Consider the following 57,671-nt stretch of genomic DNA (forward strand, 5'->3'; position numbering starts at 1 on the left):
TGGTTTATGATTCCGTTAGGTATGAAATTGTCAAGGTTCTTCGCTTTGACATGAGTATATACTACTGAATTTACTAAGGTTTGTAAAGATTTTTGAGAAAAAGGAATTTTATAAAAAATATAATAAAAACTTATATGGTGATAGAAACGGAAAAGCGATCGGCCTTTAAATAGGGCGCGAGATCTCGCCCCTACTCGCTCCATGAAGACTGTAGAGGATTTAGTCCTCTCCCTCCTACCGAAATATCTGTCGCTGTAGGGGGCAGAAAAGTGGTCGCGGATAGCTAAAAGCTTTGACCTCCTGCCTTTTGCCTCCTGCCTTTTGCCTCCTGCCCCCTGCCTTTTGCCTCCTGCCTCCTGCCTCCTGACTCCTGCCTCCTAAAACTGATAACTCCCGAAGAAAACTTCTTTCGCCGGGCCGGTCATGTATACGTGTCCGTCGTCGGGCGACCAGTGAATCTGGAGAGGGCCGCCGGGAAGTTCCACGGTGCAGGAGCGATCGCACCGTCCGGTCAGTACCCCGGCGACGACCGACGCGCAGGCCCCCGTCCCGCAGGCGAGCGTGATTCCCGCGCCCCGTTCCCAGACGCGCATCTTAATATAGTCGGGGCGAACCACCTCGATAAATTCGGTGTTGGTGCGGGCGGGGAAAACGGGATGGTTCTCGAATTCGGGGCCGATCGACTCTAACGGGATCGCCGCCACGTCCTCGACAAAGGTAATACAGTGAGGGTTGCCCATACTGACGCAGGTTGAATACCACGTTTTGCCGCTAACGTCAAGGGGTAAATCGATCGCTTTCTCGTCCGCGTTGGCGAGGGTGGTGGGGATTTCCGACGCTAAGAGACGGGGGACTCCCATATCGACGGTTACTTGTTCGTCCTTGTCCAGACGGGGGGACATGATGCCCGCGAGGGTGTGAATTTGATAGGTTTTGCCGATTTCTCTCGTGTCTTCCAGTTCGGCGATAAAGCGAGCTAGACAGCGAATCCCGTTGCCGCACATCTCCGGTTCCGAACCGTCGGAGTTAAAAATCCGCATCGTGTAATCGGTGTCCCCTTTGCCGGGTAGGGCGAAAATCACCCCGTCCGCGCCGATCCCGAAATGGCGATCGCACATCCGCGCGGCCACCTCCGGGGTAACGAGCGGTTCGTCGCCGTGGCGATTATCGATCAAGATAAAATCGTTACCCAAGCCCTGATATTTCGTGAAGGCGATTTTCATAGTGAATAGCGGCCGGTGAACGGGAATAATATAGAAGGTTGGAACCTTGGCCTGCAATTATTATGTCTCAATTCAATACCGGTTTACCGAGCGTGCGCCTCCTGCAAGGCTATGTCAAAGACAAACAGGAAGTGGAAGTGAAGCTATCCACCGACGAGATTCTAGTCGGTCGTCTTCTCTGGCAGGATGTCGAGTGTCTTTGTCTGGTGGATCAAGACGATCGACCGACGTTAGTTTGGCGACAATCCTTGGTTTCCCTGAAACCCAAAGCCTAAACCCCGGTGGAATTTCCCGAGAGAAAACGGGAAGACTAAATTTGGATTCCCTCTACTAACGACCGTTCAACACCGGGTAACAATGTATTATGTCGATTAAAGAAATCGTCGAACAAGCCTTGCGGGAAGGCTATCTCACTCCCTCGATGGAGGCGGAAGTAGGGCGCGTCTGCGATACGGCCGGCGAACTCTCGATCGAGGAGTATCGGTCTCTCGATCGATTGATGGGGGCGCTGTTGACCGGGGAGGTGGTCGGTATGCCCCGGAAACAATTTATCAACGTCATGGAAGAACTGGTGATCGCCGAGGCGATCGCCCGAGCGGCCGAGATCGAGTCGTTCGCCAAAGATTCCCTGGATATCGGCGATATCGCCGCCTACGCCCTCAACCGTCTCCCCCCGCTCTACGCGACCACGGAAGAGGGCGCGAGCTATCAACGCCAACGCGCGCGGGAAGATTTACAGGAGATGATCCGGAGCGCGGTTAAGGAAGCCCTCGATCGCTTCTTGTTCTGTCCGGTAATCAATCCCGATCGGGTTCCCATCGCCAAACCGAGCCGAGAGGACACCCTCACCAGCCTCCACGGTCTCCTCAAATCCCACGCGGTCAATTACGAACCGCGGCCCGCCGGGCCGCTCGATTAGAGTAAGATCGATCGGGTATTCGGGAAAAATCTCGAAAAAATTCTTCGAGCGTGGGAACCTTCCGGGAACTTCTCCGTCCACGGGACATAAGTGAGGAGTTCTATCCTTGAGGAAACCCCATGAGTCAATCGATTCCCGCGTCTTGGTCAACCGTTGAGACCAGAAAGTCTCAAAATTCCGTGTCTCCTGACAAACTCTCGAATCACGATCTGATCGCTCGCTGTCAGGAAGGTTGTCAGCCCGATCGAGCCGCCTTCGCCGAACTTTTGCGACGGTACCAATCTCACGTCGATAAATTGCTGTACCATCTCGCTCCCGATTGGCAAGATCGCGCCGATCTCGCTCAGGAAGTCTGGATTCGAGTCTATCGGAATATCAATCGTCTCAACGAACCGCTCAAGTTCCGCGGTTGGCTCAGTCGTATCGCCACGAACCTTTTTTATGACGAACTCCGGAAGCGCAAACGGGTGAACAATCCCATCTCTCTGGACGCTCCCCGTCGCGTGGAGGACGGCGAGATCGACTGGGATATCGAATCGGATTACCCCAGTCCCGACGAGAATCTGACCACCCGCGAGTTCTACGATCAACTGCAAACGGCGATCGCCGATCTGCCCAACGCTTTCCGGACGACGATCGTGTTGAGAGAGATCGAGGGAATGGCTTACGAGGAAATCGCCGAGATCACGGGAGTTTCTTTAGGAACCGTTAAATCCCGCATCGCTCGCGCCAGAGCTAAATTACAATCGGTTTTACAGCACTATTTCGAGGAAGGCTAGGCTGTCCGTACCTTACCCGTCGCGGGAGAGATTACGGCGCGCCGTGAAACAAGCTATTGGTGGGGGAGTGTATTCCGATCGCCCGATCGAGAGGCCAACCATGAACAATTACCAACCTGAAGATGCCCGGTGGGATCGACCGCGCGATCGTCATGATTTTGACGATCCGCTAGACGAGAGCGCGGATTTTTTCTGTTTTGAAGACGAAGAACGGGCGCGACAGTTCGATCTGATCAGCGCCTACATCGATGGCGAGGTGACTCCGGAGGAACGTCACGAGGTTCAGCGCTGGCTGGATACCGATCCGGACGCGAAAAAGCTTTACCTACAATTGCGGGGAATTCAGACTCACTTACAGCAAATTCCCGTCCCGGTGAGCGCGAGCGCCGATCGACTCGCGGAAAGGGTTTTCCAGAAGGTCGATCGCGGCCGGAAACGACGCGCGTTTCTCTTCGGTGGCGCGATTTTCGCGGCGATGGCCGTCGCGGTCGTCTCTCACGGACTGTTCGGCCGCGAGGTTCAGCACGCTAATCGGGAGAGCGATTCCCTGATGATCGCGCTCAATCAGCCGATCGTCGAGATCCCGATCGCCGAGGAAACGACGCGCGAACAGTAATTCGAGCCGGTTCGAGTCGGGTTTGTCCGATCGGGGAGCGATCGAACCCGCTCGAACATCGGTTAGCGCGGGTTCGGTGGTTCCGGCCGATCGGGCGCGGGTGTATCGGCGAGAGCCGTCTCGATCGCCGCCTTGAATTCCGGGGAAGTGAAGAATTTTTCGGCCGCTTTTTCCATCACGGTATAGTAGTAAGCCGTGGTGAGTCCACCCCCTCGATCGATCGCGTAGGTCTCTCGCGTGAGAACGATCTTGTTTTGCAAGGTATCGTACACTTCCCAATTCACCTTCATATCTACATCGGTCGCCCAGCCTCCCCAACCATTATTGGCGACGCTCATCCAGGTTTTCGTGATTGTCGCGCCCACGAGAAACCGGGCGGTGGGAGCGGTGGGAGCGTCGGCAGGAGCATTAATATTTTGAAAAACCGAAGTATTTTCCGGGGTTTTCTCGGCTTCGGGCGGAACGGCCGCCGTATAGCCCGATTTTTGTAACGCCTTATAGATTCGTTCGACGAATGCGGCCGTATTATTGAGTTCTTCTATGTGCCACTCTTGCGTGACGATATTTAACCATCCTTGCGTCGCCTTACCGATGGTCGTTCCCGCGGGAATCGCTATTTTTACTTGATAAACCGAGATCGGCACTTCCTTGGCCTCCTGGTACGTCGGGATCTCCGGGGATGGTTCTCCCGTGAACGCCGGGGCTACCCACAGGGTAGAGAGGGCGATACTAGAAGATAGGCCGATTAACGCGGTCGCTAACACGGTGATAGTTTTTTTCACGATCGATAACTCCTGAGAAATTGATTGAACCGATGGACGGATAAAAACCCCGGAACCCTCGGGAATCGGTGAGTTCGGCCGAGACGACGAAACCCGTCGGCCGCGAGGTCTGCCCTCGTTTCACCCGACCCGCGGGACACGATCTGTCCGTCTATCGGGTTCTTCGGTTCTTCGCGACGGAATTACGCGAGGCGTGTCGTAAAATTTCAGCCTCTAGACGGATGCTATTAAGAAGAGTACGCTAATAAAAAACGAGGAAAGCCCTTCCCCGCATCTTTTCCCGACTCCCCGATTCATTTTCGAGAGGTCGATCGCCCGAAATCCCGCCTACAATAAGAAATGTAACGACCATCGATCGGGGGACGGGATGAAAAAGATCGTATTAATCGCGGGGTTTGAAACCTTTAACGCCGATTTATACCGTCAGGCGGCGCGGATCGCCTCCTCGCGCTGTCCGGGGTTAGAGGTCACGGTATTTAGCGATCGATCTCTAAGCACCGAACCCGAGACCGTCGAGAGAGCTTTACAATCGGCCGATGTGTTCTTCGCCAGCCTCGTCTTCGATTACGATGCGGTGATGTGGTTGCGGCAGAGGGTGGAACACATTCCCGTCCGTCTCGTGTTCGAGTCCGCGCTGGAATTGATGAGTTTGACTCGTTTGGGGCAGTTCTCGATCGGGGACAAACCGAAAGGAATGCCGAAACCGATTCAATTTATCCTGAGTAAATTTTCTAGCGGACGGGAAGAAGATAAACTCGCGGGTTATCTGAGTTTCCTGAAAACCGGGCCGAAACTGTTGAAATTTATTCCCGCCAAAAAAGTTCAAGATCTGCGGAATTGGTTGATTATCTACGGCTACTGGAACGCGGGAGGGACGGAGAATGTCGCCGCGATGTGTTGGGTGATCGCCAGTAAATATCTCGGACTTTCGGTGAGCGAGATTCCCGAAGTGATCGAAACCCCCAATAAAGGATTATTACATCCCGATCGAGAAGGATATTTCCTCACACCGCGGGAATATTTAGACTGGTACGCGCGACGACAACCGATCGATAAACCGGTCGTCGCGATTCTCCTGTACCGCAAACACGTTATCAGTAAACAGCCCTATATTCCCAAATTAATCCGCTACTTTGAAGACGCGGGATTGATTCCTTTGCCCGTATTTATTAACGGGGTGGAGGGACACACGATCGTCCGGGATTGGTTAACCACCGAATACGAACAGGAACAACGGAAAAAAGGGATTATCGAGACCCCTTCCCTGAGCGAAGACGCGGGACAAGTGGATTCGATCGTTTCCACGATCGGATTTCCCCTCGTCGGTGGGCCCGCGGGTTCGATGGAAGCGGGAAGACAGGTAGAGGTAGCGAAAAGAATTTTAAGCGCGAAGAATATTCCCTATATTATCGCCGCGCCGTTATTAATCCAAGATATCCATTCTTGGACGCGACAGGGAATCGGGGGATTGCAAAGTGTGGTTCTCTACGCGTTGCCGGAATTGGACGGGGCGATCGATACCATTCCGTTAGGCGGATTAGTCGGGGAAAAGATCTATTTAGTTCCCGATCGAGTCAAGCGCTTAACCGGCAGAATTAAACACTGGATCGCCCTCCATAAAACCCCACCCGCGGAACGGAAAATCGCCGTCATTCTCTACGGATTTCCTCCCGGATACGGGGCGACGGGAACCGCCGCACTCTTGAACGTTCCCCGCAGTCTGGTGAAGTTTTTACAGGCACTTCAAGAACAGGGATACAACGTGGGCGAAATTCCCGCGGACGGGGAAGAAATTATCGATAAAGTGAGAGTCGCCGACAATGAAAACCAGTCCAAACAAGGCAGGGTGAAAATCGAAACCGTGGAAGAATGGTTAGGCTATCTACTCACCTCTCGGATCGAAAAACACTGGAAATCGTTAAAAGATGCGGGGATTAAAACTCTCGGCGACGAGTATCATATCGGCGGAATTCAGTTGGGAAATATTTGGATCGGGGTACAGCCCCCGTTAGGAGTCGCGGGCGATCCGATGCGATTGATGTTCGAGAAAGATTTAACCCCGCACCCGCAATATACGGCGTTTTATAAGTGGTTACAGAACGAGTTTAAACCGGGGGCGATCGTTCATTTCGGAATGCACGGAACGGTGGAATGGTTGCCCGGTTCCCCGTTGGGAAATACCGGTTATTCCTGGTCGGATATCTTACTCGGAGATCTACCGAACCTCTATATCTACGCGGCGAATAATCCCTCGGAATCGATCCTCGCGAAACGTCGGGGTTACGGGGTATTAATTTCCCATAACGTACCACCCTACGGACGCGCGGGATTGTATAAAGAGTTGATGACGTTACGGGATTTAATCGCCGAGTTCCGCGAAGATCCGGAAAAGAATTACGCGCTTCGCGATAGTATCTGTCAGAAAATTGTCGATACGGGACTCGATCGAGATTGTCCCTTTACCGAGGGGGAAAAACAGGGCATCGAGTTTAGTTTAGAGAACGCTAAATTATTTAGCCGATACGCACTGACAGAGTATTTTGTCAAGGTATACAATTACTTGCAAATTGTCGAACAGAGACTATTTTCCTCGGGATTGCAAACGTTAGGTCAAGTTCCCGACGAGGAGGGATTGCGAGGTTATCTAGAAGCCTATTTCGAGGATCTATCGGAGCGAGAATTCGAGGCGATCGTTCGAGGGGAAGAGATTAGCGATCGAACCAAAGAAGGCATCGAGATCAAACAGTTATTAGAGAAAAATACGGAAGAAATCACCAACTTACTGCGGGGTTTAAACGGCGAGTACGTGCCACCCGCACCGGGAGGAGATTTACTACGCGACGGGACGGGAGTATTACCCACCGGGCGCAATATTCACGCGCTCGATCCCTATCGGATGCCGTCTCCCGCGGCGATGGCGAGAGGACAGGAAATCGCCCGAAAATTGCTGGCGCAGAATTTAGAAGAAACGGGGAAATATCCGGAGACGATCGCCGTTTTATTGTGGGGTTTGGACGTGATTAAAACGAAGGGGGAATCGTTGGGAATTCTCCTGGAATTGGTGGGCGCGGAACCGGTTAAAGAAGGAACGGGACGTATCGTTCGCTACGAGTTAAAACCGCTCGCGGAGATGGGACACCCGCGGATCGACGTGTTGGCGAATTTATCGGGGATTTTCCGGGATACTTTCGTCAATATTATCGAGTTACTGGATGATTTATTCCAACGGGCGGCGACAGCGGAGGAGTCGGAGGAAGAGAACTTTATTCGCAAGCATTATTTAGCGTTGAAAGGTCAGGGAATCGAGAACGCGACCGCGCGGTTGTTTTCTAATCCCGCGGGTGATTTCGGATCTTTGGTAAACGATCAGGTGGTGGAGGGAAATTGGGAGACGGAGAACGAGTTAGCGAATACTTGGGAGAAGCGGAACGTTTTCAGTTACGGTCGTCAGGATAAGGGACGCGCGCGACCGGAGGTGTTACAACAGTTATTACAGACGAGCGATCGAATTGTCCAGGCGATCGATTCGGTCGAGTACGGGTTAACCGATATTCAGGAATATTACGGCAATACGGGCGGTTTGAAACTAGCGGCGGAGAAACAGAGCGGAAAACGGGTCACGGCGAGTTTTGTCGAGAGTTTTTCCAAGGATACGACCCCGCGGAAATTAGAGGAAGTTCTACGCTTGGAATACCGGAGTAAGTTACTCAATCCGAAATGGGCCGAGGCGATGGTGAATCAGGGTTCGGGAGGCGCTTACGAGATCTCTCAACGGATGACCGCGCTGATCGGTTGGGGGGGGACGGCGCGTTTTAACGACGATTGGGTGTACGATGAAGCGGCCGAAACCTACGCGTTCGACCCGGAAATGGCGGCAAAGTTACGGAAAGCGAATCCGGAAGCGTTTCGTAATATCGTCGGCCGGATGCTGGAAGCGCACGGTCGCGGCTTCTGGAACGCGGACGAGGAGAAATTGCAGAAATTGCAGGAATTGTATCAGTTGACCGACGAGGAGATAGAGGGGGTCGCTTAAAGTTTTCTCGATCGAAAACCAACGGATTATAGTGCTACGCGCTAGAAAACAGGCAATCGGCAAAAGTAAGCCGAGAGTTGGTTTCCCGCTCTCGGAATCGTCCTAATCTTACCTCGTAGCGCTATATATCGATTTCCTGTAGTCCTAGTCGGGATACGGGCGCGGAAAAAAGAAGGGGGAACGGGAAAAGGCTTAGAGACCGTTCGTAAATAATGGTTACAGTTCCCGAAACAATTCCCGAAAGGGATTTCAGAATCAAGACAAGCTCGTGATTCTATACACTTAGAAAATCTTGAAATCTTTTCTAGATAAGCGCCTCGCTAGATTTAACACGAGTTTACCAGCGGTCTCCAAGGTGGCGCGGTCTATTTCTTTCTCGTTTCTAGGTTTACTGTTTGACAATAGAAAAATTGTTTAAATAGATTTGTAAACAGAAAAGAAACTCACAAAAATCTTACAAGACATACACTATGATTTAACCAAATCAAATAATAATCGAATTGAACATTGGTTTTTGTTATAGATCTTGCGTCCTAAAACTTTCATCGCTCGCGGTATTTAGGAAGCAACTTTCCGAAGAGAATCGTCGAGTAGAGACGTATCGTGAAGCTTGTTAATACAGCAATTTCATCCATTATTCGATGATATCGATGATTAATTAACGAAAGAAATTAACAGGAGACTAAACATGAAACCATCATGCTTTGAACGATCGGTACTGAAAGAACTAGGTATTAAAAAAGATTTTTTACATCGTCTATGGTTTTGGTCGATGATCGTCTCTATTTCTATAGCCATTTGGATAGGTTTGATGGGCTTGGCATTGCCCAATAAAACCTCGAATTATCAAATTCCAATTTTTGGAAATAAACTTTCGCTCGAAAAACAAGACTGTTTTACAATCGCAGGAGCGGTAGCCGCTTTAGGAACAGCTATTGTCGCCTCTATACAATGGCTTGAAACAAAACAAGATGCTTCACTAGATAAATTTTACGACAGGATAAATTTGACAAATGAACAACTTTCCTGTTGCAGAAAAGTTTGTGATATGTTTCCATATTTTTGGGATGAAACAGGTAAAAAGCCGCGTGAATCTATCATGTATGTTTATTTAGAATTAGATAACCTAGAATACGCGATCGCAAAATATCAACACGGTTCTATGGAAATAGAAATCGCTTTCCGAAGCCTGAAAACTTTTTTATCACGTTGCCAGTCTCAAGATTTTCTTGACATGGCAACAAAATATGTTAAACGATCTATCGGTTATAGTGATATAACCAAAGTGGTTGTCAACAAAATTGCCGATCCTTCTACTATTTCTAATTCAGAAGTTGAATTGTGGATAACCGAGCATCTTAAATCGCCATCCTCTAATCACTCTCTCGTGTCACTTTCGGAAACGTTTTATCGAATCGAAATGTAGTTTATGCGAGACCGGGCGAGGGATCGATCGCCCGCGTTCTCTATATAGCGAGGGTTTTGCCGTTAAATTACTAACGGCTTTTCTAGAGAAACGAACTCAAAAATATATCGCCTTTCCGGGCTACATTCGCGACTTAACGGGGAAACCGAGATCAATAAACCTCCCGCAAAAGTGAGACTCGAAAGTCGAATTTAACTTGAAAATCGCAATTTTAAACTTTTTAAAGAAAAAAATAGATTTTTTTACGTTTAAAATCTCTTTGCTTCTCCTTTCTCCTCCTGACTCCCGCTTCAGGAAGAGATCTTTGATTTTCGCGAGAAGTTCGATCGTGGCTAGGGCGAAAAAACTCGCGCCCCGACAAACGGATAGCCGATCGCTAGAAATCCACTCCCCGGACGGGAACGATCGCTCGGGAGAGAGTTTAAGATTTCTATCGTTAATATTTATTTTATTTTTATCCGGGAATAATACGTTACAGAAGCAGTGCGATGACGTATGTTCTCCTCCCCCCCCGAATTGACCCGGCAAGAACTCCGAGCCGCCATTATCACCGAGCCGTTGATCGCCTCCCCGGACACGCCGGTATTGGAGGCGATCGCCCGGATGAGCGGGGAGCGCGCCTATTGTAGCGTGACGGTGGACGATCGACTCGCGGAACTTTACCGCTCGGCCCGAGCGAGTTGCGTGTTAGTCGTGGAAAACGATCGGGCGATCGGTATCCTTACCGAGCGGGACGTTGTGCGCCTCGGCGCCGAACAAAAACCGCTCGATCGATTGACGCTGGGACAGGTGATGGCCGGTTCGCCCGTCACCCTACGCGAATCGGAATTTACCGACCTATTTTCCACGATCACCCTCCTACAACAACACCGGATTCGCCATCTACCCGTTCTCGACGAGCGGGAGCGGCCGATCGGCCTGATCACCCATGAAAGTCTGCGTCATATCTCTCGGTCGATCGGGCTTTTGCGCTTGCGCTTGGTGTCGGAAGTGATGAGTCGCGAGGTCATCCGGACGACGCGGGAAACCTCCCTACTCTCGATCGCCCGCTTGATGGCCGAACACCGCGTCGGTTCCGTCGTGATCGTCGAACCGCCCAACGGTCTCGATCGCCTCTCGGAAATCCCGGTCGGCATCATCACCGAACGGGATCTAGTACAGTTTCAGACCCTGGAATCGAACTGGGGAAGCCGCTCGGCCGGGGAAATGATGAGTTGTCCCGTCCCCGCGGTCAAGCCGGAGGATACCCTGCAAACGGTGCGGGAGAGCATGGAACGACTCTCGATCCGGCGCGCGATCGTCACCGGGGAACGGGGGGAACTGCTGGGCATCGTTACCCAGACCAGTCTCCTGCAAGCCATCAATCCGGTCGAACTCTATCATCTCGCCAAGATCTTAGAAGAACGTGTCATCCGTCTGGAGGAAGAGAAAATAAGCCTGTTAGAAAGTCGCGCCGTCGAGCTAGAGCGACAGGTAGAAAACCGGACGGCCGCGCTAAAAATCCAGGCGGAACGCCAGAAATTACTGGTCGATCTAGCGGCGGATATCCGTTCCTCCCTCGATCTACCGACGATACTCGAAACGACCGTGGAGCGGGTGCGGCAGGTGTTGGCCTGCGATCGGGTGAGTATCTGGCTGTTCGAGTCCGACGGACAGGCCACGGCCGTCGCCGAATCCACCGACTCGCCGCTCTCCCTGGTGGGCGAACAGGTCAACGATACCTGTTTTCACGAGGAACGGATCGAGCGCTACCGTCAGGGGAAGATTTTCGTGGTGCCGGATATCTACACGGCGGAAATCGCCGATTGTCACCGAAAAATGCTGATCCGCCTGCACACGAGGGCGAAAATTCTCGTGCCGCTCGTCTGCGAGGGGGAATTGTGGGGGTTTCTCAGCGCGACCGAGAGCCAGCACCCGAGAAACTGGGAGACCGAAGAAGTGGAACTCTTACAGGCGCTCTCGGTACAACTGGCGATCGCCCTCCAACAAGCGATCACCCACCAACGATTACAAAAACAACTGACCGCGCGACAGCAGACCGAAGTCCGTCTACGGGAGAGCGAGGAAAGATACGCCACGCTGGTCTCGGCCGCTCCTGTCGGCATTTTTCGCACCGATGTCGTCGGTCAATGTCTCTATGTCAACGATCGCTGGCTCCAGATCACCGGACTCGACTCGAATGCCGCTCTCGGCTCCGGCTGGCAACAGGGACTACATCCCGACGATCGCGAGCGAGTTTTCGCCGAATGGGAGGATTCTATCCGAGAAAATCGCCCCTTCCGTCTCGAATATCGCTTTCAACGCCCCGACGGTACGGTATCGTGGGTGTACGGGCAGTCCGCATCCGAACGGGACGACCGGGGGCGGATAGTGGGTTACGTGGGAACGATCACCGATATCGGCGATCGAGTCCGCGCCGAGAAGCAACTACAAGAGATCATCGAGGGAACCGCCGCCACCACGGGAAAAGATTTTTTTCCCGCCCTCGCCAGTCATATCGCCGCCGCGTTGAATGTCTCCTACGTCCTGGTGAGCGAACGGGCCGAAGACCGTCTGAACGCGCTCGCTTTTCGGGCGCGGGGTGTTTTCTCTTCCCCCTTTTCCTACTCGATCGCCAACACCCCCTGCGAACGGACATTGCAAGAAGGAAAATTTTATCGGGAAAGCGGCCTACAAGCGGAATTTCCCGAGGCGATCGCCCTGGTGGAAATGGGAGTCGATAGTTATCTGGGGATCGCCCTACACGACACCGAGGGTCGGGCGATCGGCAGTCTTTGCATCCTGGACAAACGACCGATCCGAGACCCGAGACAGGCCGAAAATCTCCTGCGCGTGTTCGCCGCCCGGGCCTCGGCCGAATTAGAACGCGAGCGCGCCCGACGGGATATCGAGCGGATGAATCAAGAGCTGGAGCGACAGGTAGAGGAACGTACCGCCGCCCTGAAAACCGGCGAGGAACGCTGGCACCTGGTTCTCAAGGGCGCGAACGACGGGATCTGGGATTGGGACGTGCGAACCGGGCGGGTGTTTTACTCCGATCGCTGGAAGACCATGCGCGGGTTCGATCCCGAGGAGGTCGGCGATCGACTCGAAGAGTGGTCGGACGCGATCCACCCCGAGGATTCCGAGCCGGTGATGGCGGCTCTCGACGACCATTTCGCCGGAAAAACCGAGTTTTTCGAGATGGAGTACCGGGTCCGGTGTAAGGACGGTTCCTATCTCTGGATTCTCGATCGGGGCAAGGCGCTCCGGGATGAATCGGGACGGGTGATCCGCATGAGCGGTTCGGAAACCGATATCTCCGCGCGCAAACAGGCGGAAGAAGCCTTGGAACGATACGCTCACGAGGTAGAAGATCTCTATAACAACGCTCCCTGCGGCTATCATTCCCTCGATGCCGAGGGGCGCTATATCCGGGTCAACGAAACGGAACTGAAGTGGTTGGGCTACCGCCGCGAGGAAATGCTCGGCAGACCGATCTCGGACTTTCTCACGCCGGCCAGCCGTCGGGTTTTCCGGGACAACTACCCGTCGTTTCGAGCGCGGGGTTGGATCAAGAACGTCGAGTACGAGATGATCCGCGAGGACGGGACGATCCTGCCCGTGATCCTCAGCGCGACCGCCGTGACGGACGGGGACGGCAATTACCTGTACAGTCGATCGACCCTGATGGATATCCGCGAGCGTCAGCAGGCCGAACAGGTTATCCGTCAACAGGCGGAACGGGAAACCCTGTTACGGGAGATCACCCAACGCATCCGGGAATCGTTAGACATCCGTACCATTTTCGACACCGCCTGTCGGGAAATCCGTCAGGTATTGCGGGCCGATCGGGTGGGAATTTTCCGGTTCTTTGCCGAATCTAACTTCGATGACGGTGAGTTCGTCGCCGAATCCGTCCTAGATGGGTTTCCCTCGGTTTTAAAAATTATCGTACACGACCACTGTTTCGGCGATAACTTTTCCGATCTCTACTCGCGCGGCCGGTTTTACGCGGTCGAGGATATCTATAACGGGGGGATGACCACCTGCCACACGGACATTCTCGCCCGGTTCGAGGTGCGGGCGAATCTGGTGATGCCCCTCCTGCGCGGGGACGAACTTTGGGGATTGCTGTGCGTGCATCAATGCTCGACCACGCGACACTGGCAGAAATCCGAGATCGATTTCACCCAACAACTGGCCAACCAGTTAGCGATCGCCATCCAACAGGCCGATCTCTACGAGCGGGTTCAGGACGAACTGCGGGTGCGTCAACAGGTCGAGGCGAGAATCGCCCTACAACTCCGACAACAGCAAACCCTGGGAGCGATCGCCCAGAAAATTCGCGAATCCCTCGATATCGGCGAGATCCTGACCACGGTGACGCAACAGGTCAAAGATGTTCTCAACGCCGACCGGGCGCTCGTCTTCCAGTTGTTCGCCGACGGTCGCGCCCGGATTGTCGAAGAAGCGGTCTCTAGTGATTTTCCTGCCCGGAAAAACCCCGCTCGCCGCGAGGAGATCTGGCCCGAGGCTATCCTCGATCGCTACCGGCGGGGAACCCCCCAAATCGTCGCCGACGCGACGGCCGATCCCCTGGCGGACGGTATCGGGGAACGCTCGATCGACGGACGGTCCCGTTCCCGGATCGTCGCCCCGATCCTCCAGGACGCGGGCGACGGGGAAAATCATCGTCGCGTCGCCCGGAGCGCGACCCACAAGCTCTGGGGGGTTCTGGTCGTCCAAGCCCGCGCCGAAAAACGGGTCTGGCAGGAGTCGGAAGCCGAACTCCTCCAACAGATCGCCAATTGGCTGGCGATCGCCCTCCAGCAGACGACCCTGTTCGATCGATTACAGCGAGAACTGAACGAACGTCAACAAGCCCAACTACAATTAACCGAACGTAACCAACAACTCGCCATCTCTAACGAAGAACTCGCCCGCGCTACCCGTCTCAAGGATGAATTCCTGGCCAACATGAGCCACGAACTCCGCACCCCCCTCAACGCCATCCTCGGCATGACCGAGGGGTTACAGGATCGGGTGTTCGGCGAGATCGCCCCGGAACAGATCCGGGCCCTGCAAACCATCGAGCGGAGCGGTTCCCATCTGCTGGAACTGATTAACGACATTCTCGATGTCGCGAAAATCGAGTCCGGTCAGCTAGAGCTAGACATCGCCCCGATCGCCGCGACCTCCCTGTGCCGCTCCAGTTTAGCGTTTATCAAACAGCAGGCCCTCAAAAAGGGCGTTCGGGTAGAAATGAAACTTCCCGACGGGCTACCCGATTTACTGGTCGATGAACGGCGCGTTCGCCAAGTGCTGATCAACCTGCTCAATAACGCGGTGAAGTTCACCCCTCCCGGCGGAAGTATTACCCTGGAAGTCAGCCGGCCGGGACGGGAAACCGCGCCGGATTCCCTCGCGGGGGGGGGGATCTACTATCCCTCCGGACAGGCGGCCCCCGTGTCCGACAATCTCCTCCGCGTCGCCGTTCGCGATACGGGCATCGGTATCGCCCCGGAATCGCTCGATAAATTGTTCCGACCGTTTATCCAGATCGATAGCGCCCTGAACCGTCAATACACGGGGACGGGTTTGGGACTGGCCCTGGTGAAACGGATCGTCGAACTCCACGGCGGCCGGGTGGGGGTGATCAGCGAGGTGGGTTCCGGCAGTCGCTTCACGATCGACCTGCCCGCCGTTGTCCCGGTGATTCCGGCTCCCGAACCGGATCTGCCGACCGAGACCGAGGATGCGCCCTCCCCGGCGATCGAGACCGATCCGACCGACGAAAAACCCTCGTTCCCGCTGATTTTACTGGCGGAAGACAACGAGGCGAATATTATGACGATTTCCGGCTACCTCAAAGCGAGGGGCTACCGTCTTCTTTCGGCCAAAAACGGGCGCGAGGCCGTCTCCCTGGTTCGATCGGACCGTCCGGATCTGATTTTGATGGATATTCAAATGCCCGAAGTGGACGGTCTGGAGGCGATCCGTCAGATCCGCCTCGACTTCCCGGCGATCGAGCTACCGATTATCGCCCTGACCGCTCTAGCCATGCCGGCCGATCGGGAGCGTTGTCTGGCGGCCGGGGCGAACGATTATTTCAGCAAGCCCGTTAAATTAAAAGAATTAACGATCGCCATCCGACAATGGTTACAGAAGAGGTAGACCTCTCGCGAAATTCAGGTTCGAGAATCTATCGTGCTAGGCGGAAGGGCATAGGGAATAGTCAGCCGTGAGTCGGTTTCCTTTCCTGACTCCTAACTCCTGCCGCAACAAGCGATCGGTGATTTTCGCGGAAAGTCGATCCTACGTTATCCCTCGCTCTCGACTTCCGATGACCGATCCTTCGTTTCCTCGTCGCGATTTCCGAAATATTTTCGCTCGATTTCCTCGGGGGCTAGGGGGGGAGAGAAGAAATAGCCCTGGCCGAACTCGCAACCGAGTTCCTGTAGGCGTTCGAGTTGTTCGAGCGTTTCGATGCCTTCCGCGATCACCGATAATCCCAGTCGATCGCCGAGGGTCACGATCGTGTCCACCACGTGATACTCGCGACTACCGGAACCGATCTCGCCGACGAACGAGCGATCGATCTTCAGATTGTCTACCGGGAGACGGTGTAGGGAACCGAGGGAAGAGTACCCCGTACCGAAGTCATCGACGCTGATGCCGATCTGTCGCTCCCGTAATTGTTCCGTCAGGGCGATCGCCATTTCCGGGTTTTCCGCGAGCGTGCTTTCGGTAATTTCTAACTTTAGATAGATGGGATTCACGCTGGTTTCCGTCAAGATCCGATCGATATCCCGCAGTAACGTCCCGCAGGCGAACTGCCGCACCGAGAGATTCACGCTCACCGTCAGATCCGTCCGTCCCCGCTCTTGCCAGTCGCGCAGTTGTTGGCAGGCTTGCCGGAGAACCATCAGGCCCACGGGAACGATCGCCCCGGTAGCCTCCAGACAGGGAATAAACTCGCCGGGAGAAACCAGACCCCGATCGGGGTGTTTCCACCGTACCAGCGCTTCAAATCCGACCAATTTCCGGGTATACAGTTCGACGATCGGCTGGTAGTAGGTGATAAATTCCTCCTGTTCCAAGGCTCTCTGTAAATCGTTTTCCAGGGTTAAGCGGGTTAGGATGCTCAGGCGCATCTGGCGATCGAACAGTTGATAGCTACCCCGACCGCGGGATTTCGCCTGATACATGGCGGTATCCGCGTCCTGTAAGGGTTCTTCCGGTTTCTCGTGCGAGCGATCGCCCAAGGCCGCCCCGATACTCACGCTGACAAAGATATCCCGATTGGCGATCGAGAAAGGCGCGACGAAACTCTGTCGGATCGCCTCGATAAAACCTTCGAGAGCGGCCGTACCGGCGATCGGGGACAGTACAAAATAGAACTCGTCCTCGCCGGTACGCGCCAGGATGTCCCCGGGGCGGAGCAATCGCTGTAAACGCGCGGCGATGGCGATCAACAAGCGATCGCCGACGGAATGGCCGAAAGAACCGTTGATCAGCTTGAATTGATCGCAATCGAGACAGATAGCGGCGAAGGGAGGGCGCTCCGGCGATCGCAGGATCTCGGTCAGCTTTTGCAGGAGGAAGGCGCGGCTCGGTAGCCCGGTCAGCGCGTCCTGGAAGAGCATCGAGTGTAGGCGGGCCGTCCGCTGTCGTACCGTCGCTTCCAGGCTGGTGTTAAAGCTGGCTAATTGCAAGTATTGTTGGCGGACGCGTAACATCGATCGAACCCTCGCCGTTAACTCCAGACGGTTGACCGGCTTACTGATAAAATCATCCGCCCCGGCGCTCAGACAGCGGGCGAGGGTTTCCTTGGTGTTCAGGGCCGTGAGCGCGATAATCGGCACCGTTTCCCATTGCGGCATGGCTTTGACCCGCCGACAGAACTCGATCCCGTCCATGCCGGGCATCATGACATCGAGTAACACGAGATCCGGCCCGACGGCCTCCAGATTGGCCAGCGCTTCCCGGGCGCCGGCCGCGTAATATAACCGATAGTCTTGATGGGTTAACAAGGCCTCGATCACGTCAAAATTATCGGGTTCATCATCGACGACAAGAATAGAAAACATCTTTTCGGGCGCGCTATCGCGGGTACTCTCTAGGGGGATCGGGAAAAATTCGAGTCTAATTACCGACGATCGGTAAGGAGAGATTCACGGTGGTTTCCCGGCCGTAGACACTGGAGATCGAGAGATCCCCCCCCGCGATCTCGACGATTTTGCCGGCGATTTTTAATCCCATCCCGATCCCCTGTTGTTCGTGCAATTCCCGCTCGAATTGTCGGAAAGTATCGATACTGGCGATCTGCTCCCCGGTCATCCCCCGTCCGCGGTCGTGTACGGATATATGGAGTTTTCCGCCGTTAATCCCCACCTTGACGGTCACGACGGTATTTGGTTCCGAGAATTTAAACGCGTTCTCGACTAATTCCAAGAGGAGCGTGGTGAGAAAGTCCTCGGGAAAGGCGATTTCCGCTTCCTCGATCTCCAAGAGGAGATCTTCACCCCGGCCGCGGTTGTCGGCCCTAGCCCTGAGAATCCGCGCGAGGGTGGAAGCGGAGAAGCGGACTCTCTCGGGTTCGGCCTGCCGGCTCGCGAATAATTCCAGTTCTAAATACACTCGGAATTTTTGGGTGAGATGTTCCAAACGACGGGCCGAGCGATCGAGTCGGTCTAACCGCTCGCGAACGGTAGCGGGATCGATCTCCTCGAAACGATCTTTTAAGAACTCGATCGTGCCGATCATCCCGTTCAGCGGGGTATTCAGTTCGTGGGGGAAACCGCGGGCGATATTATCGGTTAACTCGTGGAGATTTTTCCCCAAAATGTTGATCGTGTCCCTCTGCAATCGCGAGAATTCTTGAAGGCGATCGTGTTGTTCCTTGATCCGGAGAGTCGATCGCACCCTAGCCGTTAATTCCAGACGGTTCACCGGCTTACTGATAAAGTCGTCGGCTCCCGCTTCCAGACATCGGGCGAGGTCTTCTTTCGCGCTCAGGGCCGTGACCATAATAATCGGGATGAATTGCCACCGGGATAAAGCTTTGATCTCCCGGCACACTTCGAGACCGTCCATTCCCGGCATCATCACGTCCAGCAGGATCAGATCCGGCGCGAACGTGTCCAGAGAGTCGATCGCTTCCCGTCCCCCGACGGCATAGTGCAAGCGATAGTTCTGCTGGTTTAAGAGGGTTTCGATCACGTCAAAATTATCGGGTTCGTCGTCGATCACTAGGATAGAAGAGGTATTCATGATTATTGGGGGGGAATCTAAACGTGGGAAAGCGTTCGGCTCACCTATCGAATTCCTGTCACCGTGGAGTAAGCTGAATTCTTTCGCGGATAAGCTGTAGGGACTAGCTTCCCCGGTAACTCATCGATTTTCTTAGCCAGATTATACCGAATGGTGGATGCCAAAGGGCAGAATTATTGCCGTTTTCTCGTGAAAGCTCTCGCCCGTTGTCTCGAATCGCCGTAAGTTGCCCGGTATTTCTCTCGCGGGGCGCTCCGGGCCGTGAAAGGGAAAGGCTTCGGAGGCTATAGTCAGTGCTGGAAACGGGCGACCGCGGGAAATATCGCGCCACGAGGTAAGGCCGGGACGATTCCGAGAGCGGGAAACCGACTCACAACTTACTTTTGCCTGTCGCCTGCCGCCTGTTATCTCGCGCGTGGCGCCCTATCACACCGGTTACAACGCTCGTATTCCGGGTGTTACGGGACTCGAACGGGAAAGTTAGGAAGCCGCCGCTCTTTATATGCCGATTTTCTGGAGTTCTAGCGGGAAAAAGGCGAGGGTAAAGGGTCGCTCCGTACCGAATCGCGTGAAAATGAATCGATCGATACGGGGATCTAGCCCCCCATCGCCCCGCGGTCGTGTCCCGTACCAAAAGCGAGAACCCGCTACTAGAGCGGGTTCCCGATGTTGTCCAATGAATCGGAGCGGCGGGATTCGAACCCACGACCCCTACTACCCCAAAGTAGTGCGCTACCAAGCTGCGCTACGCCCCGATACTCACGATTTATCATCGTAACACGAGCCGAAAAATTTTGCAAGCTTCTCGGGCGGCCCGCCGGACGAATCGAACCCCTCGATCGGGACGCGAACCCATAAAAAGCGATTTTCGGGAAATCCGAGTTCTGAAGAACGTCCCGCTCGGGGTTTGATGTTTTCACCTTTCCTCGTTACCGGCGAGTCCGTCCGGTTTCGGGAAATTCGCGAGCGCGATCCTCGGTTCGCGAACGCCGAATTGGTCGCGAGCGCTTTGCCCCGATAGTCATCCCGGTTCGATCGAGCGGAATACACCATCGGGTGAGTCGCGCCGGTGTGGCTCTCCTCGCAACTACATATCCGGCCCGATAAATCTGTATTTTTTATCACCGAAAGGTCTCGCGCTCGGATCTCTTGTTCTTCAAAGAATAAGTTGATCTGAATCCCGGGAAAATTCCTCTAGGTATCTCCCGTTTCTTGTCGGCGCGAGCTTAGATGCGCCGACAGTTTAGCCGACAGATACAGAGGCTTTGCCGCTCGCGGGACGATCGGTAGTTCAATCTACAGCCGGTTCGATCGAGATGAGGTATGGGTTTCTGGATTTCCGGCAAGAGGGTAATGTACCGCGAATTTTTGAGAGACGCTGTAATATTTTATGTTATAAATTAAGAACTGTAAATATATCTCGACTTTTGTGGGCGATCATTTCTAGGTAGCGATCCCGCTTTTAAACGAGAAATCCTATCGCTATCCGACCCTTTAGCGATCGCCGAGAAATTACGAGAGAAAACAAAAAATTAAATAACTTGAAGCCAGCATTCTCTTGGAGAGAGCGCGGAGTATACTCTAGAAAAAAAACAAAATACTATCGAGCATCGGCAAGATCTACAACCCTAAAAGATGAAAGGACGGGAAATTTATTTATGAACGATTTTCACGGTTTTAACCCTCGCGATGGTGGCTTCCAACCGCTCGGTCAATATTCGCTATCGGGAAAGTACGGTAGGTTGTTCCCTCAACTCCCCCCCTTATTTAATCCGGGCGCTGTATCCGAGTCCGGACAACTAAGTTTCGCGTTGCAAGAACTTGCCTGTAAAATGTTGGAGGAACACGACAAAGATAATCGAAAAATTCCAGCGGGGTACACTTATCTCGGTCAATTTATCGATCACGACATCACGTTCGATACGAGTAGTTTAAGTGAAATTAAACTCGACCCCCTAGCTATCTTGAACTATCGAACACCGAAGTTCGACCTGGATTCCGTGTACGGAATCGGCCCGAAAGTACAACCCTATCTTTACGAGCGATCGACCCCCCAATCCGAGAAAATCTTTTTCAAACTAGGCGCGACGGCCAAGACGAGCTTTTTGAGTGATCTTGATTCTTTTCCTAACGATCTACCCCGCTCTGATGACGGAGTAGCTCTCGTTGGCGATCCTCGAAATGATGAAAATTTAATCGTGGCTCAACTGCATATTGCCTTTCTAAAATTTCATAATAAGGTAATGGAACAGGTTTCTAGCCTCGATCGCTTTCAGAAAAATTTATTCGGTGCGAAGAATGATTTTGAAATCGCCAGAAAAATCGTTATCTGGCATTACCAGTGGATAGTATTATACGATTATCTGCCTAGAATTGCCAAGCTCGATCGGGAGAGTGTACAGAAACTCGTACAGGAGAATAATTCCGAAATTTATCAACAAACCGATAAGCCTTTCGTTCCCCTAGAATTTTCCATGGCCGCTTTTCGATTCGGGCATAGTATGATTCGATCGGCTTACGATTTTAATCGTATATTTAGCCCCCCGCAAGGCTCGCCGGCAAGCTTACCACAATTATTAGCGTTCACGGGAAGCCGTTCCGCGAGCAATGTACCGGTTCCTAGCAATTGGATTATCGACTGGCGTAGATTTTTTGAAATAGACACGTACACGATCGAGCCGAACTTTAGCCGTCAGATCAACCCTTCTCTTACCAACTTTTTCAAGCTTTTAGCTAAAGATAATCCAGCGAGAAATTTGGCATTTCTCGATCTACAACGAGGGGTAATGGCGGGATTACCATCGGGTCAAAGTGTGGCGAACTATCTGGGGATTCAGCCCTTAAGCGAATACGAGATCGCTAAATCGGGGCGGGATGGTGAGATCGCCGAGAAATACGGCTTTCATCGAGAATCCCCGCTCTTGTATTATATTCTGAAAGAAGCTCAGGTTAGGGAAAATGGAGAACGGTTAGGAGATGTGGGAAGCTATATCGTGTCTAGAGTTTTTGTGGGATTATTAAAGAGGGATTTTAGCTCGTTCGTATTCCAGGATAAAAATTGGAAACCGTTTCTTCCTTCCCGAGAGATCGGGCATTTTACGATGGCCGATCTCTTGATTTTCGTGAACGATATTAATCCCCTCGGTGATTGAGCGATACAGGCGATCGCTCTCTCGAATTCTTGGAATAAAAATTCCCTAAAATCTAGTAAGCCAGGGAGTAAAAAAAAGATAGAATCTCGAATAAATCTAGAAACCTTTTGCCCTCTATTCCCTCTCTTGAATTTCGGTGTGTAAACTTCCGGTAATAGCGTTTCTCGATAAGATGGGGTACGGAATCTCCCGCTTCTAACTCGACAACCCGTACCCATCTCGATGAAAAACGCTGTCAACGATATCGACCTTCCGGAAAAAGATTTTCCCTAGTCCGAATGTCTCCCGCTTGTATTCGCGATCTCGATCGGGATCTGCATTATCTCGCCCGATCGATAAGAATGATTTATGATTTTCTTTTGCAAGACAGTATTAAATTGATTTATCGCTTATTAATTATCGGGTATAATGGAAGCGGTGACTGTAGCGAGAATAGATACAAAAAATCGGTTTCCGTTCGCCTCGACGAGCAATTGAACCGTACCGATGCTAGTCAAAAATTGTTCTTCTAATTCGAGATTATGCAGAAAATAGATGGTTGTTGGGAGAGTGTATATGAGTTCGGAAGAAGCCCCAAGAATACAGCAAATCGGACAGTTAAGAGAACTATTTCTGCACGATCTTGAAATTCAAATGAGAGTCAAGAGAACTGCCGACGTTTCGGATTTTTTGGTGGTGTCGATCGAGGTGGCGAGAGAGAACGGTCTAAATCTGATAACCGAAGACGATTTGCGGCAAGCGATCGATACTTACGCGAAAACCGGCGAGGGAGCCTCACCCACTTGCCCTCCCAATTTTGACAATCCCCCTCCCTTCGATCCACCGACTTTAGAGAAAGCGATCGAGCTATTCCAGAGCGCTCCGATCGATAAATGCTCGTGGTGAGTCCATGAAATAATCGATTCCAAACGCGGGGGGAAAAACGACGACCCGAGATCGGTACCGCTACCGTGAGAATTCGATCGGGGATCGCGGATATTTATAGGACTTTACATTTGAATTGAATGTAAAAAATGAACGGTTCTACGCTCGACTATCTAAACGTTGTCGCCCCATACCTCGCGGATGAGTTGATTTCCCCGCGAGCGCGAGCCTACCTGCGAACGATCGCGCGGAATTTACCGTGTTACCCGATCGGTGGTTTGGAATGTCGTTTAAGCGGTGAGGATGACCGGGTAGATCTTTTAGCGTATGTCCCCCGCGGCCCGATCGAGATTCCGGCGAACGCGCGGGAACATCCCGTATGGAAATCGCTAGAAGAATTCGGACGGGAGTGGAGCGATCCGGACTCCCTTTTGTCTAAAAAAGTGGGGAACCTTAGCCTAGAATTCGATCTCGATCGAGAACCTTCCCGAATCCTGATTCCCGGTATTTTTCTCGCGTTAGATCGAGAATCTTTTTTCGCGGACGATGGGTGGACAAAACTACTCGATCGCTGGCCGTTCGATTCCCTTTTCCCCGCTATCGATCCCTCCTTACTAGAATCCAATCTCCAGCGCTGTATCCGGGAGTTACCGCGAACAGCTTGGATCGCCCATCTCGGCACACTGCTCTCGCGTCCGGCGCGCTCGCTCCGGATCGTGATCAAAGATATTCCCCCGGATGACGTACCCGATTATCTAGTCCGAATCGGTTGGAGCGATCGGGAGCGAGGGACCGGCGAGTTAGTTAGCGCTCTATCGCGGTGGCTCGACCGCGTTACCCTCGCTCTCGACGTGGGAGAGACGATCGCTCCGGCGATCGGTCTGGAGTGCCGTATCGAGACCCCCCCATCTCAAGATTCGCGCTGGTCGGAATTTCTCGATTATCTAGTCGTTAGAGGAATCTGTACCCCGGCAAAACAGAAAGCGCTTCTAGCCTGGCCCGGCATCACGCGCAAAACCGATCGCCCGGATTTATGGCCCGAGAGTTTGAGGCTAGGAGACTTATTCGCGGGGCCGAACGCCTTGAGCTTTTTTTACCGGAATATCTATCATCTTAAAATCACCTATCAGCCGGCCCGACCTTTAACCGCGAAAGCTTATTTAGAATTCGGTCATCGCTGGCTCGATCGGCGATGGTTGGAGCGAGCGACCGCGATCGCCAATTCTTCCCCGGAAGAGGGGACGGCGATCGATCCCGCTTCCTACCGTCAGCAAGTTCTTCAATATTACGAGCGGTTTACCCCGATTATTTTGAAAAATATCGGACGAACCTATCAGGCCGGTTTACTGATAGACGAAGCGGATCAGCGTCTCTTCGAGCGCACGAACGTATATTGCGCCTCCCGCGCGGGAATTCGACCGGGGGATCGCGTCCTCGATGCCGGGTGCGGTGTCTGCGGGCCGAGTATCGATATCGCCCGGTCTATAGAAGGAGTGACGATCGACGCGATCACCCTATCCCCCTTACAGGCGCGCTCGGCCCGGCAATTCATCGAGGAATCCGGACTGAGCGATCGGATACGGGTTCATGTCGGTGATTTTCACGAGCTTCCTTTCGAGGGGGAAACCTTCGATCGGGTTATCTTTCTAGAAGCGGCCGGATATTCCTACGCCCCCGACCGTCTTTATCGCGAGGTCTATCGGGTATTGCGTCCCGGAGGGTGGCTGTATCTCAAGGAACCCTTTATTAAAGAGGCCACCCTATCAACGCTAGAACAAAAGGAACTCGCGGAATTCAATCGGGTTTACGTCTGCCGGGCTGTCCGAGCGAGCGAGGCAGTTATAGCGATCGCCGCCGCGGGATTTGAAGAGATTAGCAGTTATAATTCGAGTGATGTTATCGGCGCGGTTACAGCGCGGTCCGCCATGTTCGAGGAGCGAGAGGGAAAGCGAGTTCTGACCGAGTTCGGACAATATCACTACCGTAACGCCAGATGTTTACCGATCGTTTTCGGAGAGATTACCGCGCGCAAACCCTTTCGAGATAGTTCGGTGACTTGAACCGGCCACGAGAGCGATCGAACTTGCCGATGATTCCCTAACCATTTACTATCTCCTCTTGTTTCATGAATCAAAAATATGGTACTAACACTCTTCCTTTTATTTTTAGGGGATTCCTAATTTCTGTAATTGTTGGATTTCCCGCCTCGATTTCAGCCCAGATCACTCCCGACAATACGCTACCTAGAAACACGATCGTTACTCCTGAAAATAACCGATTTAAAATTGACGGTGGCACGACAACGGGTAGTAATTTATTTCATAGTTTCACCGATTTTTCTTTACCCAATAATTGGGAAGCTTTTTTCAACAACGGCGGGGCGATTCAAAACATTCTCGTTCGAGTGACGGGGAAAAACGCGTCGGAAATTAACGGGTTAATTCGAGCGAATGGAAATGCCAATTTATTTTTTATCAATCCGAACGGAATCCTTTTCGGCGCGAATGCCGCTCTCGATCTAGGGGGGTCTTTTATCGCCGGTACCGCTAGTAGTATTTTCTTCGAGGACGGTAGTGAATTTAGCGCGACGAATCCTGCCGCCTCTCCCCTGTTGACGATTAATCTCCCGAACGGTTTCCGATACGGTCAGGACGCGCGATCGATTCAAGTTCTGGGAACGGGACACGGTTTAACGATCGGAGATTCCGTTTTCTCTTTCCCCACGCGAGATCCGAGTTCATATTCGACGGGCTTACAGGTCAAGCCGGGAAATACCCTCGCTTTAATCGGGGGAGAGCTTCTGATAGAAGGAGCCACCTTAACCGCTTCGGGGGGGAATATCGAACTCGGGAGCGTCGGTTCGGGACGGGTAAATTTTCGATCGGGCGATCGGAATTTCACGTTCGACTATCGCTCGATCGATAGTTTTAACAACGTTCGATTCACGCGGCAATCCTTGGTAGATGTTAGTGGTCTCCCTCCCGTTTTTGGTGGTGTCCCGAGTGGTTCCATTCGGGTAAAAGGCTCGTGGATCACGATCGCCGAGGGTTCGGTTTTACTCGGCCAGAATTTCGGCCCGAGCGCGGGGGGAAATCTGTCGATCGAGGCGACCGATTCTTTATTAGTCAATGGAACCGCCCCCGATCGAAGGATTCGGAGCCAGCTTAACACGCAAACGTTCGGCGAGGGGACTGGCGGGAACATTCTTATTTCCGCCCCGCGAGTGTTCCTGGAAGAGGGGGCGAAATTGGAAACCGTCACCGTATTGGGTTCGGCGAAAAGTGGCGATATTATCATCAACGCGCCCGATGAAGTTCGGCTATCCGGTAACGCGCCCTCCGCTACCGCTTATCCCTCCTACACCAGTCAAGTGGGTACCCGGACGCTGGGAGCGGGTCGATCGGGTAATATCTTCCTATCGAGCGATCGATTAACCCTGTTAGACGGGGCGAATATTTTCACCTCCGGCGATCTGGGAACGGGCAGGGGAGGGGATATCGATCTTCGAGTTACCGATCTCATCGAGTTAATCGGGGTTAACCCGATCAGTTTATTTTCCAGCGGTATCGGTGTTTCCACCCTCCTCGGTGGTGGTAGTGGAAATTTAACCCTGCACACGCGAGGATTGATCTTGCGCGACGGTGGCCGCGTGGACGCGTCTACTTTTGCCAGCGGCGATGCCGGGAACGTGAGCGTTACCGCGTCCGAATTCGTGGAAGTTCGCGGTACGGTCCCGAATTCGCTCAATCCCAGTCTGATCATCTCGTCCGCGAATAAGCTCGATCCGATCTTGGCGGCGACCGGCGGACTCCCGGCGATCCCGACCGGAAACTCCGGAAGCGTGACGATTACCACTCCCCGGTTGATCGTCGCCGACGGGGCCCAAGTTACGGTTCGTAATGACGGTACGGGGAGCGCGGGAAATCTGCGGGTGAACGCCGGTTCTATTCTCCTGGAAAACGGAGCCGGACTAACCGCCTCCACCTCGTCCGGCCAGGGGGGAAACATCCTCCTCAACGTCCCGGATCTAATACGTCTCGAAAATAACAGCGCGATCACCGCGACCGCGGACAGTACGGGTAACGGTGGCAATATCACCATCAATGCCGGTTTTCTCGTGGCTTTCCCGAACGGGAACAGCGATATTACCGCCAACGCGTTCGGGGGACGCGGAGGGGCGATCGATATCTCCGCGTCCGGCATTTTCGGCACGGAAGTTCGCGAACGGTTGACCCCCGATAACGACATCACCGCCTTCTCGTTACTGCAACCGACCCTGAACGGTATTATTACCCTCGATATCCCGGAACTCGACCCGAGCCGGGGAACGATCGAGTTCCCCATCACCGTGGTCGATCCCGACACGCTCATCGATCGGAACTATTGTAGAAAAGGAACCCGAAGCGAATTAACCCTGACCGGTCGCGGGGGGGTTCCCACCTCCCCGGCGGATGACCTTGACTCTCCCGAGATCGGGGGAAATCTCATCGAACCGGTTCCCCCGGCGGCCGCACCGGAAACCCCCGCGACCGACCGCGGCGATCGGGGGGCGAAACCCGGCAACCCCGTCATCCCGGCCCGCGGCTGGGCGTACAACGATCGGGGAGAGGTGGTATTGACCGCCTCCAATCCCCTCGTCACCGAATCTCGCTCTCCCTCCGTCTCTCCCGTTTCCTGCCCTACCCCCTAATGCCGATGAAACGTCAACGATCGCTCCCGCGCGTTATCGCGCTCTTCGTTCTTTCCCTCGTCCTATCGCTCGGCGCGGCCCGAATCGCCCCGGCCTCTCCGAATCCCCCCGCGCTCGTGCAACAGGCCAAAACCGGCTATCAAAACGGACGGTTCGCCGAGGCCGCTCGGGATTGGCGGACCGCGGCGGAAGCCTTCGCCGGTCGGGGGGATACCCTCAATCAAGCGATGGCCCTGAGTAACCTCGCCCTGACCTACCAAGCCCTAGGAGAATGGGAGAAAGCCGCCCGATCGAGCGCCGAAAGTCTCGATCTCCTGCAAAATTTCCCCGAAACCCCCGATAGAGACCGCGTTCTCGCCGGAACCCTCGATATTCAGGCGCGGGGACAACTGGCGATCGGCCGACCGACCGCCGCCCTAGAAAACTGGCAGAAAGCGGCGCTCCTCTATCAGAAACTCGACGATCGCGACGGGGCCGCCCGCGCCCGGATCGACGAGTCCCGGGCCCTACAGGCGTTAGGACTCTATCCCCGCGCCCGCGATACCCTCCTGGACGTACTGGGGATCGATCGCTCCCCGGCAACCCCGGTCGCGACGGGGCTACCGGAGGGTAGGACGCGACTCTCGATTCCCGTACAGATTCTCGCCCTCCGGGAACTGGGCGGCGTTTTTCGAGCGATCGGGGAGAACGATCGCTCCCGACTCGTTTTAGAGCGAGCCTTGCAATTATCCCGAGAGAGCGGCAACGAGGAGGAAAGCGGCGATATCTATCTAAGTTTGGGAAATACCGCCCGCGTTGTCGGGGATAGTCAGCCCTCCCGAAGCGGGATCGAAACGGACTGCCTCGCGAGCGTCGATCGGAAGACCGATTTTCACGCCCGGGCCGCCGCCTGTTACCGACAGGCCGAATCCACGCCCCGGCGCGCCACGAGAGTCCGTTCCCTGCTCAACCAACTGAGTTTAAGCGTTCAAAAAGGGAAATGGTCGGAGATCGAGCGGTTAATCCCGGCGATCGACACCGAACTCCCGCGGGTTCCCCCCGATGTCCCCGCGATTAACGAGCGATTGAACTACGTTCAAAGTCTCATCTGTCTCCGGACAGAAATCGACCCGACCCCCGGCGGGCCCGTAGCGACCGTCGCGCGCCAGTGTCGGCGGGATAGTGGGCTGGAAACCGCGCCCGCGTCTCTACGGGTTCCCTCGTGGGGGGAAATCGAAGGGATCGCCCGAATCGCTTACGATCGGGCGGAAACCCTGGGAAACGAGCGAGCGCTGGCTAACGCCCTCGGTTATCTGGCCGGTATTTCCCAACAGACGGGAGATCTCCCCCGCGCCCGACAGTTAACCGAGCGGGCCTTACAGATTCTCGCCCCCCTCAACTCCCCGGAGACGAGTTATCTCTGGCAGTGGCAGATGGGACAACTGTACCGACAACAGGGACGGATACCGGAGGCGATCGCCGTTTACAACCTCGCTTTCGATAACCTGCAAGCCCTACGGCAAGATCTGGCCGGCACGAGTCGGGAGCGGCAATTTTCCTTTCGCGATAGCGTCGAACCGGTCTATCGAGAATTCGCCGATTTACTCCTCCAAGGGGAAACGCCCTCGCAGGAAAACCTGAAGAGCGCGAGAAACGTCATCGAATCGCTCCAACTCGCCGAATTAAATAACTTTTTTCAGGAAGCCTGTCTAGAAACCCAATCGGGCCCGATCGACGCGATCGACCCGCGGGCGGCGGTTTTCTACTCGATCGTTCTCCCCGATCGTCTGGCGGTGATCCTCTCCCTGCCCGGACAGCCCCTACAATACTACGCCACTCCCGTCGCGTCGTCGAGCGTCGAGGGGACTTTCGAGGATCTCTTCGCCGATCTCGGCCTGTATGTATCGAGTGAAGATCCCCTGAAACCCCGACAGAAGTTTTACGATTGGATGATCCGTCCCGCGAGAGAGCGACTGAAAGAGGGGGGGATTACCACCCTAGTTTTCGTTTCCGACGGGATACTCCGGAACCTTCCCGTGGCCGCCCTCCACGACGGTCAACAGTACCTCGTCGAACAGTACGATCTCGCCCTAACGCCGAGTTTACAGCTATTAAGTCCCGGATCGTCGGTTCTCGGGCGCCGCGATATTCTGGCCGGGGGGATCACCGAATCTCGTCAGGGTTTTGCCGCGCTACCGGGGGTCAAGCAAGAAGTTTCGGAAATCAGCGGGATCGCGCCGACAGAGGTGTTATTAGACGAGCAATTCACCCGATCTCGCCTGCGGGGATCGATCGAGTCCCGTTCCTTTCCCATCGTCCACCTCGCCACCCACGGACAGTTCTCCTCGCGCGCCGATAATACTTTTTTACTGACCTGGGACGAGCGGATTAACGTGAAAGATCTCGATCGACTGTTAGAGAGACCCGATCCGATCGAGTTATTGATTTTAAGCGCCTGTCAGACCGCGGTGGGCGATAAACGCGCCGCGCTGGGACTGGCGGGAATGGCGGTGCGCGCGAGGGCGAAAAGCACGATGGCGACGCTGTGGGCGGTACAGGATCGCTCGACCGCCGAGTTGATGACCGAGTTCTATCGGGTTTTAAAGCAGTCCGGCGCGACCAAAGCCTCGGCTCTCCGTCAGGCGCAACTGACACTGTTGAAAGACAAGCGCTACCAACATCCCTATTACTGGGCGGCTTTCGTGCTGGTGGGAAATTGGTTGTAGCGGCCGCCCCGACTTTTGCCGATTCCCGATCGTCGGAAACACCGGACGGGAAGCGATCGGTACGAGTCGGGGCGATCTCTCACCGGTAGCCTTCGGGAATGTCTACGAATATTTCAGGAATTCTCCCGGAAACGAACCGATTCGATCGCTCGCCCCGGGCCTCGCATCGAGAATTTCGGGGGAATTCTTCAATTCCCGCGCGACGCGCGACACGCCGCGATCGCCCGATCGCGCGTCCGCATTACAATGAGATCTGTAGGTTTCGCAATAACGAACTCATCCACTCCCATGCCCGATCGCCCCTCCCCCTCCGCGACCGAGATTCAAGCCATATTCGATCGGATCGCGCCGGTATACGATCGATTGAATCACGACCTCAGTTTCGGCCTCCATCACGTCTGGAAAACGATGACGGTGAAATGGTGCGAACCGAAACCGGGAGATCTCGCGCTCGATCTCTGTTGCGGTAGTGGCGATCTCACCTTTATCCTCGCCAAACAGGTCGGAGCGACCGGAAAAACGATCGGTCTCGATTTTTCCCCCCGTTTACTCGATATCGCCCGCCAACGCGCCCTCGATCGCCCCGAACTGAATCTCGACTGGATCGAGGGAAACGCGCTAGATCTCCCCTTCGCCGATAACACGTTCGACTGTGCCACGATGGGGTACGGTTTACGGAACGTGGTCGATATCCCGAAATGTCTCGCGGAAGTTCATCGCGTCCTGAAACCGGGCGCTCGGGCGGCGATTTTGGACTTTCACGAGAGCGAGGAACCGATCGCCCGTCTTTTCGCCCGTTGGTATTTACATTCGATCGTCGTCCCCACCGCGCGACGGCACGGATTAACCGACGAGTACGCCTATATCAGCCCCAGTCTCGATCGCTTTCCCACCGGAAAAGAACAGGTAAAACTCGGCTATAGTGCCGGTTTTTCCCGGGCCGTCCATTACCCGATCGCGAGTGGCATGATGGGAGTATTGGTTCTCGTGAAATAACAACGTTCGGTTGACTGCATTGGACATCGCTACTCTTTGGACTTATCTGGTTCCCCCGATCGCCGGGGCGATTATCGGCTATTTCACCAACGATATCGCCATAAAGATGCTTTTCCGCCCCTATAAAGCGATTTATATCGGAAAGCGTCGTCTTCCCTTCACGCCGGGGTTAATCCCGCACAATCAGGCCCGATTGGCCAAGCGGGTTTCCGACACGATCATGGGATCGCTGTTAACCCCGACGGAACTGCAAAAACTGGCGAAAAAGCTCTTAGAGACCGATCGGGTGAAAAGCGCGCTTCTCTGGTTATTGCAGTTAACCCTGAAGCAGATTAAAGGCGATCGACAGGCGAAAACGGCGAGTATTCTGGCCTCGATCCTGCACGATCTGTTCGGGGAGTCATTGCCCCGTTTGTTGAAGATCCTCGCGCGACGGGAGGACTTTCTCGAAAAGCAGTTAAATCAGATTTTCGATCGGGTGGTGTTAGAATTCGCGCTCACCGAACAACAGGCGCGGCAGTTCTCCGACTGGTTACTCGAAGCTGTCATCCCCCCGGACACGATCCGGTTAGCGATCATCGATTTCCTGACCGATCGAAATATTCAAGTGATCGATGAAGGATTTCGGGAAAAAACGAGCGGAACCTATTGGGTAGTGGCCAATTTATTCGGGTTACGCAACGCGCTCACCCGTTTACGCACCTTCTGCCTCGACGAAAAAGAAGTCGCCAACACGCGCATTAAAGAACTATTACTCTCCCTAGAGGTACGCAATCGGATCAAAAATTGGTTACAACGACTTTCCCTACAGAATCTCCCCATTTCCACCGTCCGGCAACTCCGCAAAACCATCCGCGACACGGTACGAAATTATATTCAAGAAAGCGGCGAACAGTTTCTCCAGGATTTCGGGCAGACGATCGACTGGGAACAGATCGCCAATTTATTAATCAGTCGCTTGCAGGGATCGCTCGCGGTGAGCGCGTCTTTAGAGGTGGTTAGCGGGGAATTGGCGTTAATTTTAGAGCGGTATTTAGAGGAAGATCTCGAAAAACTGGTAGAACAGATCATCCCGATCCTGAATATCGATCAGGTAATTATCGATCGGGTGAATTCCACTTCCCCCGCGGATCTCGAAAACGCCATCCAGGGCATCGTTAAACAGGAATTACAGGGAATCGTCAACCTCGGCGGAATTCTCGGCTTCCTCGTCGGGATTCTACAGGTTTTCCTGTTACTCTGGCAGGGTCGCTAACCATCGATCCCCGGAACTCTGAATCGATCGGGGTTTCGGGGGGACTCTACCGCTCGATCGAGGGAAGTTGTCGGGATACACGATCGATCTCGACAATCTTGGGACTACCCGTACCCGATCGAGAGCGTCCGGGTTTTTCTGTTGTCTGTTTCACAGAAATATGACCGGGTAATCGATACTTTTAAAAATAAGTATTTTTTTGTATATTGAATATTTTCAACGATCGAAAATGTTTATCCATCGAAAAATTAGTCTCGGCATCGCTCTCTCGGTATCCGGTCTCGTGGTGAATCCGGTATCGGCTTACGATTTCGGCTTTAGTGCCGGGGAAACCTCGATTTATCAAACCGATTTTAGTGTTAACGACAATTGGACATTATCGGGAACCTCGATCGATACGGTAACGGGGGTGATCAAAGGTAGTGCCGCGTTCGGCAGGGCGACCTACCCGCTTCCCGCTCCCGTTAATCTGGATCTCGGGGATGTTTTTCTCTATTGGAGCGGCATTTTTCCCGTCCGTCCTACCCTGACAACCGCCAATCAGGAAGTCGATCGATATTTCGTGGGATTACAGTACGCGAATAACCCCCCGGTCTGTCGTCAGGGGACTCAAATCGTCAGTCTTACCCCCTGCACGGGAACCCAGACCGAATTCGATGAAGAGGCCGAATTGAAGGTAGAAATGCGCCCCAAAAACCCCACTAACCCCGGTAATACCCTTCATCGAATCTATTTAGATCCCGATGCCGATCCGGTCAACAATCTTTATACCACCCAGGTAACGGTTCCGAATTACACCGAAGGGGTAGCGATGGATTTCCGCCTGGGCTTTCGGAAAGTGAGTTCTACCGATTATCAAGTGAACTGGTTCTATCGGAACGATAGCGCTAGTCCCTGGCAAACGATGACCAATAAACTCGACGGAAGCCCCCTAATTTTAAACCTCAAAAATACTGATTGGGTGGACACTTACCGGTGGTTCGTGCCGGCTCCCGCTCCATTTGAAAGTCCCGTAACTTTTGAAGCGATCCGACTGCAATTCCGCAAAGGTTCGACCAGAGATTCCGCGATAACCGCCCTAGCCCTGACGCAAATCCGGACATCCCCGCCAATAGCGACCGACCCCCTTCCAGTTCCCGAAAAAGCTTCCTCGATCGCCCTCCTGTCGCTGGTAGGACTGGGGGCGCTATTCACGCGTCGGCAACAGAAAAAAGAGAATTCCAGGGGTTTTTAAGATCGAGGTCGGGATCGAGAGAATCCCCGTTTTCCCCCGTCCCGATCGACTAGGTATTAATAACTAAAGAGGGTAAAAAGTCAAATAAATTTAAAATTTCGTTATATTCGAGATACGATTGAGGACAGCGGTAATCGCTACCGGCCGTGTCCGTTACAAGACTGAAGGAGCATCGGAATCGTGGCTTTATACGCGGATTTACATCGGCACTTGGGGGGATCGGTCGTGCCTAGGGTTCTCTGGCGCTATTTCCAGCGTCACGAGGAAAATCTAGCGGAACGTTTCCCGGAATATGCCGAATTTGAAGAGTTTTACACTCGCGAGCGCACCAGTTTAGACGAGTATCTAGAACTACATACCCTCGTGGAGAGCGTTCAGACGGCGAAAACGCTCCCCTACTTTATTTATCGATTAATTCGCGGTGCTTATATCTTCGAGAATCTCGCTTACCTCGAATTACGTTACACTCCCTACTATCGAACCGACGAACACCTGAGCCAGTCGGAACGGATCGAACAGATGCGATCGATCGTCGAGATCGTCGGACTGGCCTCGCGGGTGACGGAATACCCGATCGTCACCGGACAGATCCTCTGTATGCACTCGCGGCTTCCCTACGAGGTGAATAAGGCGATCGTCGATCTGGCGGTAGAGATGGGGGATTACGTGCAGGCGATCGATATCGCCGGGGGGGATTCCCACTACGCGACGCGACTCGACGAGTTTATCGGGCTGTACCGCTACGCGCTCGATCGGGGATTGAAAACCACCGGACACCTGTACGAGACCCGCGACGGTTGTTACCCGGAATTACTGCCCTACTTACAGAGAATCGGTCACGGGATTCAAATTCCCCTGCTCTATCCCGAACTTCTGCCGGAATTGGCCGAGCGGAAACAATGTTTGGAAGTTTGCCCGACCACCTATTTAAAAACGGGAACTTTAGAGAGTTTAACCCAGTTGAAAACGGTGTTCGATCGCTGTTTCGAGGCCGGGGTCGATATCGCCATCTGTACCGATAACGCGGGGTTACATAACGTCCGTTTACCGTTCGAGTACGAGAATTTATTAACCCTGGACGTGATCGGTTTCGACCAACTGCAAGCCTGTCAGGACGCGGCTTTCCGTCACGCTTTCGCCTGGCCTTACGGTCAACGTCCCGCTTCTTTGCTGACGGGATTGCTCTCGGTCACGAACCCGAAATTACCCTTATATCAGTAACGAAATAGTTACGAAATCCCGAGCGTTCACTCATCGATTTTCAATATTGATGAAGGAAACGTTCCGGGAAAGCGATCGATGATACATTAGAAATTGAAGCAGGAATGCTTCCCTGGCAGATGAAAAAAAAGCCCAGTGTCTATTGTAACGTAAGAGGTAAAAAAACTGGTTCCATTCTATCTGTCTCGCGCATCGAACGCATCACCCGAACCGAAAACGGATTATTTCCTCAAAGTAGTAGATGGGAGTTACCAATTAGAACTCCGTGCAGTCTCATTCAGGGGAGGAAATCAAACGAAGAGTAGGTCTTGGGTGATGTCGTTTTATAGGACGAGATTTTTATCAAGTTGACCGATCGAAAATATTCTCTGTCTTGCCCGAGAGCCGTAGCGCTTACCCCCCCAGATTTCACGACCGAGATCGTTATCTCTTATCTATCGCGGGACGGATCGCGATACTCTGTCAGGATAAGAGATAGATCTCGCGCCAAGAATTCACCCGCGTTAGGATTTTTCCTTCGCTAACACGAAAACACTGCCCTCGTTGCCGCGGCCGACACGTAAATCCTCGTCGAGATAGGTGATTTCCAGCCAGCCGCGCTGTTCCCGATTCTCGATCGAGAAATCGAACGGGGGAAATTTCTGGCCGCTCTCGATCGACTCGATAAACTCCCGCGGCGATCGATAATTTAAAAAGCGTTGGAAACCGAGGATCGAGCGCTCGAATTTCACCGCGACGCGTCGATCGGACATCGGTTCAAACGTCGCGGCCACGGCGATCGTTCCTTCTAGCAAGGGAACCCCGACAATTTCGGCGATATTGTAAAGTTTCGCCGAATCCGCGTCGATGTATTGATAGATCTGCCCGAGTTGAAAGAGAGGAAAGCGATCGATCCCCAGAATTCCCCGGCTAGTGGTGAACAGTAAGCGCCAGTTTCCCGAGAGTAAATGCTTGACCTCGATCGGTTTCGGGTTGGGGTTCGTATCTTCGAGTTGTTCGATCGCCCCGAGAATCCGTACCCGATCCGCTTCCGTTACCAACAGTCCCCGATTCCGTCCGGCGATCGTTTCCAGTAATTTCGCTTTCACACTCATCTATTTTTCTCCCGCGTTCGTCAAGGTTCGACACCGCATAGTTCCACTCTACTAAATCTCCCGCGAAAATCACCATTCCCCGCGCCGGCTTTTGTTATCGATCGATACAATCGCGAAACCCCCGTAATTTCTCCCGTTACAATTCTCGCGCGTGCCTTTCGCTTTTGGAAAATCGGATCGGTTTTAACCGAGCGCTTACCGACGCTTAAACATCGAATTCTAGGGTGAGAAAGGCACTTCGTCCGGCGGTATGACGACCGCTACCTTTACAAAAAATTTTAATACTTTCACCGGTTCCGATTCCTCCCGATCTCGGTTCCCGGTTGGTTAGATTCCGGATCTCCGGATTCTCTCCGGTCTGTCTGACGGTAAAATTACTGACGGTGACCCCCGAACAAGCGATGATTTCTTCCGGGGAACCGCGGGGAACTCGTTTTTAACGCCTAATCGCCGATGTACACTTTCCCGTAATACAATACAGGCATGAATCAAACAACGGTACGGGGCAGTATTTTAGTCGTCGATGATATGCCGGATAACTTACGGCTGTTGTCGATCCTGCTCGCGTCCGCGGGGTATCAGGTACGGAAAGCGTTAAACGGACAGACGGCATTAAATACGGTTCGATCGCGCGCTCCCGATCTGATCCTCCTCGATATCAATATGCCCGATCTCGACGGCTATGAAGTGTGCCGACGCTTGAAGGAAGACGAAAATACCCGCGAGATCCCGGTGATTTTTCTCAGCGCGCTCGATGACGTGTTAGACAAGGTGAAAGCCTTTCAAGTGGGGGGAGTGGATTATATTTCCAAACCCTTTCAAGACGAGGAAGCGATCGCCCGGATCGAGAATCAATTAACGATCGCCCGTCAGAAAAAACAGTTACAGGACGAGATCGATCGCCGGAAAACCGCGGAAGAAACGTTAGAAGTTTACTTACACGCGGTCTCTCACGATCTCCGCAACCCGGTGATCGGGATGTCCCTAATCTTGAACCATCTCCAAAAAAAAGCGTCCGGAGAATCGATCGAGATTTCCCCGTCGGTATTACAACAGATGCTCGACAGTTGCGATCGACAACTCACCCTGATCGATTCCCTCGTGGAAACCCGACAGAACGAGATCTGGGGACTTTCCCTACAATGTAACCCTTTATCTCTCCCGGAACTCGTCGGGAAGATCGATCGGGAATGGACGCTGAGACTCGAAGAACATCAAGCGAAATTAATCGATAAAGTCCCCGAGGATTTACCCCCCGTAAACGCCGACTCTCACCATCTCTGGCGCGTGTTTGAAAATTTACTCGCCAACGCGCTCAAACACAATCCGTCGGGAGTAACGATCTCGATTTCCGCGGAAGTAAACAATGATTTCGTTCTCTGCGAGATCGCCGATGACGGGATCGGGATCGCCGAGGAACAGGCGAAACATCTGTTCGATCGCTACCATCGCGGAACGGGAAAACAGGCGATCGGTCTCGGATTGGGTTTATATTTATGCCGTCAGATTATCAGCGCTCACGGTGGCGAGATCGGCGCAAATTCCGGTGACGAAAAAGGAACTCGCTTTTGGTTTACCTTACCGGTAGCAAAACCTCTTTAGGCCTCTTTTAGAATTCCTAATGAGTTAGGGGCCAGGAGTCAGAAGTCAGGAGTCAGGAGTCAGGAGTCAGGAGTCAGGAGGACGATAGTTCATAAGTCCATAAAATATATATTTTTTTCATGAATCGTGATTGTTGAAATTTTTGGATAGTCAAAAATCAAAGATGCGAGAATTGTAGTCTTCGGGATTAGAAAAATTAAGGGCGCGAGCCTTGCGCCCCTACAGTAATTGCGGATGGGATTAATGGTGGGATTTTGTTTCGTTCAACGCGATTTATAATTCGAGCTAAAAGCTGACCGCTGATAGCTGATAGCTAAAAACTATTTTTTGACTCCTTTAGTAAATAATTTAAAGTACAAAGAAACGAAAAATTCCTTGATCGGAAAAGCGATAAAAGTGATCGGGTTAATGGTGACGATAATATTCCGGGTATCGCGTTTGGCCGCTTTTACGATCGAGCGCGCCACCCCGTCCCCGGACATGATCCCGATCGGGTTTAAATTACTTTTAAACGGCCCGAGAATTAACTTCCGAATCACACAGGGCGCGTCCAGACGGCGTAACGTGACGAGATCGCCGATCGTCCGCTTACTCAACTCGTATAGAGGACTGAACGCCGGATTGCATTCCGCTTCCGAAGTATTGATCCAAACCTCTTTCCGGGCGATCTGCTCGTTCGTCCGCACCGTGGTTAAAAACAGTTCCATCAATCGCCACACCGAGAACGCGTTCACCTCGTAGCATACCTCGATCGCTTCCGCGTCCCGAGCGCCGTGAACGTTAATCCCGTGATTGAGAATTAAAATATCGATCGACTCCAATACATCCGCGAGCGCCGATTCCTGCCCGATACTCCATTGAATCGTTTTTATATTTACCGGTTTCCCGTCGATATCGATCGAGATTTCCCGCTCTCCCGAGGTTAACGCGATTAACTTCGCGCCTTCCCCGTGTAACCGTTTCAAGAGCGATCGCCCTAATGTCCCGTTCGCTCCCGTGATGGCGATCGTTTTCCCTTTTAACGAGAGTGCCGTACCCATAAGCTGATCCAAAAGCGTGACCGTCCCGCAGTAATAAGCCTTCTGATTATCGAAATGATGCCGCCAGTGATAGGTTCGATTCACCCGCCAACGGGCCGGGGCCGCCTCGAACGCGCCCGGACGATGGGTGAGATCGGTTAATTCCTCCACCCCCTCGATTCCCAATCCCCGGCCGATCGCGCTGACGAGAAAAAATAACGTGTAAATCGTCCCGCTCGCTCCTAACCAAGCCCGATCGATCCCCCACAGGTAAGCCAGGGACAGAGGCAGTAAACTCAACAATAGCATCACCGACGCTTCGGGAACGTCGTTGTACCAGTGCGCTTTCCGGTAGATCTCCCCGCTCACCGGCGAGAGATCGGGACGGAAAACCCGATGGTGCCAGTTGTGGAGACGGTAGAGCGGCGACCAATAGTGGGCGAGGGTGTGGTAGCTATCGCGGACGATCTCCACCCAGAGAATCGAGAAAACAATCAGTGCGAGGTTAGTTAGGAGGCTTGACATATCGGCCGATCGGGTTAAATTTTTATTAAGGCATCATGAACGAGATGGATTTTCGCGACAAGCGGCGATATCGTCCGAATAAGACCGTAAATCACCTAAATCACGCTGTCTTTTTCCAAATACGCTTTAAACTCTGTTAAAAATTTTAACAATTGTGGGTAAAATATAGCAAGATAACCCGCATCTACCTTAAGAAATCACGTAACCCGAGTCGATTATGGCAGAAAATTATTGGCCGCGAGAGGATGATAGCGAAGAGTTAGATCCCCTAGGTTCTCTCCTGTCCGAATGGTCCGATCCGGAAGACGAGGAAGATGAATTTAGAAGCGAGATCTTCCAGGGATTATCGGGACGGAGACGGAAAGCGGCCGTCCTCCTGATGTTGATCTGGTTGATCACCATCGGACTCCACTGGGTAAGTTGGGGTTCGGAGGTGGTGATCGCGCTAACGATCGTCCTGTCCCTCCACGGCCTACGTCTCGCCTTTACCGCGCCGGAAAGTCCCCCGGAACCGTTAACCGACTCGGCGCTCGCGACCGCCCCGATCGTGTCGTTACTGGTGGCGGCGAAAAACGAGGAAACGGTGATCGCGCGATTGGTCGATCGCCTCTGCCATCTCGATTATCCGGCCGATCGCTACGAGGTGTGGATCGTCGATGATTACAGTACCGATGGAACCGGCCCCCTGCTCGATCGACTCGCCCTACAGTACCCCCAACTACACGTCATCCACCGGCCGGCCAACGCGGGAGGCGGTAAATCCGGCGCGCTCAATCAGGTTTTACCGCTCACGAAAGGGGAAATTATCGGCGTTTTCGATGCCGACGCGGGAGTTACGGCCGATTTACTGCGCCATGTCGTGCCGATGTTCGATGGCGAACGAACCGGCGCGGTACAGGTTCGTAAATCGATCGTTAACGCCTCGGAAAACTTCTGGACGCGGGGACAGGCGGTAGAAATGAGCTTCGATAGCTGTTTCCAACAACAACGCGTCGCCGTCCGGGGAATCGGGGAACTACGGGGCAACGGTCAATTCGTCCGCCGTACCGCCCTCAACCGTTGCGGCGGTTGGAACGAACAAACGATCACCGACGACCTCGATCTCACCATCCGCCTCCATCTCGACAACTGGAAAGTTGACACCCTCGTGTCCCCCGCGGTGGAAGAGGAAGGGGTAACGACCGCGAAAGCGCTCTGGCATCAACGCAATCGCTGGGCCGAGGGCGGTTATCAGCGTTATCTCGACTATTGGAAAGCGATCGTCAAAGCGCCCCTCGGCCCGACGAAAAAATTCGATCTCTTCGCTTTCCTCCTGATCCAGTACCTTCTGCCCGCGGCCGCCATTCCCGATCTTCTCGTCACCGTTACCCGTCATCAATCCCCCGTGTTCGCGCCCCTAACGGGATTGGTTCTCACCCTCTCCAGTTGGGGAATGGTCACGGGTCTGCGTCGGGTGAATTCCGAGAATAAGCTCGGTTTTTGGGGAATTCTCGGCCGAACCCTGCAAGGAACGATCTATATGATGCACTGGTTCGTGATCATTCCCAGCGTCACCGCGAGAATGGCGATCCGTCCCAAACGTCTGAAGTGGGTGAAAACCGTTCACGGCGGCGAGAACCTAGAGGTGTCGGGATAGTTCCGGTTCACGCCGATAATAGATAACCCGCGACCAGAAAAATCCCGCTAAAAAAGTGCAGGTTCACCGCGAGAAACTTGCAGTTACTGACGAGATCCGGTCGATCGTGATTCCGGCCAACGTGACGGACTAACTGCCAGGCGAAGGGAAAGCTGAGAAAGATCAGCGCCGTCGCCATCGGATAGATCCCGGCCGGAATCCCGATCGCGACGAGGAGGTAAACGAGGAACGTCACGCGGGCTAACACCCGCGAACCGAGCGCGGTTCCCAAACGGACGATCGGCGATTTTTTCCCGGCCGCGATATCGTCTTCTACCTGATGGAAATGGGAACAGAAGAGGATGATCGAGGTGGTAATGCCGATAAGTACCGAGGCCGCTAAACTGGGAAGGGAAAAAGTACCTGCCTGGGAATAATAGGCCGCCTCGATCGCCATCGGCCCGAACGTTAGGAAACAGATAATTTCCCCCAATCCCCGATAGCCCAAGCGGAACGGCGGCCCCTGATAGGTATAGCCCAACGCGCAACAGAGTGACACCAAACCGAGAACGATGCCGTCTCCCTGCCAGTAGCCGATCGCCAGAATTCCCGAGATTCCCGAGACGAGAAACAGAATACTAATCCAAAAAACTAGGGTTTTATTTCCCGTTAAATTAACAACGGAATGGGCTTTATTTTTATCGATTCCCGTTTCGGAGTCGAAAACATCATTACTAAGATTCTCCCAGGCGAGAATGGCGATCGCCGACAGGATAAATGTCCAAAAAATCGCGGGATTAAATTTACCGGTTTCCTGATAGGCGATCGCGGTTCCGATGAGAATCGGGATGATGGCCACACTATACATCGGCGGTTTAATCGCCGCCAGCCATAACTTTTTTTTCGAGGGTTCGAGAAAATTGCTCGTGGTCATAAGATAGGAAATCGTCAGAGAATCGGGTCGGATAGATAGCCTTTTTTCTAGAGACGAGGTACGGGTTTTCGGAGGGGGCAAGAGGCACTCGCGTGAGAGGCAAGAGGGAAATGTACCGCGAATTTTCGAGAGACGCTGTACAATCGATTTCCCCCGCGAAGCGCGCGACGATCGGGCTTTCGTTGCCGTCTAGCTGACTAAACACCCTTTCTTCGATACCATAGGATCGAGCGATAGGGAATCGAGCGGAAAACGAGCGCCGATCGAACCTTCTTCGCGAGGAGACCCCTTAAACTGACATACCATTAATCACGTTTTTTGTAGAAAACTTTACAAATAACTTTACATGACCCCTGCCGTTCCCCGCGTTCCCTATCCCGATCGCCCGATCGCCGATTTCCCCGGCCTGTATCGCTTCCTGCGTGACTGTCAATCGAGATTGGCCGGGAACGGGACTTCCCCGGTCATTAGTTTCTGTCAGAAGATATCCCCGGTCGATCTCCTGGAAATTCTCGGGGTGATCTCCCTTTCCTCCCCGACCGTTTATTACTGGGAAAATCGCCGGGAGGAAACGGCCGTTTTGGGTTACGGAAACGCTCTCTCCGCGACCTTCCCTTCCTATCAACGATTTAGTAAAGCGCGACAATTTATTGAAACCTCTCAGAAAAAAATTCTCAAAATCGATCGCTATTCGGACATCACCCCGCGCGTTTTTTGTAGTTTTACTTTTTTCGATTCGGATCTCTCTTCCCCCTTTCCCCCCGCGACGATCGCCCTGCCGAAATTCCAGATCGTCCAACGACGCGCCGACTATTATCTGCTCGCTAATTTACCCCTCAGCGCCGATCTCGCGATCGAACCCTCGATCGAGGAGATTACCGAACAACTCCAACTCCTGCAAAAACACCCGCGCAATGTCTTACGGTTCCCGCGGGCTTATCGCGAGCGGGAGTCCCGCGACTACCGGATTCACCCGACCTACGATTTTCAAGCCGCCGTCACCGACGCGTTACGCTCGATCGAGGCGCGACGCTTCAGTAAACTCGTTCTCGCCAACGCCCTCGATGTCATCTCCCCGGTTCCTTTCGATATCGTCACCTGTCTCGATAACCTGCGCGAACGCTATCCCGATTGTTCGGTTTTCGCCGTTAGCGATGGCCGGGGACACCATTTTATCGGCGCGAGTCCGGAACGGTTGTTAAGCGTTCGCGACGGTCAACTCAGCACCGATGCCCTCGCCGGATCGGCCCCGCGGGGAAGAAACCCGATCGAGGATGACGCGCTCGCCGGAAAACTCCTGGCCAGCGAGAAAGAAAGACGGGAACATCAAGCGGTTAGCGACTTTATCGCCGGGAAACTGAGCGAACTGGGACTGAACCCGCGTCTTTCTCCTTTCCGCCTCTTAAAGCTCTCCAATATTCAACATCTCTGGACACCGATCCACGCCACGCTACCGGACGCTATCCACCCCCTGGAAATCATCGCCCGACTGCACCCGACCCCGGCCGTGGCGGGCGTTCCCACCGAGATCGCCCTCGCCGAGATCCGGCAGTACGAGACCTTCGAGCGATCGCTATACGCCGCCCCGTTCGGTTGGATCGACGGTCGGGGCAATAGTGAATTTATCGTCGGCATCCGATCGGCCCTGATCGAGGGCGATCGGGCGAGACTGTACGCGGGCGCGGGCATCGTCGCCGGTTCCGATCCCGAGCGAGAACTCGCCGAGATCCAACTGAAATTTCAGGCGCTTCTGAACGCGTTACTCTGAGCGTTTAATTATAGACGGTATAGAGAAAAAGTGTTTTTTATTAATATTTTATTTACAAAATTATCAATAATTGTTGCCAGAAACCGAAACTTAAATTACGGTTATTCTTTTCTTATCCAAACCTTAAAAATAGTTCTCTAATTTCGGAATGGACGGTCTGTAAGTCACCGAAATTATCGCGCTTACCATTTAACGATCGCTTTATATTTGACCCGGAAAACTTTTGACCCGTCCTACTTTTTAGAAGGGACAATTTCCGGATCGATCGCTAATCTTCGGCGGGCCAGGCCGTTGCACACCAGCCCCACCTCGCGAAAATAGGAAATATGTTAAGCCCGCGCTCCTTTGCTGTCTCCACCCTACTGACCGCCGCGCTCGCCGTTCCCGCGGTCGCCCAGGTTCAAGGCCCGAGCAGTTCCCAAACTCCCTACGTCCTGCCCACGGCCCCCGGCGCGATCACGAAATCGATCTTGACCGTGGGCGATTCCGTTAATCTCAAACCCGACGGGGTTACTCCCTACCGGATGGTGGGCATTCCCGACGGTCTCGGAGCCTTCGACAACGGCGACGGAACCTTTACCGTACTGATGAACCACGAACTGGGAGCGACTTCGGGAGTCCCCCGCGCTCACGGTTCCACCGGCGCGTTCGTCTCCAAGTGGGTCATCGATAAATCCACGCTCGCCGTCTTGAACGGAAGCGATCTGACCCAAACCGTACAACTTTGGAACGGTAACGGTTTTACCCCCGGAACAACATCCTTCGCCCGTTTCTGTTCGGGGGATCTTCCCGCCGTTTCCGCCTTCTTTAACGCGACCTCCGGATTGGGAACCACCGCGCGGATCTACATGAACGGGGAAGAGACCGGGGCGGAAGGCCGGGCCTTCGCCCACATCGTCACGGGCGCGAGCGCGGGTACTTCCTACGAACTCCCCTATCTCGGTAAATTTAGTTGGGAAAACTCCCTGGCCAATCCCTTCGCCAGTGACAAAACGATCGTGGCGGGTACGGATGACAGTAACGGCGGACAGGTGTACTTCTACATCGGCGATAAAACGAACACGGGAACCGAGATCGATAAAGCGGGACTCAACGGCGGGAATCTTTACGGGATCTCGATCGCCGGTATAACCGCCGAGACAAATACCACCTCGATCGCTCCCAATACCCGATTCAACCTCACGAATCTCGGGAATGTTGCCAACACCACGGGAGCTAACCTTCAAACCCAAAGTGTCGCGGCGGGCGTGACGGCGTTTCTCCGCCCGGAAGACGGTCTATGGAATCCCTTGAATCCCAACGAGTTCTATTTCGCCACCACGAACGCTTTCAACAGTCCAAGCCGTTTATGGAGACTACGCTTCGATAATATCGCCGATCCGACTTTAGGCGGTGTGGTCGAAATGCTTCTCGACGGTACGGAAGGACAACGGATGCTCGATAACCTGGGTATCGATAAGTACGGCAATATCCTCCTACAAGAAGATGTGGGTAATAACGCTCACATCGGCAAGATCTGGCAGTACAACATCGCGACCGATACCCTCACACCGATCGCCCAACACGATCCGAGTCGGTTCCTCTCCGGTGGGGCGAATTTCTTGACCCAAGACGAGGAATCTTCCGGAATTATCGATATGGAGGATATTCTCGGCCCCGGCTGGTTCTTGTTAGACGTTCAGGCTCATTACCCGATCTCCGGTGAATTGGTGGAAGGCGGACAGCTACTCGCTCTCTATAATCCTTCTACCGCCGCCGCGGCCGGGGTTCCCGAACCTTCCAACGTTCCGATGGTTTTCGCCGGTGGACTGTTCATGGCGGGCGTTTGGCTGAAGCGCCGTCATCGTTAACGGGCGCGACCGGAACGCGAAAAGGTAGGGTTTCTCGCCCTACCTTTTTTCTTTTTTTTCGGGATCGATCGCCTAGCCCCGTCCCGGCATTTTATATTTGAAGTCTTTCGGCCCTTTGTAGCCGGATAATTCCGCGAGTTTTTCCAAACTCTGGGTTCCCGATACCGTCTGTCCTTTGATAACCCAAGTGGGGAATCCTTTTACCCCCGCGGCCGTACAGGCTTTCGGGTTCGGGTTGGCGCCTTGGGGATCGCACTCGGTATACACGCTCTCTTTTTTCAAGATCTCGTTCGCTTCTTTACCGAATAACTGCTTCTGGTCGTAACAGTGGGGACACCAGAACGCGCCGTACTCTTTCGCCCCGATCGCTTTGAGGTGTTTGGCCAGCGCGATTTCCGACTCTCCCGAAGTTGTCGTCACCTCCCACCCGTTCGGGGGACTGGCCGCCGTCATCGGTCGGCTGAATTCCACCTTCCCTCCCGCGGTAGCCGGAGTATTCACGCCGGAGTAGATCGCTAACGTGGCCACTAACGTGATCATCGCCACCACGATCGCCGGGAAGAGAATTTGTCCGATTCCTTCCCATTCCCGTCCCAGTACGGTTAACGTGAGCATACTCAGAGAAAACAGGGCCGAGGTAATACAGTAGGGACAGAATTCCTTCAGTTCGGTAAAGAGAATAAACATCAAATAACCGCTAAACACGGCCATCGAGGTCGCGCCCACCAGTAAAAACGGCCAGGTGGTGTTTTCCCACGCTTTGCGGCGGTTTTTCTGGCTTTCCCCGTTGAGAAAAAGGGGACTGAGAGAGAAAAACGCCATCCACAGGTAGGCGAGACACCCGAAAAGACTCAAGGGCAGTCCGAAAACGGTCGCGTAGGCACTGTTGAGAACGCCACTACAACCGAACCCGCCCCCCCCTTCGACACAAACGGTGGTTCCTCCCGTCAGCTTGGTAATCGTCAGGTAGGCGGTCAGGGTCGCGCCCACGATCGCGATACCACCGATCAGGGGACGGGAATAGCGATGAAGCCACGGAGTAGAACGACGACGAATCATAGTTATCTGTGCGAGAATACAATCCCTCACCGGGGGAGGGAGTCAAAATTTCTGGAGATCGCGAGAGTTTTCCGGACGGTTAACTACCCGCGATTGTAACAACCTTTTCTGAAGACAGTTTAACCGACCGAGAAGATTTTGATTTTTCTTCACGGCGAGATTTCTTTTAATTCCCGACTCCCGATTCCCGACTCCCGATTCCCCACCTGTCGGGCGGCCTCGACGAAACGGGCGACGCGGATGGGATCGATCGGTTCAGAGATCTTGCCGTTCCGTTTGAGGGAACTGGCGACGATCACCCCGTCGGCGGATTGTAGGAGTTGGCCGATATTGTCGGGATCGGCCCCACTGCCGATCAAAACGGGCGTTCCCCCCGCGGCCGCGCGGGCCAGTTCTAGATCCTCGAAACTCGGGGGGCTACCGGTGGCCCAACCGGAGAGAATGATCCCGTCCGCTAGACCCCGCTCGATCGTGTCGCTCACCGCCGTCGTTAAATTCGGGGTTCCCAGGGGCCGGGCGTGTTTGACGAGGACATCGGCGAGAATGGCCACCTCCGATCCCAATTCCCGGCGGTAGCGCAGGAGTTCGTGGGCCCGTCCCTCGATAATGCCCTGATCGGTGGCCATCACGCCGGTTAACACGTTGACGCGGATAAATCGGGCGTTGGTGCAGGTGGCGATCGCCATCGCGCTGTGAGCGTCATTTCTCAAAACGTTGAGACCGATCGGCAGAACGACGAGATTTTTCAGGCGATCGACGATCAGGGTCATCGCGCTGACCACCGCCGGATCGACCCGATCTTTGGTAAAGGGCGCGTCGAAGAAATTCTCGACGATCAGGCCGTCCACTCCCCCGGCCGCCAGCGCGGTCGCCTCCTGTTCCGCCCGCTCGATCGCCGCTTTCAAATTCCCCCCCCAGCGTGGCGAGGTGGGCAGGGGCGCGAGATGAACCACGCCGATAATCGGGGTTGTCGTGTTGAAAATTCGAGTTAAATTCACGGCCTCTGCACTCTTATAGCGTCCCGAAACAATTTTGCCGATCCTATATCTTAGCAAGGCGATCGCCCGGATCTCCCGGAAAGTAGAGAGAAATCTTTCGTCGAAATCAATTTTATCAATTCCCGAATCCGTTAAAATGTCTTAACATTGAAGAAGTTTAAGATTCCCTTGATACTCGATCGCATGGGCAATAAGCCGACCATCGCTATCTCGCACCTGGGTTGCGAGAAGAACCGCATCGACTCCGAGCATATGCTGGGATTACTGGTGGAAGCGGGTTACTCCGTGGATACCGACGAAGAATTCGCCGATTACGTGATTGTCAATACCTGTAGTTTTATCGGCGACGCGCGCCAAGAATCGATCGATACCCTCCTGGAACTGGCGAGGGCCGATAAAAAAATTATCGTCACCGGCTGTATGGTACAGCATGACTGGCTTCAGGGGGGGAATCTCCTCGACGAGCTACCGGAAGCCGTCGCGACGGTCGGAACGGGAGATTATCATAAAATTGTCGAGGTGATTAACCAAATCGAACAGGGTAAACGAGTCCGGGAGATCTCCGCGAACCCGACTTTTATCGCCGACGAGAATCTTCCCCGCTACCGGACAACCACCGAGGGAGTGGCCTATCTCCGGGTGGCGGAGGGCTGTGATTACCGGTGCGCGTTCTGTATTATCCCGAGCTTGAGAGGGGATCAACGATCGAGATCGATCGAGTCGATCGTCAACGAGGCGAAACAACTCGCGGCCCAGGGCGTACAAGAATTAATTCTGATCTCGCAAATTACAACCAATTATGGGTTAGACTTATATGGCGAACCCAAATTAGCGGAACTCTTGCGAGCGCTGGGAGAAGTCGATATACCTTGGATTCGCGTTCACTACGCTTACCCGACCGGGTTAACGCCAAAGGTTATCGAAGCGATCCGAGAGACCCCGAATGTTTTACCCTATCTAGACTTGCCGCTTCAACATTCCCATCCCGATATCCTTCGGGCGATGAACCGTCCCTGGCAAGGGCGCGTCAACGATGGCATTATCGAGCGGATCAAGACAGCGATCCCGAACGCGGTTTTACGAACGACTTTTATCGTGGGCTTCCCCGGGGAAACCGAGGAACAGTTTACCCACCTCCTAGAATTCGTCCAGCGTCATGAATTCGATCATGTCGGGGTGTTCACCTTTTCCGCCGAAGAGGGAACGAGCGCCTTCGATTTAAGCGATCGGGTTCCGGAGTCCGTCATGGACTCGAGACGCGAGCGGTTAATGCTGGCACAACAGCCGATCTCGGAGCGCAAAAATCAGGCTCAAGTGGGTCAGACCGTCGAGGTGCTGATCGAACAGGAAAACCCCGAAACGGGCGAATTGATCGGGCGCTCCGCCCGCTTCTCCCCCGAGGTGGACGGCTTGGTTTACGTGACCGGAGAAGCGATTCTCGGCTCGATCGTCCCCGTCAGAATTACTTCTGCCGACGTGTACGATCTCTACGGCGAGATCGTTTGAACTTATCTTGATTTCAACTATCCCACTCAAACAAAACGATCCTTATGACAACTGGCTTCCAAAACTTAGGTCTATCCGATAGCCGTCTCCAACATTTAGAAACGCTCGGATTTACCACCCCCACCGAAATTCAAACGAAGGCGATTCCCCTCCTTCTCGAAGGGCATGACATGGTAGGGATGTCCCAGACGGGAACCGGCAAAACCGCCGCCTATTCCCTGCCCCTACTGGAGCGGATCGACACGAAAAATCCCAACGTGCAGGCGCTGATCCTCACCCCCACCCGCGAGTTAGCGCAACAGGTGGCCAGCGCGATCAAAGATTTTTCCAACGATCGCCGTCTCTTTATCCTGACCGTTTGCGGCGGGCAATCGATGGAACGGCAGATCCGCAGTCTGGAAAAAGGCGTGCAGATCGTCGTCGGAACCCCCGGACGGGTGATCGATCTGCTCGATCGCAACAAACTCCATCTCGAATCCCTCAACTGGGCCGTTCTCGATGAAGCGGACGAAATGCTCAGTATGGGCTTTATCGATGACGTGAAGAAAATCCTCCAAGCCTCACCGAAAACCCGGCAGACCGCTTGTTTCTCCGCGACCATGCCCCGCGAGATCCGGGATCTGATCGCCAATTTCCTTAAATCTCCCGTTTCCGTGACGATCTCCCAACCCCAAGCGGCTCCCACGAAAATCGAACAGAAGATTTACATGGTTCCCCGCGGTTGGACGAAATTGAAAGTCCTGCAACCCCTGCTAGAGATCGAGGCGTTAGAATCGGCGATTATCTTCGTGCGGACGAAACAGACCGCGGCGGAACTCACCAGCAAACTGCAAGAAGCCGGGCAAACGGTGGATGAATACCACGGCAACCTCAGCCAGATCCAACGCGAACGCCTCGTACAACGTTTCCGCGAGGGGAAAATTAAACTGGTGGTGGCGACCGATATCGCGGCCCGCGGTCTGGACGTGGAAAATCTCAGCCACGTTATTAACTACGATCTGCCGGACAACGCGGAAACCTATATCCACCGCATCGGCCGCACCGGTCGCGCCGGGAAAACCGGGACGGCGATCTCCCTCGTCGAACCGATCGATCGTCGTCTCCTGCGCCAGATCGAACAGCGTTTACGTCAGCGTCTAGAGACGAGCAACATTCCCAGCCGGGCGGAAGTGGAAGCGAAACGACTGGCGAAACTGCAAAATCAGTTGAAAGAAGCCCTGTCCGGGGAACGGATGGCCTCGTTCTTGCCCCTGGTACGGGAGTTAAGCGAGGAGTACGATCCGCAGGCGATCGCCGCCGCCGCGTTACAGATGGTCTACGATCAGAACTGCCCGCAGTGGATGAAAACCGATTGGGAAGTTCCCGCGCCCGTTTCCAATAAACCGATCATCAACAAAACGCCCCGCGGCGGTAAGTACCCCAAGTCCAATAATCCCCGTCCCTATACGGACAGAAAGATCGCTTTCCAAGAGCGGTAAGAGAGGGAGCGGGAGCGCGCTTAACCCGTGAGCCGCTCTCGAAAATTCTTCCGGACGGGGGTGGCGATCGGTCGAGAAAATTACCGATCCCCGCGTATCCCACGACCCGATCGATTCTGTCGATCGTTTTTTTTTGCCGAATTTTTTTCAATACCGCTCGATGGCGATCGAGTCATCTTACAAAAGATATATTTATCGGTTCGGGATCTCGGATCGATCGCTAGACTTAACGATCGAAGCGTCAATCGACCGCGAAATTGAACGTTCTTCAACCAACGTGTTAGCGCGTTCCTAGGGGAACGGGGAGATCTCACGGGAGCTAGTGGCTCTCGGCTTGCCGGGACGCGCGTTTTTCCGTCGGGGGAACCGGAGCGGGCGATCGCGCGGGTAGGGAAATCGAGCGAGAACCCTACCTCGTTTTGGATGGGGGTGACGATCTCGATCGCCCGACGGTTATCCGGCGCGTCCCCGTCTCCCGCACCGTTCCGCTCGGCGGGCCGACCCCCCACAAAATTAAGGATCGGTCTACACTAGGAAAGACCAAGCTCGAATCGGTGGCGATCGATGTTCCCTTCTACTTGGAATTGGTTACAGACCGCGTGGCGGGTTTTTCACCTCAGTACCGATCGGATTCTCTGGAATTCTTTCCTCGCTTTTATTCCTTTATTTTGCAGTATTTGGTTATTCCGTCGCGCGCGTTCCCGTTCTTGGGCTTGGTGGGTTATTTTCTGGGTATTTCTCGCTTTTTTACCGAACGCGCCCTATATTCTCACCGATATCATTCATTTTATTTACTATGTCCGTCTGGGCTATTCTACCGGGATCATCATTCTGGTGTTGATCCCGCAGTATAGTTTATTTCTCTTCGCGGGATTTCAAGCTTATGTTCTTTCCTTGATTAATGTAGAGTTTTATCTCGGGAAAGAAAATTTAAAACGATTCGCGTTGCCGTTAGAGTTAGGGATGCACGCGCTCTCGGCGATCGGGATCTATCTGGGAAGATTTCTCCGACTCAACAGTTGGGATATTCTCGCCCAACCCGATGAGGTTTTCCGGGGTTTCGATAATTTTCTGGAAAAACGTCCGTTCGTTTTCACGCTAATTAGCTTCTTAATTATCTGGGGATTGTACGGGTTGGTGAAGCGAATCGATCTCGCTCTTTTTCCCTGTTTACTCAAAAACGGGAAAGTAAAAAAAAAGTCTAATGGTGGTTCGCGATTCGTGAGTTATCAGGTAGAGTCGAGCCGAAGAAACTAAACACGAAACTTCTATAATGAAGACAGGGACGGCTAGAGGAATAAATAGCTGAAACCTTTGCCAGATAAGAATTTTACAATTGAAAACCTCCTAAATACCCATTTTTGCTATCAGTAGCCCGATACAATTAATTAATACCAATTCGGGAAAGTCAAGCTACAGTTCTCGGCTTGGTATTAGATAACAGATCTCTGCAATTTTTTCTGACTCCTGACTCCCGCGGTTCGGTGGGTCACGCTTCGCTAACCCGCTCATGTGATGGTTATTCGCGTCTACCTCCTTAAAGTGCCAGAGCTTTCACGGCCGCTTTGATCAGGGAGTAGAAATTCGGTTGGGTGACATCTACCGATCGAGCGTTATCGCGACTATAGCCTAATAAGCCGATTTTTTGACCCTTTTGAACGGCGAGAACTTCCCCCCGCTCGTTTTTAATGCGGATCTCGTTGAGAGATTCTAAAAAGCTACAGGCATAGAAACGTCCCTCGTGGACGAAGCGCGCTTTTTTACCGCCGTTTTTTTCCGCCGGGAGACGCATTCCGATCAGTTCGATCTCGATCGAGCGATCGCCCTGCCAACTATTTTCTTGGAGTTTGTAGGCGATGTCGATGCGGTTCGGGAGGGGGAGATATTCGGCCCAACGCCAGGCGATCGCTTTTACTCTCGTGTCGTCATCTGTCGCGAGGATTAATTTAACGTGGTTTTTGCCGACTTTTTGCTGTTCTACCACGCGGACATTCGGTGTCCAGAAAACCGGGAATTGATTGCCGATGCCCCAGGGTTGTAGACTCTCTATCTGTTGGAACAGTTCGACGGTGATTTCCGAAAAATCCATTTCCGCGTCGATCTCGATCAGGGGTTTGAGGTGTTCGGGTTCGAGGAGTCGGTGAGCGAATTGACTGAGTTGTTGTTGGAAGCGATCGAGATTTCGCGTTTCCAGACTGAACCCTCCCGCCATTTTATGACCGCCGAATTTTCCCAGCAGATCGCGGCAGAATTCCAGCGCTTCAAAAACGTGAAATTCTTCGATTCCCCTGGCGGAACCGCGAATTTTTCCCGGATCTCCCTCCTCGTAGGTGCCGATAAACACGGGAACCCCGTAACGCTCCACCAATCGCGAGGCGACGATGCCGATCACCCCGTGATGCCAGTCGTCGCGCACCACCACCAACACGCGAGCGTCCCGCCAATTGATGGGCGTGGTTTCCACGAGTTCGATCGCTTCCCGTTCGATTCTCTCGCACAATTCCTGACGGGTGCGGTTGACCTCCTCGCACCGCATCGCCATTTCTACCGCGGTTCCCGCGTCGTCGGTGGTGAGGAGTTCGATCACCGTCCCCGGATCGCCGATGCGGCCGATGGCGTTGATTCTCGGCCCCAGTTTAAAGCCGATATCGTCCGGTTTCAGTTGTTTTTGTGCGTCGCTCACCCCGGACATCTGGATGAGAGCCTGTACCCCCGCGAGTCGCGAGCGCGGTAATCGTCGCAATCCCCGTTTCAGCCAGCGACGGTTCACCCCGACTAACGGCGCGAGATCGGCGATCGTGCCGAGGGTGAATAATTCGAGCAAACTTTCCGTTAATCCCTGTAATTTTCCTAATTCCCGCGCCGTACTCACCGCGAGGATGTAGGCCACGCCCACGCCGGCTAATCCGTGATAGGGGGAGGATTCCGGTAATAATTTGGGGTTGAGGATCGCGTCCGCGGGGGGGAGGGTTTCGGGGATGTCGTGGTGATCGGTGACGATGACGCTTAAACCTAGCTCGACGGCGAGGGCGATCGGTTCGAGGGCGGAGATGCCGTTATCGACGGTGAGAATCAATCCGATGCCGGATTCGGCGAATTCTTTGACGATGCGATTGTTGATGCCGTATCCCTCCTTCATGCGGCTGGGGATGGCGTGATACACTTCCGCGTCGAGGTGACGGAGAGCGCGCAGGAGTAGGGCCGTACTGGTCATCCCGTCCGCGTCGTAGTCGCCGCAGATGGCGATACTGTCGCCCGATCGAATGGTTTCGACCAATAAATCGACACTTTTCGCGAGATCGGGGAATTCTTCGAGCGGGGAGGGGAGGGGGTGGGATTCGGGATCGATGTGGAGTTTGGCGAGTTCGGGGGTGGTGATGCCGCGATTGATGAGTACGGTGGCGAGAAGGGGGGGGAATCCGGTCTCTTGCGCCAGTCGATCGACCCGATCGGCCTCGACTTCGGCGATCCGCCAGCGTTGGAGGGGATAACGGTAGGGCATGGGGAAACGGCGATCGATAGGCCGTTCATTGTACCGGAACTCGATCGGGGTGGGGAAAAACAAAACCTTACCGTCTCACAAAGTTAATGGTTACATCAATATTTCCCGTAATTCCCTTGAGCGCTCGCTGTAGTTCATCGATTCTCTGTTGGGGAACGGCACCGCGCACGAATACCGTATAAACGACCGGCGTTGTTCTCGGAAAATTTCGGAGAAGGTTCTCGATCGTGCCGGGGATCTGCATGATTTTATGAGATTCCGCGCTCTTGGTTTCCTTCATACTCATCGTGGCATCGAGGGTAAATTCTAACGGTTCGATTTGGTCGGGAGTGATTAACAGAGCGTCGGGATGTCGTTTCAGTCCCCGTAATCTCAAGTCACCTCCTTTAACCTCGACACGAGGTTCTTCTTTATCCCTTTGTTTGGGGTCTCCCGAGAGAGTGCCGAATAGACGGGGAGTGGACGGGAGCAGTAGCCCGGAGGGACTCGCGGTAAAGCCGTCGGGAGCCTCGAATGTCACGATCCCGCCTTTTTCTTTGGCAGTAAATTTCGCGTTCGGTTCAACCGGTAGCCCGGTTACTCCGGCGATCGCTTTCGTTGTATCTAACTCGAAATGTGCCGGGGAAGTCTGGGCGGTTTTCTGTTTGGGAACGGTGGGAATCGAACTAGCCCGCGGCGTTTTGGTCGAGATAACGGCGATCGTGACCGAACCTTGATCGGCTTCTTTTTCTACCTTGCTACTGTCATCTTTTACCGGGATAGAATGAATCTCGCCGTGAACGTGACTGGTTTCCTTCGTCTCGCTTTTCGCGTCCGTAACTAGCTCGAAAATGGTGATCTTGTATTTCGATTTGATCGCCGGGAGTTTTTTCTTGACCTGTTCGGCGGAAAGTTTTTTGTCATCTAAAAGGGTTCGCGCTTCGGCGATACCTTTGGCGAGATCGACTTTCTTCTGTTCCTGGGTGCGTTCTTCCGGTTTATCCTTTTTCCCGAAGAATTTGGCGAAGAGTTTTTTCGCGGTCGTGACGATCCAGTTTACTAACCAATCGATCGCCTTACCGAAGGGGGCGCGTACTTTCTCGAAGACTCCCAGGATCTTCGCGGCCACATTCCCCAATCCCGCGAAACCGGCGAGGAAACTAATGGCCAGCGAGAGCAATCCGGCGAGGGTCGATTCCACGCGTTTCGCGGCGGCGCCGATGACTCCCTGGGCGATCGAGACGATCGAGGCGATAAAACCGGACACGACCGCGGCGATCTTCGAGAGTTTCTGTACGAAAACCATTACCGTGTCATAGATGGAGAGGATCGCCGAAATAAAGCCCGCGCCGGGGATAAACATGGCCACCAGCTTGGGAATCGCCTTTTTCACCACCATATCGACCACGAAATCGGTAATCCCGCCGATCACCATATCCTTGAGATTGCCCAGTTGTTCCTTGATCTTGTCCCACGCGGCCGCCGGCCCTTGAGTCACGAGCGCTACCACGATATCGAAACCGGTTTCCATCGCTTTCACCGCGGTTTCGCCGACCACTTTCACCAGTTTCGCGCGGATATTCGCCCAGGTGAGTCCTAACACGGATAGGGCGAATTTGGCGATCTCGACGAGGGAGAAAGATTTCGGGATATAGACACCCGGCATCGCGCCGAGAAGCCAATCGAGTAACCCGGCTTTCAGGTGAGTGCCGATGTTGTCGGCGAAGTTGAGAAAGCCCAGTTTCGCCGCTTTGACGAGATTTCCGACGAAAGGTAGCGGATTTTTGAGAATGCTTCGTAGGGCGGCTCCGGTTCGCTTGACGTGAGCGAACGCGCCTGGACTCACCACGTCAAAGATAATTTCTAACAGGTTCCAGACGGCGTTACCGGCCCATCGCGCGAATTGACTGACGAACCCGCCGAAAACCTTGACTAATTTGCCGAAAGCGCGGGGAACGAGGATAATATCCGCGATTTCGAGCGCTTGTAGGGCGGCGATAAAGAGTCCTGGAATCTGACGGACGAAGGAAACGACGGAGGCGATCGCTCCCTTAAACCAAGCGGTCGCCCTCGCTACCCCGTTGGCTTTCTTGAGGTTGTTCCAGATCTCTTCCTGTCCGATTAGCTTCATGAAACCGCCGATTAATAGATCGGGGTTGAAGGGGACGGGATCGCCGGTGACGGGATCTTCGCCGAGGACGACTTTTAGGAGATCGTAGCCGGCTGTACCTTCGGCCAGTTTCGCGAGCGGACGGACGATCGCTTCTTTAATAAACTTGAGAATGCCGGTGACGAGACCTTTGGCGAAACTGATAATTCGATCGATCGGTTCGGTAAAGATACTTTTCGCGCGATTCCAAACGCCACCGAGGTCGAAAATATCTTTCCAACTGAGGGAATCGAGGAACGCGGTGATCGCCTGTTTGATGGAACTTCCCACCAGACCGAGGGTTTTGATCTGTTGTTCGACCCATTTGCCGACTTTTTCAAAGACCCCGTGATTATCGAGGGCCTGTACGATGAGACCGCCACCGGGGAGGAATTCCACCAACGCGCGCAGGATATTGGCGGCGCTTCGATCGACGGAACTCATATTAATGGGATTCACGCCGAGAATAATAGTAAACATCCGGAAACCGGGGATTAAATTCGCTTTATCGGCGAAATAATCGAGCGCGTCGCTGAGTCCGAGACGTTGTACCTGTACGGGGGCCTGTCGTGTTACCGAAACATCCTCGCTCCGTTGGATCGCCGCTCCCTGTTGGATAGTATGGGTTAATTCGTGGGCGATCAGTTCCTTGCCCTCGGGATGTTCCGGCTGAAATTGATTTTTTCCGAAGAAAATCTGATTGCCGACGGTAAAGGCGCGCGCGTTTAACTGTCGGTTCAATTTCGCCGATTTATCGCCGGTATGTACCTTAACATCGCTAAAATTGGCATTAAATCGCGGTTCCATGAAACGGCGCACGCTGAGGGGTAGAGGCGCGCCGGTGGTCATGCTATTGGCGATATCCGCGGATACGTTGGCGGCGATGTTGGGCTGGCCTTCTATCTTACGGTGGATTTTTTCCGCGGGAAATCGATCGATGTAGGGCGATCGGAATTTCGGCTGTATTTTTTGATCCTTCTCTGCCGACCCGATCTGCCGGAATACGCTACCTTCTGGGGTTTTCACGTAGGCGATCGATCCCGTGGGAATCGCCATCCGCATGATTTTCTTCGCGGTTCGATCGGCCTCTCTCTCCGCGGGATCGCCGGGGGAGGAGACTTTCATCGAGGACGGCTGTATCGTTCCCCTCGCGGTCGCGCGCGATACGGTCGCGGCGGGTTTGGCCACGATCGCGGGACGGTTAACGGTTTTCTGGCGAGAGGTTTCCATGATTTAGGAGTCAGGAGTCAGGAGTCAGGAGTCAGGAGGGAAGAGGGAGGCAGGAGTCAGGAGTCAGGAGGGAAGAGGGAGGCAGGAGGCAGGAGGCAGGAGGCAGGAGGCAGGAGGCAGGAGGCAGGAGGCAGGAGGTAGGAGGCAGGAGGCAGGAGGCAGGAGGTGAGGGAGATGACAATTAAAAATCCCCTTTTCCCTTTCCCCTTTTCC

At 53.7% G+C, this 57,671-nt stretch carries 37 protein-coding genes and 1 tRNA gene; 25 read left to right on the forward strand and 13 right to left on the reverse strand.

The genetic code is table 11. The features are described from left to right. Positions 1-377: 377 nt before the first annotated feature. Positions 378-1,223, reverse strand: coding sequence for a diaminopimelate epimerase (gene dapF, locus V0288_RS10545; protein ID WP_332865051.1), 846 nt, complete (start codon positions 1,221-1,223; stop codon positions 378-380). A gap of 62 nt (positions 1,224-1,285) precedes the next feature. Between dapF and V0288_RS10550 the strand changes: the two genes are divergently transcribed. The 4 genes from V0288_RS10550 (at position 1,286) to V0288_RS10565 (ending at position 3,537) form a co-directional block, all read left to right on the forward strand. Next, the gene (locus tag V0288_RS10550) at positions 1,286-1,498 is read left to right on the forward strand and encodes an Hfq-related RNA-binding protein (protein ID WP_332865052.1); all 213 of its coding nucleotides are present in this window, start codon (positions 1,286-1,288) and stop codon (positions 1,496-1,498) included. 89 nt (positions 1,499-1,587) lie between these two features. Then, positions 1,588-2,142 (forward strand): late competence development ComFB family protein, encoded by a 555-nt coding sequence (locus V0288_RS10555; protein WP_332865053.1) that lies wholly within the window; start codon positions 1,588-1,590, stop codon positions 2,140-2,142. Positions 2,143-2,261: 119 nt separating this feature from the next. After that, the gene (locus tag V0288_RS10560; RefSeq protein ID WP_332865054.1) at positions 2,262-2,921 is read left to right on the forward strand and encodes a sigma-70 family RNA polymerase sigma factor; all 660 of its coding nucleotides are present in this window, start codon (positions 2,262-2,264) and stop codon (positions 2,919-2,921) included. A gap of 100 nt (positions 2,922-3,021) precedes the next feature. Next, entirely contained in the window at positions 3,022-3,537 is a 516-nt protein-coding gene (locus V0288_RS10565; RefSeq protein WP_332865055.1) for an anti-sigma factor family protein, read from the forward strand. A 62-nt stretch (positions 3,538-3,599) separates the two neighbouring features. Here V0288_RS10565 and V0288_RS10570 read toward each other — a convergent pair whose 3' ends face one another. Next, positions 3,600-4,319, reverse strand: coding sequence for a hypothetical protein (locus V0288_RS10570; protein WP_332865056.1), 720 nt, complete (start codon positions 4,317-4,319; stop codon positions 3,600-3,602). A 367-nt stretch (positions 4,320-4,686) separates the two neighbouring features. Here V0288_RS10570 and bchH point away from each other — a divergent pair, with 367 nt between their 5' ends. From bchH to V0288_RS10585, 3 genes are all read left to right on the forward strand, one after another. Continuing rightward, positions 4,687-8,352 carry a magnesium chelatase subunit H gene (gene bchH, locus V0288_RS10575; protein WP_332865057.1) on the forward strand — a complete coding sequence of 1,222 codons (3,666 nt, stop codon included), beginning with the start codon at positions 4,687-4,689 and terminating at the stop codon, positions 8,350-8,352. 688 nt (positions 8,353-9,040) lie between these two features. After that, positions 9,041-9,778: a hypothetical protein gene (locus V0288_RS10580; protein ID WP_332865058.1), complete on the forward strand. Its 738-nt coding sequence runs from the start codon at positions 9,041-9,043 to the stop codon at positions 9,776-9,778. A 495-nt stretch (positions 9,779-10,273) separates the two neighbouring features. Then, on the forward strand, positions 10,274-15,934 hold the full coding sequence (locus V0288_RS10585) for a GAF domain-containing protein (protein ID WP_332865059.1): 5,661 nt from the start codon (positions 10,274-10,276) through the stop codon (positions 15,932-15,934). Positions 15,935-16,080: 146 nt separating this feature from the next. On the opposite strand, the gene V0288_RS10590 is transcribed toward V0288_RS10585, so the two are convergent. The 3 genes from V0288_RS10590 to V0288_RS10600 form a co-directional block, all read right to left on the reverse strand. Next, a complete protein-coding gene (locus V0288_RS10590) occupies positions 16,081-17,850 on the reverse strand; it encodes a two-component system response regulator (RefSeq protein WP_332865060.1) in 1,770 nt (589 codons plus the stop codon). A 55-nt stretch (positions 17,851-17,905) separates the two neighbouring features. Continuing rightward, on the reverse strand, positions 17,906-19,033 hold the full coding sequence (locus tag V0288_RS10595) for a hybrid sensor histidine kinase/response regulator (protein ID WP_332865061.1): 1,128 nt from the start codon (positions 19,031-19,033) through the stop codon (positions 17,906-17,908). A 681-nt stretch (positions 19,034-19,714) separates the two neighbouring features. After that, positions 19,715-19,788: transfer RNA gene (locus V0288_RS10600), tRNA-Pro, on the reverse strand. A 903-nt stretch (positions 19,789-20,691) separates the two neighbouring features. Between V0288_RS10600 and V0288_RS10605 the strand changes: the two genes are divergently transcribed. The 10 genes from V0288_RS10605 to V0288_RS10650 all read left to right on the forward strand — a co-directional run bounded on the left by V0288_RS10605 (position 20,692) and on the right by V0288_RS10650 (position 35,150). Further along, complete coding sequence (locus tag V0288_RS10605; RefSeq protein ID WP_332865062.1) at positions 20,692-22,185, forward strand: peroxidase family protein; 1,494 nt, start codon at positions 20,692-20,694, stop codon at positions 22,183-22,185. 278 nt (positions 22,186-22,463) lie between these two features. Then, on the forward strand, positions 22,464-22,697 hold the full coding sequence (locus V0288_RS10610; protein ID WP_332865063.1) for a hypothetical protein: 234 nt from the start codon (positions 22,464-22,466) through the stop codon (positions 22,695-22,697). 43 nt (positions 22,698-22,740) lie between these two features. Beyond that, positions 22,741-23,070: a hypothetical protein gene (locus tag V0288_RS10615; RefSeq protein ID WP_332865064.1), complete on the forward strand. Its 330-nt coding sequence runs from the start codon at positions 22,741-22,743 to the stop codon at positions 23,068-23,070. A 128-nt stretch (positions 23,071-23,198) separates the two neighbouring features. Next, positions 23,199-25,109 (forward strand): SAM-dependent methyltransferase, encoded by a 1,911-nt coding sequence (locus tag V0288_RS10620; protein ID WP_332865065.1) that lies wholly within the window; start codon positions 23,199-23,201, stop codon positions 25,107-25,109. Positions 25,110-25,174: 65 nt separating this feature from the next. Then, positions 25,175-27,739, forward strand: a complete 2,565-nt coding sequence (locus V0288_RS10625; RefSeq protein ID WP_332865066.1) for an S-layer family protein — start codon at positions 25,175-25,177, stop codon at positions 27,737-27,739. A gap of 5 nt (positions 27,740-27,744) precedes the next feature. After that, positions 27,745-30,444: a CHAT domain-containing protein gene (locus V0288_RS10630; RefSeq protein ID WP_332865067.1), complete on the forward strand. Its 2,700-nt coding sequence runs from the start codon at positions 27,745-27,747 to the stop codon at positions 30,442-30,444. Between the two features lie 288 nt (positions 30,445-30,732). Beyond that, on the forward strand, positions 30,733-31,440 hold the full coding sequence (gene ubiE / locus V0288_RS10635; protein WP_332865109.1) for a bifunctional demethylmenaquinone methyltransferase/2-methoxy-6-polyprenyl-1,4-benzoquinol methylase UbiE: 708 nt from the start codon (positions 30,733-30,735) through the stop codon (positions 31,438-31,440). A gap of 19 nt (positions 31,441-31,459) precedes the next feature. Beyond that, positions 31,460-32,695, forward strand: a complete 1,236-nt coding sequence (locus V0288_RS10640) for a DUF445 domain-containing protein (RefSeq protein ID WP_422661957.1) — start codon at positions 31,460-31,462, stop codon at positions 32,693-32,695. A 229-nt stretch (positions 32,696-32,924) separates the two neighbouring features. Then, complete coding sequence (locus tag V0288_RS10645; protein WP_332865069.1) at positions 32,925-33,929, forward strand: hypothetical protein; 1,005 nt, start codon at positions 32,925-32,927, stop codon at positions 33,927-33,929. A gap of 180 nt (positions 33,930-34,109) precedes the next feature. After that, positions 34,110-35,150 (forward strand): amidohydrolase family protein, encoded by a 1,041-nt coding sequence (locus tag V0288_RS10650; protein WP_332865070.1) that lies wholly within the window; start codon positions 34,110-34,112, stop codon positions 35,148-35,150. 503 nt (positions 35,151-35,653) lie between these two features. Here the strand turns inward: V0288_RS10650 and V0288_RS10655 are convergent. Beyond that, positions 35,654-36,244: a PAP/fibrillin family protein gene (locus tag V0288_RS10655; RefSeq protein ID WP_332865071.1), complete on the reverse strand. Its 591-nt coding sequence runs from the start codon at positions 36,242-36,244 to the stop codon at positions 35,654-35,656. 483 nt (positions 36,245-36,727) lie between these two features. On the opposite strand from V0288_RS10655, the gene V0288_RS10660 reads away from it, so the two are divergent. Continuing rightward, a complete protein-coding gene (locus tag V0288_RS10660; RefSeq protein WP_332865072.1) occupies positions 36,728-37,846 on the forward strand; it encodes a hybrid sensor histidine kinase/response regulator in 1,119 nt (372 codons plus the stop codon). Between the two features lie 320 nt (positions 37,847-38,166). Here the strand turns inward: V0288_RS10660 and V0288_RS10665 are convergent, their stop codons facing one another. Further along, the gene (locus tag V0288_RS10665) at positions 38,167-39,390 is read right to left on the reverse strand and encodes a bifunctional sterol desaturase/short chain dehydrogenase (RefSeq protein WP_332865073.1); all 1,224 of its coding nucleotides are present in this window, start codon (positions 39,388-39,390) and stop codon (positions 38,167-38,169) included. Positions 39,391-39,607: 217 nt separating this feature from the next. Between V0288_RS10665 and V0288_RS10670 the strand changes: the two genes are divergently transcribed. Next, positions 39,608-41,026 (forward strand): glycosyltransferase family 2 protein, encoded by a 1,419-nt coding sequence (locus V0288_RS10670; RefSeq protein WP_332865074.1) that lies wholly within the window; start codon positions 39,608-39,610, stop codon positions 41,024-41,026. Positions 41,027-41,033: 7 nt separating this feature from the next. On the opposite strand, the gene menA is transcribed toward V0288_RS10670, so the two are convergent. Next, positions 41,034-41,939 (reverse strand): 2-carboxy-1,4-naphthoquinone phytyltransferase, encoded by a 906-nt coding sequence (gene menA, locus V0288_RS10675; protein ID WP_332865075.1) that lies wholly within the window; start codon positions 41,937-41,939, stop codon positions 41,034-41,036. A gap of 346 nt (positions 41,940-42,285) precedes the next feature. Between menA and V0288_RS10680 the strand changes: the two genes are divergently transcribed. Both V0288_RS10680 and V0288_RS10685 read left to right on the forward strand, forming a co-directional pair. After that, positions 42,286-43,707 carry an isochorismate synthase gene (locus V0288_RS10680; RefSeq protein WP_332865076.1) on the forward strand — a complete coding sequence of 474 codons (1,422 nt, stop codon included), beginning with the start codon at positions 42,286-42,288 and terminating at the stop codon, positions 43,705-43,707. A gap of 326 nt (positions 43,708-44,033) precedes the next feature. Beyond that, positions 44,034-45,557, forward strand: coding sequence for an alkaline phosphatase PhoX (locus tag V0288_RS10685; RefSeq protein ID WP_332865077.1), 1,524 nt, complete (start codon positions 44,034-44,036; stop codon positions 45,555-45,557). A gap of 72 nt (positions 45,558-45,629) precedes the next feature. On the opposite strand, the gene V0288_RS10690 is transcribed toward V0288_RS10685, so the two are convergent. Continuing rightward, positions 45,630-46,613: a vitamin K epoxide reductase family protein gene (locus tag V0288_RS10690; protein WP_422661958.1), complete on the reverse strand. Its 984-nt coding sequence runs from the start codon at positions 46,611-46,613 to the stop codon at positions 45,630-45,632. Between the two features lie 152 nt (positions 46,614-46,765). Then, positions 46,766-47,614, reverse strand: coding sequence for a photosystem I biogenesis protein BtpA (btpA, locus tag V0288_RS10695; RefSeq protein ID WP_332865079.1), 849 nt, complete (start codon positions 47,612-47,614; stop codon positions 46,766-46,768). 183 nt (positions 47,615-47,797) lie between these two features. On the opposite strand from btpA, the gene rimO reads away from it, so the two are divergent. After that, positions 47,798-49,120, forward strand: coding sequence for a 30S ribosomal protein S12 methylthiotransferase RimO (rimO, locus tag V0288_RS10700; protein WP_332865110.1), 1,323 nt, complete (start codon positions 47,798-47,800; stop codon positions 49,118-49,120). A 44-nt stretch (positions 49,121-49,164) separates the two neighbouring features. Further along, positions 49,165-50,598: a DEAD/DEAH box helicase gene (locus V0288_RS10705; RefSeq protein WP_332865080.1), complete on the forward strand. Its 1,434-nt coding sequence runs from the start codon at positions 49,165-49,167 to the stop codon at positions 50,596-50,598. Between the two features lie 80 nt (positions 50,599-50,678). On the opposite strand, the gene V0288_RS10710 is transcribed toward V0288_RS10705, so the two are convergent. Continuing rightward, positions 50,679-51,107 carry a hypothetical protein gene (locus V0288_RS10710; protein WP_332865081.1) on the reverse strand — a complete coding sequence of 143 codons (429 nt, stop codon included), beginning with the start codon at positions 51,105-51,107 and terminating at the stop codon, positions 50,679-50,681. 55 nt (positions 51,108-51,162) lie between these two features. Here V0288_RS10710 and V0288_RS10715 point away from each other — a divergent pair, with 55 nt between their 5' ends. Next, positions 51,163-51,855 carry a DUF1361 domain-containing protein gene (locus tag V0288_RS10715; protein ID WP_332865082.1) on the forward strand — a complete coding sequence of 231 codons (693 nt, stop codon included), beginning with the start codon at positions 51,163-51,165 and terminating at the stop codon, positions 51,853-51,855. Between the two features lie 280 nt (positions 51,856-52,135). Here the strand turns inward: V0288_RS10715 and recJ are convergent, their stop codons facing one another. Both recJ and V0288_RS10725 read right to left on the reverse strand, forming a co-directional pair. After that, complete coding sequence (gene recJ / locus V0288_RS10720; RefSeq protein ID WP_422661959.1) at positions 52,136-54,100, reverse strand: single-stranded-DNA-specific exonuclease RecJ; 1,965 nt, start codon at positions 54,098-54,100, stop codon at positions 52,136-52,138. Positions 54,101-54,167: 67 nt separating this feature from the next. Next, positions 54,168-57,254: a DUF4157 domain-containing protein gene (locus V0288_RS10725; RefSeq protein ID WP_332865084.1), complete on the reverse strand. Its 3,087-nt coding sequence runs from the start codon at positions 57,252-57,254 to the stop codon at positions 54,168-54,170. Here V0288_RS10725 and V0288_RS10730 point away from each other — a divergent pair. Then, positions 57,198-57,599 (forward strand): hypothetical protein, encoded by a 402-nt coding sequence (locus V0288_RS10730; protein ID WP_332865085.1) that lies wholly within the window; start codon positions 57,198-57,200, stop codon positions 57,597-57,599. The two genes, V0288_RS10725 and V0288_RS10730, sit on opposite strands and share 57 nt — an antisense overlap. The last annotated feature ends 72 nt before the right edge of the window (positions 57,600-57,671 follow it).

Origin of the sequence: Pannus brasiliensis CCIBt3594 (assembly GCF_036688125.1) — a bacterium.
Lineage (GTDB): Bacteria > Cyanobacteriota > Cyanobacteriia > Cyanobacteriales > Microcystaceae > Pannus > Pannus brasiliensis.

Coding starts and splice junctions, on each gene's coding strand:
- dapF (WP_332865051.1), bottom strand. CDS start 1,223: ATGAAAATCGCCTTCACGAAATATCAGGGCTTGGGTAACGATTTTATC.
- V0288_RS10550 (WP_332865052.1), top strand. CDS start 1,286: ATGTCTCAATTCAATACCGGTTTACCGAGCGTGCGCCTCCTGCAAGGC.
- V0288_RS10555 (WP_332865053.1), top strand. CDS start 1,588: ATGTCGATTAAAGAAATCGTCGAACAAGCCTTGCGGGAAGGCTATCTC.
- V0288_RS10560 (WP_332865054.1), top strand. CDS start 2,262: ATGAGTCAATCGATTCCCGCGTCTTGGTCAACCGTTGAGACCAGAAAG.
- V0288_RS10565 (WP_332865055.1), top strand. CDS start 3,022: ATGAACAATTACCAACCTGAAGATGCCCGGTGGGATCGACCGCGCGAT.
- bchH (WP_332865057.1), top strand. CDS start 4,687: ATGAAAAAGATCGTATTAATCGCGGGGTTTGAAACCTTTAACGCCGAT.
- V0288_RS10580 (WP_332865058.1), top strand. CDS start 9,041: ATGAAACCATCATGCTTTGAACGATCGGTACTGAAAGAACTAGGTATT.
- V0288_RS10585 (WP_332865059.1), top strand. CDS start 10,274: ATGTTCTCCTCCCCCCCCGAATTGACCCGGCAAGAACTCCGAGCCGCC.
- V0288_RS10590 (WP_332865060.1), bottom strand. CDS start 17,850: ATGTTTTCTATTCTTGTCGTCGATGATGAACCCGATAATTTTGACGTG.
- V0288_RS10595 (WP_332865061.1), bottom strand. CDS start 19,033: ATGAATACCTCTTCTATCCTAGTGATCGACGACGAACCCGATAATTTT.
- V0288_RS10605 (WP_332865062.1), top strand. CDS start 20,692: ATGAACGATTTTCACGGTTTTAACCCTCGCGATGGTGGCTTCCAACCG.
- V0288_RS10610 (WP_332865063.1), top strand. CDS start 22,464: ATGTCTCCCGCTTGTATTCGCGATCTCGATCGGGATCTGCATTATCTC.
- V0288_RS10615 (WP_332865064.1), top strand. CDS start 22,741: ATGAGTTCGGAAGAAGCCCCAAGAATACAGCAAATCGGACAGTTAAGA.
- V0288_RS10620 (WP_332865065.1), top strand. CDS start 23,199: ATGAACGGTTCTACGCTCGACTATCTAAACGTTGTCGCCCCATACCTC.
- V0288_RS10625 (WP_332865066.1), top strand. CDS start 25,175: ATGAATCAAAAATATGGTACTAACACTCTTCCTTTTATTTTTAGGGGA.
- V0288_RS10630 (WP_332865067.1), top strand. CDS start 27,745: ATGAAACGTCAACGATCGCTCCCGCGCGTTATCGCGCTCTTCGTTCTT.
- ubiE (WP_332865109.1), top strand. CDS start 30,733: ATGCCCGATCGCCCCTCCCCCTCCGCGACCGAGATTCAAGCCATATTC.
- V0288_RS10645 (WP_332865069.1), top strand. CDS start 32,925: ATGTTTATCCATCGAAAAATTAGTCTCGGCATCGCTCTCTCGGTATCC.
- V0288_RS10655 (WP_332865071.1), bottom strand. CDS start 36,244: ATGAGTGTGAAAGCGAAATTACTGGAAACGATCGCCGGACGGAATCGG.
- V0288_RS10660 (WP_332865072.1), top strand. CDS start 36,728: ATGAATCAAACAACGGTACGGGGCAGTATTTTAGTCGTCGATGATATG.
- V0288_RS10665 (WP_332865073.1), bottom strand. CDS start 39,390: ATGTCAAGCCTCCTAACTAACCTCGCACTGATTGTTTTCTCGATTCTC.
- V0288_RS10670 (WP_332865074.1), top strand. CDS start 39,608: ATGGCAGAAAATTATTGGCCGCGAGAGGATGATAGCGAAGAGTTAGAT.
- menA (WP_332865075.1), bottom strand. CDS start 41,939: ATGACCACGAGCAATTTTCTCGAACCCTCGAAAAAAAAGTTATGGCTG.
- V0288_RS10680 (WP_332865076.1), top strand. CDS start 42,286: ATGACCCCTGCCGTTCCCCGCGTTCCCTATCCCGATCGCCCGATCGCC.
- V0288_RS10685 (WP_332865077.1), top strand. CDS start 44,034: ATGTTAAGCCCGCGCTCCTTTGCTGTCTCCACCCTACTGACCGCCGCG.
- rimO (WP_332865110.1), top strand. CDS start 47,798: ATGGGCAATAAGCCGACCATCGCTATCTCGCACCTGGGTTGCGAGAAG.
- V0288_RS10705 (WP_332865080.1), top strand. CDS start 49,165: ATGACAACTGGCTTCCAAAACTTAGGTCTATCCGATAGCCGTCTCCAA.
- V0288_RS10715 (WP_332865082.1), top strand. CDS start 51,163: ATGTTCCCTTCTACTTGGAATTGGTTACAGACCGCGTGGCGGGTTTTT.
- recJ (WP_422661959.1), bottom strand. CDS start 54,100: ATGCCCTACCGTTATCCCCTCCAACGCTGGCGGATCGCCGAAGTCGAG.